The sequence below is a fragment of the Limnothrix sp. PR1529 genome (assembly GCF_002742025.1).
Taxonomy (GTDB): domain Bacteria; phylum Cyanobacteriota; class Cyanobacteriia; order CACIAM-69d; family CACIAM-69d; genus CACIAM-69d.
Genome location: NZ_LIRO01000116.1, coordinates 57672 through 115342, shown reverse-complemented (window position 1 = coordinate 115342; position 57671 = coordinate 57672). Strand labels below are relative to the sequence as shown.

58 protein-coding genes (1 of these 58 only partly in view) are annotated in these 57671 nt (G+C 56.0%); 16 read left to right on the top strand and 42 right to left on the bottom strand.

Annotation, left to right across the window (positions count from 1 at the left end; genetic code table 11):
* Positions 1–14 precede the first annotated feature (14 nt).
* The 28 genes from rplQ to AMR42_RS16250 form a co-directional block, all read right to left on the bottom strand.
* Entirely contained in the window at positions 15–365 is a 351-nt protein-coding gene (gene rplQ / locus AMR42_RS16385) for a 50S ribosomal protein L17 (protein WP_099534719.1), read from the bottom strand.
* A gap of 81 nt (positions 366–446) precedes the next feature.
* Positions 447–1391, bottom strand: coding sequence for a DNA-directed RNA polymerase subunit alpha (locus tag AMR42_RS16380; RefSeq protein WP_099534718.1), 945 nt, complete (start codon positions 1389–1391; stop codon positions 447–449).
* A 151-nt stretch (positions 1392–1542) separates the two neighbouring features.
* The gene (gene rpsK, locus AMR42_RS16375) at positions 1543–1938 is read right to left on the bottom strand and encodes a 30S ribosomal protein S11 (protein WP_099534717.1); all 396 of its coding nucleotides are present in this window, start codon (positions 1936–1938) and stop codon (positions 1543–1545) included.
* Positions 1939–1989: 51 nt separating this feature from the next.
* A complete protein-coding gene (gene rpsM, locus AMR42_RS16370) occupies positions 1990–2367 on the bottom strand; it encodes a 30S ribosomal protein S13 (protein WP_099534716.1) in 378 nt (125 codons plus the stop codon).
* Between the two features lie 76 nt (positions 2368–2443).
* A complete protein-coding gene (gene rpmJ / locus AMR42_RS16365) occupies positions 2444–2557 on the bottom strand; it encodes a 50S ribosomal protein L36 (protein ID WP_015186054.1) in 114 nt (37 codons plus the stop codon).
* Positions 2558–2664: 107 nt separating this feature from the next.
* On the bottom strand, positions 2665–2901 hold the full coding sequence (infA, locus tag AMR42_RS16360; protein WP_099534715.1) for a translation initiation factor IF-1: 237 nt from the start codon (positions 2899–2901) through the stop codon (positions 2665–2667).
* 165 nt (positions 2902–3066) lie between these two features.
* Positions 3067–3645, bottom strand: a complete 579-nt coding sequence (locus AMR42_RS16355) for an adenylate kinase (protein WP_099534714.1) — start codon at positions 3643–3645, stop codon at positions 3067–3069.
* Complete coding sequence (gene secY / locus AMR42_RS16350) at positions 3642–4964, bottom strand: preprotein translocase subunit SecY (RefSeq protein ID WP_099534713.1); 1323 nt, start codon at positions 4962–4964, stop codon at positions 3642–3644. Before secY ends, AMR42_RS16355 begins: the two co-directional genes overlap by 4 nt.
* Positions 4965–5014: 50 nt before the next feature.
* Positions 5015–5458, bottom strand: a complete 444-nt coding sequence (gene rplO, locus AMR42_RS16345; protein ID WP_099534712.1) for a 50S ribosomal protein L15 — start codon at positions 5456–5458, stop codon at positions 5015–5017.
* Between the two features lie 26 nt (positions 5459–5484).
* Complete coding sequence (gene rpsE, locus AMR42_RS16340) at positions 5485–6009, bottom strand: 30S ribosomal protein S5 (protein WP_099534711.1); 525 nt, start codon at positions 6007–6009, stop codon at positions 5485–5487.
* A gap of 23 nt (positions 6010–6032) precedes the next feature.
* Positions 6033–6395 carry a 50S ribosomal protein L18 gene (rplR, locus tag AMR42_RS16335; RefSeq protein ID WP_099534710.1) on the bottom strand — a complete coding sequence of 121 codons (363 nt, stop codon included), beginning with the start codon at positions 6393–6395 and terminating at the stop codon, positions 6033–6035.
* Positions 6395–6934, bottom strand: a complete 540-nt coding sequence (gene rplF / locus AMR42_RS16330) for a 50S ribosomal protein L6 (RefSeq protein ID WP_099534709.1) — start codon at positions 6932–6934, stop codon at positions 6395–6397. The genes rplR and rplF overlap by 1 nt, the downstream gene beginning before the upstream one ends.
* Before the next feature lie 26 nt (positions 6935–6960).
* Positions 6961–7359 (bottom strand): 30S ribosomal protein S8, encoded by a 399-nt coding sequence (gene rpsH, locus AMR42_RS16325; protein ID WP_099534708.1) that lies wholly within the window; start codon positions 7357–7359, stop codon positions 6961–6963.
* Between the two features lie 18 nt (positions 7360–7377).
* Positions 7378–7923, bottom strand: coding sequence for a 50S ribosomal protein L5 (gene rplE / locus AMR42_RS16320; protein ID WP_099534749.1), 546 nt, complete (start codon positions 7921–7923; stop codon positions 7378–7380).
* A 26-nt stretch (positions 7924–7949) separates the two neighbouring features.
* Complete coding sequence (gene rplX, locus AMR42_RS16315; protein ID WP_099534707.1) at positions 7950–8318, bottom strand: 50S ribosomal protein L24; 369 nt, start codon at positions 8316–8318, stop codon at positions 7950–7952.
* Positions 8318–8686 carry a 50S ribosomal protein L14 gene (gene rplN / locus AMR42_RS16310; RefSeq protein ID WP_099534706.1) on the bottom strand — a complete coding sequence of 123 codons (369 nt, stop codon included), beginning with the start codon at positions 8684–8686 and terminating at the stop codon, positions 8318–8320. The genes rplX and rplN overlap by 1 nt, the downstream gene beginning before the upstream one ends.
* A 17-nt stretch (positions 8687–8703) precedes the next feature.
* Positions 8704–8952 carry a 30S ribosomal protein S17 gene (rpsQ, locus tag AMR42_RS16305; RefSeq protein WP_099534705.1) on the bottom strand — a complete coding sequence of 83 codons (249 nt, stop codon included), beginning with the start codon at positions 8950–8952 and terminating at the stop codon, positions 8704–8706.
* Between the two features lie 18 nt (positions 8953–8970).
* Positions 8971–9198, bottom strand: coding sequence for a 50S ribosomal protein L29 (gene rpmC / locus AMR42_RS16300; protein WP_099534704.1), 228 nt, complete (start codon positions 9196–9198; stop codon positions 8971–8973).
* 6 nt (positions 9199–9204) lie between these two features.
* Positions 9205–9624: a 50S ribosomal protein L16 gene (rplP, locus tag AMR42_RS16295; protein WP_099534703.1), complete on the bottom strand. Its 420-nt coding sequence runs from the start codon at positions 9622–9624 to the stop codon at positions 9205–9207.
* Between the two features lie 3 nt (positions 9625–9627).
* Positions 9628–10359: a 30S ribosomal protein S3 gene (gene rpsC, locus AMR42_RS16290; RefSeq protein WP_099534702.1), complete on the bottom strand. Its 732-nt coding sequence runs from the start codon at positions 10357–10359 to the stop codon at positions 9628–9630.
* 21 nt (positions 10360–10380) lie between these two features.
* Entirely contained in the window at positions 10381–10737 is a 357-nt protein-coding gene (gene rplV / locus AMR42_RS16285) for a 50S ribosomal protein L22 (protein WP_099534701.1), read from the bottom strand.
* A gap of 21 nt (positions 10738–10758) precedes the next feature.
* Positions 10759–11037 carry a 30S ribosomal protein S19 gene (gene rpsS, locus AMR42_RS16280; protein ID WP_099534700.1) on the bottom strand — a complete coding sequence of 93 codons (279 nt, stop codon included), beginning with the start codon at positions 11035–11037 and terminating at the stop codon, positions 10759–10761.
* A gap of 98 nt (positions 11038–11135) precedes the next feature.
* Entirely contained in the window at positions 11136–11999 is an 864-nt protein-coding gene (gene rplB / locus AMR42_RS16275) for a 50S ribosomal protein L2 (protein ID WP_099534699.1), read from the bottom strand.
* A 21-nt stretch (positions 12000–12020) separates the two neighbouring features.
* Positions 12021–12347, bottom strand: coding sequence for a 50S ribosomal protein L23 (locus AMR42_RS16270; RefSeq protein WP_099534698.1), 327 nt, complete (start codon positions 12345–12347; stop codon positions 12021–12023).
* On the bottom strand, positions 12340–12975 hold the full coding sequence (gene rplD / locus AMR42_RS16265) for a 50S ribosomal protein L4 (RefSeq protein WP_099534697.1): 636 nt from the start codon (positions 12973–12975) through the stop codon (positions 12340–12342). Before rplD ends, AMR42_RS16270 begins: the two co-directional genes overlap by 8 nt.
* A 40-nt stretch (positions 12976–13015) precedes the next feature.
* Positions 13016–13660, bottom strand: coding sequence for a 50S ribosomal protein L3 (rplC, locus tag AMR42_RS16260; protein WP_099534696.1), 645 nt, complete (start codon positions 13658–13660; stop codon positions 13016–13018).
* Positions 13661–14147: 487 nt separating this feature from the next.
* Positions 14148–16304, bottom strand: coding sequence for a glycine--tRNA ligase subunit beta (gene glyS / locus AMR42_RS16255; protein ID WP_099534695.1), 2157 nt, complete (start codon positions 16302–16304; stop codon positions 14148–14150).
* Between the two features lie 198 nt (positions 16305–16502).
* Positions 16503–17084: a hypothetical protein gene (locus AMR42_RS16250; protein WP_143473144.1), complete on the bottom strand. Its 582-nt coding sequence runs from the start codon at positions 17082–17084 to the stop codon at positions 16503–16505.
* A gap of 214 nt (positions 17085–17298) precedes the next feature.
* Between AMR42_RS16250 and AMR42_RS16245 the strand changes: the two genes are divergently transcribed.
* The gene (locus AMR42_RS16245) at positions 17299–17796 is read left to right on the top strand and encodes a hypothetical protein (RefSeq protein WP_099534693.1); all 498 of its coding nucleotides are present in this window, start codon (positions 17299–17301) and stop codon (positions 17794–17796) included.
* Here AMR42_RS16245 and AMR42_RS16240 read toward each other — a convergent pair.
* From AMR42_RS16240 to AMR42_RS16230, 3 genes are all read right to left on the bottom strand, one after another.
* Entirely contained in the window at positions 17793–19331 is a 1539-nt protein-coding gene (locus tag AMR42_RS16240) for an adenylate/guanylate cyclase domain-containing protein (protein ID WP_143473143.1), read from the bottom strand. The two genes, AMR42_RS16245 and AMR42_RS16240, sit on opposite strands and share 4 nt — an antisense overlap.
* A gap of 381 nt (positions 19332–19712) precedes the next feature.
* Positions 19713–20132 (bottom strand): hypothetical protein, encoded by a 420-nt coding sequence (locus AMR42_RS16235; RefSeq protein ID WP_099534691.1) that lies wholly within the window; start codon positions 20130–20132, stop codon positions 19713–19715.
* Positions 20133–20268: 136 nt separating this feature from the next.
* The gene (locus tag AMR42_RS16230) at positions 20269–21039 is read right to left on the bottom strand and encodes a hypothetical protein (protein ID WP_099534690.1); all 771 of its coding nucleotides are present in this window, start codon (positions 21037–21039) and stop codon (positions 20269–20271) included.
* Positions 21040–21638: 599 nt separating this feature from the next.
* On the opposite strand from AMR42_RS16230, the gene clpB reads away from it, so the two are divergent.
* On the top strand, positions 21639–24257 hold the full coding sequence (gene clpB / locus AMR42_RS16225; protein ID WP_099534689.1) for an ATP-dependent chaperone ClpB: 2619 nt from the start codon (positions 21639–21641) through the stop codon (positions 24255–24257).
* Between the two features lie 261 nt (positions 24258–24518).
* A complete protein-coding gene (locus AMR42_RS16220; RefSeq protein WP_099534688.1) occupies positions 24519–25088 on the top strand; it encodes a DUF4126 domain-containing protein in 570 nt (189 codons plus the stop codon).
* A 21-nt stretch (positions 25089–25109) separates the two neighbouring features.
* Here the strand turns inward: AMR42_RS16220 and AMR42_RS16215 are convergent, their stop codons facing one another.
* From AMR42_RS16215 to ahcY, 4 genes are all read right to left on the bottom strand, one after another.
* The gene (locus AMR42_RS16215) at positions 25110–25706 is read right to left on the bottom strand and encodes a Uma2 family endonuclease (RefSeq protein ID WP_099534687.1); all 597 of its coding nucleotides are present in this window, start codon (positions 25704–25706) and stop codon (positions 25110–25112) included.
* Positions 25707–25774: 68 nt separating this feature from the next.
* Positions 25775–26197 (bottom strand): Holliday junction resolvase RuvX, encoded by a 423-nt coding sequence (ruvX, locus tag AMR42_RS16210; protein ID WP_099534686.1) that lies wholly within the window; start codon positions 26195–26197, stop codon positions 25775–25777.
* Positions 26198–26336: 139 nt separating this feature from the next.
* Positions 26337–26960, bottom strand: coding sequence for a DedA family protein (locus AMR42_RS16205; protein ID WP_099534685.1), 624 nt, complete (start codon positions 26958–26960; stop codon positions 26337–26339).
* 139 nt (positions 26961–27099) lie between these two features.
* Entirely contained in the window at positions 27100–28389 is a 1290-nt protein-coding gene (gene ahcY / locus AMR42_RS16200; protein ID WP_099534684.1) for an adenosylhomocysteinase, read from the bottom strand.
* A 215-nt stretch (positions 28390–28604) separates the two neighbouring features.
* Between ahcY and AMR42_RS20920 the strand changes: the two genes are divergently transcribed.
* The 3 genes from AMR42_RS20920 (at position 28605) to miaB (ending at position 30710) form a co-directional block, all read left to right on the top strand.
* Positions 28605–28889 carry a hypothetical protein gene (locus AMR42_RS20920; protein WP_199858222.1) on the top strand — a complete coding sequence of 95 codons (285 nt, stop codon included), beginning with the start codon at positions 28605–28607 and terminating at the stop codon, positions 28887–28889.
* On the top strand, positions 28868–29287 hold the full coding sequence (locus tag AMR42_RS20915) for a hypothetical protein (RefSeq protein ID WP_199858221.1): 420 nt from the start codon (positions 28868–28870) through the stop codon (positions 29285–29287). The genes AMR42_RS20920 and AMR42_RS20915 overlap by 22 nt, the downstream gene beginning before the upstream one ends.
* Positions 29288–29354: 67 nt before the next feature.
* Positions 29355–30710 (top strand): tRNA (N6-isopentenyl adenosine(37)-C2)-methylthiotransferase MiaB, encoded by a 1356-nt coding sequence (gene miaB, locus AMR42_RS16190; protein ID WP_099534683.1) that lies wholly within the window; start codon positions 29355–29357, stop codon positions 30708–30710.
* Between the two features lie 131 nt (positions 30711–30841).
* Here miaB and rnc read toward each other — a convergent pair whose 3' ends face one another.
* Positions 30842–31564, bottom strand: coding sequence for a ribonuclease III (gene rnc / locus AMR42_RS16185; protein ID WP_099534682.1), 723 nt, complete (start codon positions 31562–31564; stop codon positions 30842–30844).
* 790 nt (positions 31565–32354) lie between these two features.
* Positions 32355–34214 carry a sensor histidine kinase gene (locus AMR42_RS16180; protein WP_099534681.1) on the bottom strand — a complete coding sequence of 620 codons (1860 nt, stop codon included), beginning with the start codon at positions 34212–34214 and terminating at the stop codon, positions 32355–32357.
* A 42-nt stretch (positions 34215–34256) separates the two neighbouring features.
* On the opposite strand from AMR42_RS16180, the gene AMR42_RS20045 reads away from it, so the two are divergent.
* From AMR42_RS20045 to panB, 4 genes are all read left to right on the top strand, one after another.
* The gene (locus tag AMR42_RS20045) at positions 34257–34490 is read left to right on the top strand and encodes a hypothetical protein (RefSeq protein WP_143473142.1); all 234 of its coding nucleotides are present in this window, start codon (positions 34257–34259) and stop codon (positions 34488–34490) included.
* A 722-nt stretch (positions 34491–35212) separates the two neighbouring features.
* Positions 35213–36301 (top strand): D-alanine--D-alanine ligase family protein, encoded by a 1089-nt coding sequence (locus AMR42_RS16175; protein ID WP_099534748.1) that lies wholly within the window; start codon positions 35213–35215, stop codon positions 36299–36301.
* Positions 36302–37276 carry a hypothetical protein gene (locus AMR42_RS16170; protein WP_099534680.1) on the top strand — a complete coding sequence of 325 codons (975 nt, stop codon included), beginning with the start codon at positions 36302–36304 and terminating at the stop codon, positions 37274–37276. It abuts the gene before it with no gap.
* Positions 37277–37644: 368 nt separating this feature from the next.
* Positions 37645–38466, top strand: a complete 822-nt coding sequence (gene panB / locus AMR42_RS16165; protein WP_099534679.1) for a 3-methyl-2-oxobutanoate hydroxymethyltransferase — start codon at positions 37645–37647, stop codon at positions 38464–38466.
* An 81-nt stretch (positions 38467–38547) separates the two neighbouring features.
* On the opposite strand, the gene AMR42_RS16160 is transcribed toward panB, so the two are convergent.
* Positions 38548–42948, bottom strand: coding sequence for a PAS domain S-box protein (locus AMR42_RS16160; RefSeq protein ID WP_158234516.1), 4401 nt, complete (start codon positions 42946–42948; stop codon positions 38548–38550).
* Positions 42949–43159: 211 nt separating this feature from the next.
* Between AMR42_RS16160 and sppA the strand changes: the two genes are divergently transcribed.
* Both sppA and AMR42_RS16150 read left to right on the top strand, forming a co-directional pair.
* Positions 43160–45001 carry a signal peptide peptidase SppA gene (gene sppA, locus AMR42_RS16155; protein WP_099534677.1) on the top strand — a complete coding sequence of 614 codons (1842 nt, stop codon included), beginning with the start codon at positions 43160–43162 and terminating at the stop codon, positions 44999–45001.
* A gap of 320 nt (positions 45002–45321) precedes the next feature.
* Positions 45322–47133 (top strand): DUF3352 domain-containing protein, encoded by a 1812-nt coding sequence (locus AMR42_RS16150; RefSeq protein ID WP_099534676.1) that lies wholly within the window; start codon positions 45322–45324, stop codon positions 47131–47133.
* 251 nt (positions 47134–47384) lie between these two features.
* On the opposite strand, the gene sigC is transcribed toward AMR42_RS16150, so the two are convergent.
* Both sigC and AMR42_RS16140 read right to left on the bottom strand, forming a co-directional pair.
* Positions 47385–48791 (bottom strand): RNA polymerase sigma factor SigC, encoded by a 1407-nt coding sequence (sigC, locus tag AMR42_RS16145; RefSeq protein ID WP_305068614.1) that lies wholly within the window; start codon positions 48789–48791, stop codon positions 47385–47387.
* A gap of 958 nt (positions 48792–49749) precedes the next feature.
* Positions 49750–51144 carry a BCD family MFS transporter gene (locus tag AMR42_RS16140; RefSeq protein WP_347278293.1) on the bottom strand — a complete coding sequence of 465 codons (1395 nt, stop codon included), beginning with the start codon at positions 51142–51144 and terminating at the stop codon, positions 49750–49752.
* A 337-nt stretch (positions 51145–51481) separates the two neighbouring features.
* On the opposite strand from AMR42_RS16140, the gene AMR42_RS16135 reads away from it, so the two are divergent.
* From AMR42_RS16135 to AMR42_RS16125, 3 genes are all read left to right on the top strand, one after another.
* Complete coding sequence (locus AMR42_RS16135) at positions 51482–51817, top strand: hypothetical protein (RefSeq protein ID WP_099534674.1); 336 nt, start codon at positions 51482–51484, stop codon at positions 51815–51817.
* A 305-nt stretch (positions 51818–52122) separates the two neighbouring features.
* Positions 52123–53766 carry an ATP-binding protein gene (locus AMR42_RS16130; RefSeq protein ID WP_234407051.1) on the top strand — a complete coding sequence of 548 codons (1644 nt, stop codon included), beginning with the start codon at positions 52123–52125 and terminating at the stop codon, positions 53764–53766.
* Between the two features lie 52 nt (positions 53767–53818).
* Complete coding sequence (locus AMR42_RS16125) at positions 53819–54622, top strand: creatininase family protein (protein WP_099534673.1); 804 nt, start codon at positions 53819–53821, stop codon at positions 54620–54622.
* Here the strand turns inward: AMR42_RS16125 and AMR42_RS16120 are convergent.
* Both AMR42_RS16120 and AMR42_RS16115 read right to left on the bottom strand, forming a co-directional pair.
* A complete protein-coding gene (locus AMR42_RS16120) occupies positions 54619–56217 on the bottom strand; it encodes a calcium-binding protein (RefSeq protein WP_099534672.1) in 1599 nt (532 codons plus the stop codon). The genes AMR42_RS16125 and AMR42_RS16120 overlap by 4 nt on opposite strands.
* 189 nt (positions 56218–56406) lie before the next feature.
* Positions 56407–56655 carry a hypothetical protein gene (locus tag AMR42_RS16115; protein ID WP_099534671.1) on the bottom strand — a complete coding sequence of 83 codons (249 nt, stop codon included), beginning with the start codon at positions 56653–56655 and terminating at the stop codon, positions 56407–56409.
* Here AMR42_RS16115 and AMR42_RS16110 point away from each other — a divergent pair.
* Positions 56654–57671, top strand: the 5' portion of a protein-coding gene (locus AMR42_RS16110) for a phosphoglucomutase/phosphomannomutase family protein (protein WP_099534670.1). Its footprint extends 455 nt past the window's final position; 1018 of the gene's 1473 nt are visible here — the first part of the coding sequence; it begins with the start codon at positions 56654–56656; its stop codon lies beyond the right edge, outside the window. The genes AMR42_RS16115 and AMR42_RS16110 overlap by 2 nt on opposite strands.

Below are 57671 nucleotides of genomic sequence, written 5' to 3'. Positions count from 1 at the left end.
CGATTGGTCTTGGCCTAGACCAATTCCAAGATGGCCATTTCGGCATTGTCACCACGCCGGGGCACGGTGCGCAAAATGCGGGTATAGCCGCCATTCCGCTGACCATAGCGCTGGGGAGCCTGCTCGAACAGGGCATGAACCAAGTCGGCATCATACAGATAGCCCAAGGCCCGACGACGGGAAGCCAAGGAACCGTCCTTAGCCAAGGTAATCATGCGATCAACCTCGGCGCGAACAGCCCGGGCCCGGGCTTTGGTGGTGGTGATTTGACCATTGCGGATGGTTTCCGTGGCCAGGGCCCGCAGCAGGGCGCGACGCTGGTCAGCGGGCTTACCAAGTTTAGGAACGCGACGACCGTGACGCATAGCTCCGATCTCTACTCAACTGATTAGTAACTAGGGGGGTCGGATCTAGAACGGGCTAGAGCCGGGGGTGAACGGTGGCAGCTAGGCTTTGGCCACCTTTTCTTGCGGCAGGGTGATGCCCAAACGCCGCTGCAACGCTTCGATCACTTCTTCAGCCGACTTGGCTCCGAAGTTTTTGATCTCCAGCAAATCTTCTTGGGTGAATTCCAGAAGATCGGCAACGGTGTTGATTTGCGCCCGCTTCAGGCAGTTGTAGGCGCGCACCGACAGTTGCAATTCTTCGATCGGGATTTGGCTGCTGGGGTCTTGGGACTCTGGGCGATCGCTCTTGGTGGCTTCGATGGTGAAGTCCTTGAGCGGGTTGAACAGATCCACCAGAAGCGTGGCAGCCTGACTGAGCGCCTGTTGGGGGGTGATGCTGCCGTTCGTCCAAATTTCCAGAACCAGGCGATCCTTCTCCAGGGATTCGCCCACCCGGGCATCCTCAACGGTGTAGTTCACCTTGCGGACGGGCATAAACATCGAGTCGATCTGCAAAAAGTCGATCGCCGATGCATCATCACGACCCCGATCGATCGCCCGATAGCCCACCCCACGTTCCACTCGGAACTCCATTTCCAACGTGGCCCCCTCGGCCAAGGTGGCAATGTACTGGGTTGGGTCAACCACTTCCACTTCTGAAGGCAAATCGAACAGGTCTGCCGTGACCACCCGCGGCCCTTTGGCCAACAGGCGACCAATTTGCGGCTGATCCGTGTGGCTGCGCAGCACCAATTCCTTCATGTTCAGCAGGATGTCCAACACATCCTCCCGCACACCGGGAACCGTCGCGAACTCGTGGTTCACGCCCGCAATCCGGACGGCCGTCACTGCGGAACCCACGAGGTTCGACAGCAGTACCCGACGCAAAGCGTTCCCCACCGTTGTGCCCTGCCCACGTTCGAGGGGGGACAGCACCAAACGGCTGTAGAGATTGCGATTGCTTTCCGTGCTCGATTCAACACACTCGATCTGAAATTGCGACACGCTTTGTGCCTCCCAACCGGCCTAGTCGATCCATATGCGGCAGTGAAGCCGCCCCGTAACAGAAAAAAATTCGCGGTGACCAAGGGTTACCGCTGGCTTGCAGGATGCGATCGCAGCGCCCGTGAGTTAGCGCGGGTCGATCGCGGGGTGATTAGACCCGACGACGCTTCGGCGGCCGACAACCATTGTGCGGAATCGGCGTAACATCACGAATCAGCGTGATTTCCAGACCCGACGCTTGCAGGGCCCGAATCGCCGTTTCCCGACCCGAACCGGGACCGCTCACCATCACTTCCACCTGCCGCATCCCCTGTTCAGAGGCACGACGGGCAGCAGCTTCAGCAGCGGTTTGGGCGGCGAAGGGCGTACCCTTCTTGGCTCCCTTGAAACCGCTGGAACCAGCCGAGGCCCAAGAGATTGCATCACCCTTGAGGTCGGTGATCGTCACGATCGTGTTGTTGAAAGTCGATTGAATGTGGGCGACACCGCTGGGGACGTTGCGCTTTTGCTTACGCGGGCCAGAGCGCTTGTTGGGTTGCTTTGCCATAGCTGTTGAACAGAACTAAAACGTTCGTAGAAAGGGGACAGAACCAGTCGATTACTTGCGAGGAGCCTTCTTCTTCCCGGCCACCGTACGACGACCACCACGGCGAGTCCGGGCATTGGTGCGCGTCCGTTGACCCCGCACCGGCAGACCTGCGCGGTGACGACGACCCCGATAGCAACCGATGTCCATCAGGCGCTTGATGTTCATGGCCTCAAAGCGGCGCAGATCACCTTCCACCTGGTAGTTATCCAGCTCGGCCCGCAGGGCAGAGATGTCTGCATCGCCGAGGTCTTTGACGCGCGTATCTGGATTCACACCCGTTGCGGCCAAAATTTTCTTCGACAGGGTTAGACCAATGCCGTAAATATAGGTCAACCCAATTTCAATGCGCTTCTCGCGCGGTAAATCTACACCGGAAATACGTGCCACGTTGGTTCTCCCTAACGTTTTAATGCTCTGTCTTTAGATGGGTGCCAGGCAAACACAACCACCCTAACGCTGTCTTTTACCCTTGGCGTTGTTTGTGTTTGGGGTTTTGGCAAATGACCATGACGCGACCGCGACGACGAATCACGCGGCACTTTTCGCACATTTTGCGGACGGAGGCTCGGACTTTCATGATGGTTAAAATCTCCAAACTTGGAATTTTAGAGAAAAATGAGTACCGGATCAACCTATCGGGGCAAGTCTTTGGCTAGACCAGCGATCGGGTGGCTATTTTGGGGGTTATTTTTTGCCACCCGTGTTCTTTAAACGGTAGGTGATGCGCCCCTTGGTCAGGTCGTAGGGGGTCAGCTCAACCTTGACGCGATCGCCCGGCAGAATCTTGATGTAGTTACGGCGAATCTTGCCAGAAATATGTGCTAGGACGTTGAAACCGTTATCGAGATCCACCCGGAACATTGCGTTCGGGAGTGATTCGGTTACGGTTCCCTCCATTTCGATCAGATCTTGCTTGGACAAGGATCAGCTCTCCTGTATGAACGTCGAGTTGGTTGACAATCAGTGAACTTGCTGTTAAGCGCTATCTCACTGCCAAACTAGCACAATGGGCGATCGGGTCTGGGTTTCTGGTTTGGTTCCCGGCTTCAGCACGAAGCTTCAGCACCAAACTTCAGCGGAGGTGAACTAAGCCGCTAGGGCGATCGCCTGTTTCAGGTCACGAGTCACATCGCTGAGGGGCTGGTCACCATTGACCTCCGCCAATAGGTTCGCCTGCTGGGCCCTGTAGAACTTCAGCAGCGGTTCCGTCGTTTGGTGAAAAATCGCCAGGCGATGCTCAATGGTCGCCAAATTGTCATCCGAGCGACCTTCCGCTGTGCCTCGGCTCAGGAGACGGGCCTTGAGTACATCATCGGCAACCACCAAATTCAGCACTCGATCGCAGGCCTGGCCCGTTGCCGCCAGCATGTCATTGAGTTTTTCGGCCTGGGCCACATTGCGCGGGAAGCCATCCAGGATCCAGCCCTGTTGAGCATCAGGTTCTGCGAGCCGGTCTTTGATAATCCCAATGATCAATTCATCGGGTACCAATTCACCGCGATCCATGAAGGACTTCGCCGCCTGTCCCAAGGAAGTGCCTTGGGCAACGGCCGCGCGCAAGATATCACCCGTGGAAATATGGGGAATGCCATATTCCTCAGACAAAATCTTGGCTTGCGTGCCCTTACCGGCACCCGGTGGGCCGAAAAAAATCAATCGCGTCACTGCTTCACCATTCCTTCGTAGCGCTGTGAAATCACGTAGGTTTGGATTTGCTTCGCCGTTTCGATCGCGACCCCAACCAAAATCAGAAACGACGTTGCTCCTAACCCTTGGAACGTCCGCACATTGGTGGCACTTTCCACGGCCGTCGGCACAATCGCCACCAAACCCAAGAAAACGGCGCCCAGGAACGTCAGCCGATTCAGAATCTGCTGTACACGCTTGCTGGTCGCTTGCCCCGGACGCACCCCCGGAATACTGGCCCCCATCTTTTTCAAGTTCTGGGCCATATCCACCGGGTTGACCACCAGCGACGAATAAAAATAGCTAAAGAACAGAATCAGGGTCAGATACACCAGTACATAGAGCCAGGGTGTGGGGCCCGTGGGGCTGAGGTAGGTTGCCACCCTTGCCAGGACTTCATTGTTGGCAAACTGCGCCAAAGACGCAGGCACCACCAACACCGCCGTGGCGAAGATGATCGGCATCACACCACCCTGGTTAAGACGCAGGGGCAAGTAGCTGCTGCGCTCTTGGTACATGCGACGCCCCACCTGCCGGCGAGCCATCACAATCGGAATCCGCCGTGCCCCTTCCTGGACAAAAACGATCCCAACGATCGTGGCCAAGAATGCCAGGAGCAGCAGCACGATCCCACCAATGGTTGAGCGATCGCCACTTTGGGCTAACTCCAGCGTTTGCCCAACAGACTTGGGGAAGGTCGAGACGATGTTGACGAAGATCAACAGGGACGCACCGTTACCCACGCCGCGTTCCGTGATCAGCTCGCCCACCCACATCACGAACATCGATCCCGCCGTCAGGGCCAAAGCCGTCTTCAGCACAAAAATCGGGCCCGGATCCGTGGTGGCCCCTAGCGCCGAAATCCAAAGGGCAATCCCAGTGCTTTGAATAATGGCCCAACCCAGCGACACGTAGCGCGTGATTTGGGCAATTTTTCGGCGACCGGCCTCGCCTTCGTTCTTTTGGAGATCCTCGAGAGACGGTAGCGCTGCCGTCAGCAACTGGATGATGATCGAGGCGTTAATGTAAGGCAAAATGCCGAGCGCAAAAATCCCCAACAGGGACAAGCCGCCCCCGGAGAAGATATCCAAAAAGCCAACAATGCCACCCAAGCCGCTGTTCTGAATCGCATTGCCAAAGGCCACGCGATCGATTCCCGGCACCGGCAAAAAGATCCCAAGGCGCACCAGCACTAGCAGGCCGACGGTCACCAGCAACCGCCCCCGCAGGCCAGCCGCCTGGGCCATTTGCATGAAGGTCTCTTGGGCTGTTGGCGCTTTATCTCGACTGACGACCATGGTTGGTACACCTCAGGCAAATTTCAGCAACCGGATTCCCAACTTTAATCTTAGACAACCGTGCAGGTACCGCCGGCCGCTTCGATCTTTTGTTTTGCCGTGGCCGTGAAGCGGGCCGCTTCCACGGTCAGCTTCACCGACAAATCGCCGCCACCCAACAACTTGAGCGGGCCGTCATTGGTGGTGACAATGCCTGCTTCCATCAGGGAAGCCAAGGTCACCGTCGAGCCAGCGGCCAAGTCAGCCAGGCTGCCAACATTGATGATCGTGTAGGCTTGGCGGTTGATCAGCGGGAAGTGCTTCAGCTTGGGAACGCGGCGATACAGGGGCATTTGACCCCCTTCAAAGCCGGGTCGAGTACCACTACCCGATCGCGACTTTTGACCGCGCATCCCAAAGCCACAGCTCGCACCCTGGCCGGCAGCGATGCCGCGGCCCACGCGGCGACCGCGCTTTTTGGAGCCTTTCTTAGGCTGTACATCCGTGATTTTCATGGATTGGTCTCCGTCGATGACCGGAACTATTTGTACAGGTGCTCGAGGGCCACACCCCGGTCTTCAGCCACTTCGGCGAAAGTCCGCAGGGATGACAAGGCATCCAAAGCAGCACGGGCGTTGTTCAACGGGTTATCGGAACCCAGTTGCTTGGCGAGGATGTTTTTCACCCCAGCCAGCTCCAGCACAGTGCGGACTGCGCCCCCAGCAATTACCCCGGTACCGGGAGCGGCGGGGCGCATCATCACTTTGGAGCTACCACCACCGACACCGTTGGTGGGGTGGGGAATCGTGTCGCCCTTGATCAGGGGCACATCAACTAGGTGCTTTTTGCCATCGGCTACGCCTTTTTTGACGGCTCCGATCACATCAGCGGCTTTGCCAACCCCAACGCCCACTTGACCGCGTTCGTTACCGATCACGACCACGGCGCGGAAGCTGAGCTTTTTACCGCCCTTGACCACCTTGGTGACGCGGCGGATTTGGACGACGCGCTCTTGCCATTCGGACTCTTTCTCGCGGGTGCGATTGCCTTTACGACGAGTTGCCATAGTGAATACTCCTGAGTTCTCGCCTAGAAGTTCAGTCCGGCTTCGCGCGCCGCGTCGGCCAAAGCCTTGACACGACCGTGGTAAAGATTACCGCCGCGATCGAACACAACTTGGGTAACGCCCTTGGCTTGGGCGCGCTCAGCCAGCAGCTTACCCACCGCTGCGGCTGCATCACAATCGCGGCTGCTTTCAAGCTGCGATTTGACATCGGGTTCCAGGGTCGAAGCGGCTACCAACGTGTGATGTTGGGTGTCGTCGATCACCTGGGCGTAAATGTGTTGGTGCGAGCGGAACACGCACAGGCGAGGCCGATCGGGCGTTCCCGAAACTTTGCGGCGCACCCGCCCGTGGCGACGGCGCACCATATCCTTGCGAGTGGCTTTCATTATTTCTTACCTGTCTTACCTGCCTTGCGGCGAACGACTTCACCTTGGTAGCGAATCCCTTTGCCCTTGTAGGGTTCCGGTTTGCGCACAGCACGGACACGGGCGGCGGTGTTACCCACCAATTCCTTGTCAATGCCGCTGACAATCACGTTGGTGTTGTTTTCTACCGCAAACTGAATCCCGTCGGGGGCGGGGATATTCACCGGGTGGCTGTAGCCCATGCTCAGGTTGAGCGTGGTGCCTTGAACAGCGGCCCGATAACCGACCCCTTGGATTTCCAGACGACGCTGGAAGCCTTGGGACACCCCTTCGACCATGTTGGCCAGCAGGGTGCGGCAGAGACCATGGCGCTGACGGGCGGGACGTGATTCATCCCGGCGCGTCACGAGCAATTGATCTGCTTCTTGGGAGAAGAGAATTTCAGGGGGGAAGGTGCGGGTCAGCTCGCCTTTGGAGCCTTTGACCGAGACGGTTTGGCCGTCGATCGTCACCGTCACCCCTTTGGGAATGGGAATGGGACGCTTGCCAATGCGGGACACGATTGAGAACTCCTTCGTCGTAGGGATTACCAGACGTAGCAGAGGACTTCGCCACCGATGCCCTGCTGACGCGCGTCGCGATCGGTCATGATGCCTCGAGAGGTCGAGACGATCGCGATGCCAATGCCGCCCAACACGCGGGGCAAATCGCGGCGATTGGAATAGACACGGAGGCCCGGCTTGCTCACGCGCTTCAGGTTCGAGATGATCGGACGGCGCTGCTTGCCCTTGTATTTCAAAGAGATCACGAGCGTCTTCTTCACACCTTCACCGGTTTCTTCCACTTCGGCGACGAAGCCTTCAGACTTGAGCACCTCGGCGATGCTGCGGGTCATCTTGGTGGCCGGAACTTCCGTTTTTTGGTGACGCGCCAGGCAGGCGTTGCGAATGCGCGTCAGCATATCTGCGATGGGATCGTTAACCATAGTTCGCTCCTTGCAACGCTACTTGTCCCGGAACGGCATGCCCATTTCCTTGAGCAGCGCGCGGCCTTCTTCGTCGGTGGTGGCGGTGGTCGTGATGCAAATGTCCATCCCGCGGATTTGGTCGATGCTGTCGTAGCTGATTTCAGGGAAGATCAGCTGCTCACGCAGACCTAGGGAGTAGTTGCCACGACCATCGAAGCTGTTAGGGCTGACACCACGAAAGTCCCGGATTCGGGGTAGGGACAATCGCACAAGGCGATCGAGGAAGTCATACATCTTGTCAGAGCGCAGGGTCACCATCATGCCCACGGGCATCCCTTGGCGCAGCTTAAAGCCGGCGATCGCCTTTTTGGCGCGGGTCACGACGGGGCGCTGACCGGTGATGGTGGCCAATTCCACTAGAGAAGACTCCAGGGCCTTGGCATTCTGCGACGCTTCGCCCAAACCACGGTTCACCGTGATCTTCACCACTTTGGGCACCTGGTGAATGTTCTCGTACCGGAACTGTTCCATCAGTTTCGGTACGATTGTTTCCTTGTAAATGGTTTTCAGTCGTGCTGGCATGGCTGTTTCAGCGATCGGGCGCAACGTTAGTCGATGATTTCGCCAGTTTTAATCAGCTTGCGCACCTTCTTGCCTTGGTCGGTGAAGGTGTAGCAAACGCGGCTGGCGACCTTTTCTTTTTCGGAATAGTGCAGGACGTTCGAGCTGTGGATCGGGAACTCGCGCACCTCGACTTTGCCCGATTCGCCTTCCTGGGTTGGCTTGGTGTGCTTGGTCTTTTGGTTCACCCCTTCCACGATCACTTGGCTCGTTTTGGGGAAGACGCGCACAATCTTGCCAACTTTTCCCTTGTCACGACCGGAGATCACCTGAACGGTGTCACCCGCTTTGACATGCATTTTGAAGCGCACGGCTTTGCCGTTTGCATTCACTTGAATCTTGCCGGGCTTGGCCATTACAGCACCTCCGGAGCCAGCGAAACGATCTTCAGGTAGTTCTTGTCACGCAGCTCACGAGCTACGGGGCCAAAAACGCGCGTCCCACGGGGGTTGCCATCCTTGTTGACGATCACGGCGGCGTTGTCGTCGAAGCGAATGCACATGCCGCTATCGCGTCGGATGGTTTTCCGAGTGCGAACGATCACGGCTCGCACCACGTCGGACTTTTTCACTGCCATATTCGGAATGGCATCTTTGACGACGGCGATGATTTCATCACCGACATGGCCGTAGCGACGGTTGCCACCGCCCAGGACGCGAATACACATCAGCTTCTTCGCGCCGCTGTTGTCCGCTACGTTCAGATAGGTTTGCTGTTGAATCATGGGCGATCGAGCCTCCCTTACCGGGTCGCGCTTTCGAGAACTTCAACGACCGTCCAGCGCTTGGTTTTGCTCAGGGGGCGAGTTTCGCGGATGCGAACCCGATCGCCTTCCTTGCACTGGTTGTCTTCATCGTGGGCCTTAAAGCGGCGCGTGCGAACCACAATCTTGCCGTACTTGGAGTGGGCCGAGCGGTTTTCCACCGACACCACCACCGTTTTCTGCATCTTGTCGCTCACAACAACGCCAACACGTTCTTTGGCAGCCATAGGGGGTTAACTCCAGAACTACGCTTGGGTTGCTGCTTCAGATGCAGCCGCGAGCTTACGCTCATGCTCCACCGTGAGCAGTTGCGCCAACTCATGCTTTGCATGTTTGATTTCGTGCGACTTCACCTCTTGGCGAATCGCCTTCTTCATCCGGAATTGGAACAGTTGGCGCTTGAGTTCCAAAATGCGATCGCCCAGTTCGGTGTCACTAAGGGCGCGCGCGTCAGCAATCTTCGGGAGAGCCATAGGGCATTACGACTGGATGTCTTCGCGAACAATAAACTTGGTCTTCACGGGCATCTTGAACGCGGCCAGGCGCATTGCTTCGCGAGCCGTCTCTTCAGCAACACCCTTGATTTCGTACAGGATCCGACCGGGTTTGATCACGGCCACCCAGAACTCCGGTGCCCCTTTACCGGAACCCATCCGGGTTTCTGCGGGGCGCATGGTCACAGGCTTGTCAGGGAAGACGCGGATCCAGATTTTGCCACCCCGGCGGATGTAGCGGGTCATGGCCCGACGACCGGCTTCGATTTGGCGAGCCGTAATCCAGCCGCATTCCAGCGATTGCAGGGCAAAATCCCCAAAATTCAGCGAACTGCCCCGAGTGGCGAGGCCCCGCATCCGGCCGCGTTGTTGCTTGCGGAATTTTGTTCTTCTTGGACTGAGCATGGATTATTCCTCGTTCGAGCGGTCTTCAAACTGCTGACGACGACGGGGTTGGCGACGACGCGGCGCAGGCTGATTCGCCGGAGCCACTTCCTCTTGTCCAGGAATGATCTCGCCCTTGAACACCCACACCTTGATCCCCAACACCCCATAGATGGTGCTGGCGGTGCGGTAGCTGTAGTCGATGTCCGCCCGCAGGGTATGCAGGGGCACGCGACCTTCCCGCGTCCATTCCGATCGGGCAATTTCTGCACCGTTCAAACGACCGCCGACTTGGATTTTGATCCCTTCGATCCCAGCGCGTTGGGCCCGTTGGATCGCCTGGCGGACGACCCGACGGAACGACACCCGGCGCTCCAGTTGCTGAGCGATGTACTCGGCAATCAAGGTGGCATCGGCATCGACGCGGGCCACTTCGATCACGTTGATTCGGATCTGGCGATCACGGCTCCCCAGCAGGTTTTGCAGACCAACCCGCAGGGTTTCGATCCCGCTGCCGCCCCGGCCCACCACCACACCCGGACGGGCGGTGTGAACTTCCAGGTCGATTTGGTCAGCCTTGCGCTCAATCCGCACCTTGGCAATGCCGGCATTGTTCAGGTTCTTCTCAACGTATTGCCGGATTTTGTGGTCTTCCTGCAACAGGCTGGAATAACGCGACGGATCTGCAAACCAGCGCGAGCGGTGCTCTTGGGTAATGCCGAGTCGCAGGCCGACGGGGTGAATTTTCTGTCCCATGGTTTCCTCGTCTCCTTATGCTTAGGCTTCTGCCGCCGGAGCAACCGCCACGGTGATGTGGCAGGTGGGCTTGCGGATTTGGTAGGCGCGACCTTGGGCGCGAGGGCGGAATCGCTTCAGGGTGGGGCCCTGGTCAGCGAAGGCCGTGCTCACCACCAAGGAGGTGGCATCGAAACCGTTGTTGTTTTCTGCGTTGGCCGCGGCCGATCGCAGCAACTTGCGAACGATTTCGCAGGCGCGATAGGGCATGAACTGCAGAATAATCAGCGCTTCGGCGTAGCTCCGACCACGGATTTGGTCGAGGACGCGGCGAACTTTGCGGGGGGACATCCGCACGAAGCGCACGCTTGCTTTGACTTCGTTGGGACTAAGTGCCATATCTGAGCGATTCTCCGGGGGTTACTTGCGTCCTTTCTTGTCGCCCTTGGTGTGGCCTTTGAAGGTGCGCGTGGGAGCAAATTCCCCCAGCTTGTGGCCCACCATTTGCTCGTTGACGTACACGGGGACGTGTTGCCGGCCGTTGTGGACGGCGATCGTGTGACCCACCATTTGCGGCAGGATCGTTGAGGCTCGTGACCAGGTTTTGATCACTTGCTTTTCGCCCTTGACGTTCAGCGCTTCTACTTTTTTGAGCAGCTTGTCAGCAACGAAGGGACCTTTTTTCAGAGAACGAGACATACGCTTTAGGAACTCTTAGGGATTCGCGATCTCAAGCGGCGATCGCCCAGGGCTGGAGGGTTAGACCAACGGGCGGGCGATCGCCACACTGAAAAAACCTATGCGTTGCGACCGCCGCGACCGCGCTTGGACGACTTACGACGACGACGCACAATGAGTTTGGTGCTAGCTTTCCGCTTGTCGCGGGTTTTGCGACCCAAAGCGGGTTTACCCCAAGGGGTGACCGGGCCGGAACGCCCAATGGGCGCGCGACCTTCACCACCACCGTGGGGGTGATCCACCGGGTTCATGACGCTACCGCGCACTTCCGGACGGCGACCCAACCAACGCTTGCGGCCGGCTTTACCCAGGCTCAGGTTGCGGTGTTCGGAGTTGCCGACGCTGCCGATGGTAGCCATGCACTCTTTACGAACCTTGCGCACTTCCGTGGAAGGCAGCTTCAGGGTGACGTAGTTGCCTTCTTTAGCGACCACTTCAGCACCGGAGCCAGCGGAACGGGCCATTTGCGCACCGCGACCCGCCACCAACTCAATGTTGTGGACGGTCGTGCCCAAAGGCATGTTGGCCAAGGGCAGGGCATTACCCACTTCGATCGGGGAATCAGGACCCGCCACGATCGTTTGGCCCACTTTCAGACCAACGGGGGTGATGATGTAGCGCTTTTCGCCATCTTCGTATTGCACCAACGAAATGCGCGCGTTCCGGTTGGGGTCATACTCGATCGACAGCACTTCAGCGGTCATGCCCAGCTTGTCGCGCTTGAAGTCGATCTTCCGGTACAGACGCTTGTGGCCACCACCCCGGTGACGACAGGTGATCCGACCCAGGTTGTTACGACCCTTGCGGCGGTGCTTGTAAGACGTAAGAGACTTTTCGGGTTCGCTGCGGGTGATTTCCGCAAAGTCAGCCACGCTGGCTTGACGAACCCCGGGGGTATAAGGACGGAAGGTACGAATTGGCATCGTCTTAAAACTCCTTCAGCGCTAGACTTCGGGGAACAGTTGAATCGAACTGCCTTCGGCCAGCGTGACGATCGCCCGCTTCACCTGAGGACGGTAACCCGACAGCCGACCCAGTTTCCGGGTCTTGCGCGGCGGGTTGTAGGTGTTGACCCTCTGGACTTTCACCTCAAACAGACCTTCGATCGCTGCCTTGATGTCCAGCTTGTTGGCGCGGGGATCCACGTCAAACACGTACTGGTTGTTTTCCAGCAGAATCGTGGCCTTTTCGGTGATGATCGGCCGGCGAACCACATCCGCCAACGTGCGATCGTCCAAGCGCGTCTTGTACTTAGGAGTGCGCTTAATCATCGCCGTAAACCTCCTTGATCTTCTCCAGCGCGTCCGCCGTCACCACCACCTTGTCGGCGTTCAGCAGGTCGAACACATTCAAGTTCGTTGCCAAAATCAACCGCAGGCTTTGGACGTTCCGGGCCGACAGCCAAACGTTTTCGTCTTGGTCAGCCACAATCAACAGCACCTTTTGGTTCGCATCCACATCCCAACGGGCGAGCGCGGCCAACAGGTCTTTGGTCTTGGGCTGGCTGAGTTGGCTGGCAAAGTTTTCCACCACCACCAAGTCATCCAAGCGACCTTGGAACGCCGTGCGCAGGGCCAGGCGGCGTTCCTTGCGGTTCATCTTTTGCGAATAGTCGCGGGGCTTGGGGCCAAAGATCACACCACCACCACGCCACAGGGGAGAGCGGTTCGAGCCAGCACGGGCGCGACCGGTTCCCTTTTGCCGCCAGGGCTTGCGACCACCACCGCGCACTTCCGAACGGGTCTTGGTGCTAACAGTACCTTGACGAGCATTCGCCAATTGACGCACCAAAGCCCGGTGCACAATGTGCTGAGCGTTTTCTTCACGGGCGACGCGTAAGTCCAGCTCGGTCTTGCCGGCTTCCTTACCGTCCCAATCTTTCACAATGCAGTTGACCATTGCTGTGCTCCACGTTCGACGGACTTACGGGCGATCGCGCTTACTTTTGACGACCCACCAGGTTGGACGGTGCAATGCTGACCAGCGTCCCCGGCTTGCCCGGAACCGCACCCTTGATCAACACGATGTTGCGATCGGGGTCGATCCGCACAACCGTCAGCTTCTTGACCGTCACACGCTCATTGCCCATCCGGCCAGCCATGCGCTTACCGGGATAGACACGACCGGGGGTCGTACCCGCACCCGTCGAACCGGGCAGACGGTGGTTTTTGGAACCGTGAGACATCGGCCCGCGACCAAAGTTGTGGCGCTTTTGGTAACCCGCGAAACCACGACCAATGCTGTTACCCGTCACGTCAACGATTTGACCGACTTCGATGCAGCGATCGGCGCGGATTTCTTCACCAAGGGTAAAGCCAGCCACATCCACCAAACGGTATTCCCGCAGGTGGCGCAGGGGCTTCGCGTTGGCCTTGCTCAGGTGTCCGATTTCCGGCTTGCTGAGGGCCTTTTCTTTGACTTCTTGAAAACCCAACTGAACGGCCGTGTAGCCATCAGTCTCTTTGGTTTTGATTTGCGTAACGGTACAGGGGCCAGCTTGGATGACCGTTACCGGGATGGCCCGGCCCGTTTCATCAAAGACTTGGGTCATGCCCAACTTAGTACCTAGAATGCCAAGAGACATGGCGTTCTCCTTAGACTAGGGATGGTTAGGAGAGTCCTTCCCCCTAGCGTCAACCAGCCGTAACAAGAGCGCCTCTAGCGCGTAAGGGCTAGAAGCACTTTCCCGACGGACTTTGAGTTTTGGGCACTCTGATTGACGTAGACTGACCGCTTATCTGCACTGAGAAATCGTTGAGAATCTCAAGGCTCGGATGTCAGTCAACCGAGGGAAGATTTTGCGCTGGAGCGGTTTGCATCGTTGCAGCGCGTTTGCTTGCTAGGACTTAAGCAGCGACCTGCTCAGTATCCGGTTCAGCAAAAGTTGCCTGGAAAATTTGCCAGATCGGCAAATGTTGTGGTTTTAAGGTTGCGTAGCGCAGGGAACCACAGTTTTGGCAACGGTTCAATATTATAGGGGTGTGGCAGTCTTTTGTCTAGCAATTGATGATTTTGCTACAAAACTGGCAGCACACCCCTTGGCCCTTAGGCCGGAAATGGGGATGAATGCTTTACCCCTTCACGATCGCCCCGAAATCTCCGAGCACCCTGGCATGGTTCCGCAACAGGCCCAGCAGGTTCAGCCGGTTACGCCGCACCGCTTCATCATCCACCATCACCATCACACTTTCGGAACCATCAAAGAAGTTGGCCACCACGGCCGCCGCCTGAGCCAGTTGATCGGCCAGGGGCTGGTAGTTACGGGTTTGGCGCGTGGCTTGGGTGATGGGCAACAGGGCAACCAGGGCATCATAAAACGCCTGTTCTGAGGGTTGCTCAAACAAGGCAGATTTCACGGAAGCAGCGGGATCCAAATCGCTGAAGTTGAGATCGCCCTTGGCGGCCAGTTTGGAGGCGCGGTTGATGGTGGCATAGAGGTTAGCCAATTGCCCCGATCGCCGCAGGGATTGCAAGAACTGTGCCCGTTGCAGCACATCGGCGGGGTCGTAGAGAGCGCGTAGGGCCGCATCGCGATCGCCCGGTTCCCCGACCACTGCCAAGGCCAGGTCGTAATCAATGCCCTGTTCATCTTCGAGCAGGCTGCGGAACCGTTGCACAAAGAATTCCGCCAGTTGCGTGCCCATGCCAGAATCTGCCCAACGATCGACCGATTCCGGCTCAATCAGCGATTCCAAATTCAGAGACCAACCGGCATCCCAAATGATGTTCACCACGGCGTTGGCGGCCCGGCGCAGGGCAAAGGGATCGGAGGATCCGCTCGGCAACAGGCCAATTCGGAACAGGCTGCACAGGGTATCGAGGCGATCGGCCAGGGCCACAATGCGCCCGGTTTGGCTGGTGGGCAAAGCATCGCCCGCGCCCTTGGGTAGGTAATGTTCCCCGATCGCCACCGCCACCGCTTCCGGTTCCCCGCTGGCCCGGGCATACTTCTCGCCCATGATGCCTTGCAACTCTGGGAACTCGAAGACCATGCTGGTCACCAAGTCTGCTTTACAGAGCAGGGCGGCCCAGTTCACCAAGTCCCGATCGTCCGCCGACAGTTGCAGTTGGTGGCAGAGTCGATCGGCCATGGACACGATTCGATCGACCTTGGCCCGCATACTGCCCAATTGGTCTTGGAAGGTGACCGTTTCCAGCTTGGCCAAGTAGCTTTCTAACGGCTTGGCAATATCGGCCTTGTAGAAATACTGGCCATCGCTGAGGCGGGCCCGCACCACTCGTCCATTGCCCTCAGCGATGATGGCGGCCTTGGTCGGATCCCCGTTACTGATGGTGATGAAGTTGGGCAACAGTCGATCGGGCTGGCCCGGTTGATGGACGGGGAAATAGCGCTGATGGGTGACCATGACAGTTTTGGTCACCTCCGACGGCAACTCCAAAAATTCCTGATCAAAACCACCAATTACCGCCGTGGGAAATTCCACCAAGTCCCGCACTTCTTCCAGCAAATCGGGGTCAATTTCCGCTTCTCCACCCAGTTGGGCCGCAGCGGCCTGGGTTTGCTGAATGATCAGCGCCTGCCGTTGCTCGGGATTCACCAGCACGGAAGCCGCGGCCAAGGTAGCCACATAGTCCGTGGCCTGGGCGATCGAAACCGATGCAGGATGCAACACCCGGTGGCCGGTCGTGACTCGATCGGCCGTCAGCACTTCCGCCGGGCGCGTTTCGGTGGCCGCTCGCACGGTCAAAGACACCGGCAACACTTGATCATCCCAAAGGGCAATCAGGCTGCGAATGGGCCGGGGGAATCGGAATTCTCCATCTCCCCAGCGCATAAACCGCTTCCCTTCAAGGGCCAGCACCCATTGGGGAGCCAATTCCTGCAAGAGATCGGGGGTCGATCGCCCCGCCGTGAACACTTCCGCAAAAACAAATTCACCCTTGTCCGTGGCTCGCAACTCCAAATCGCTCAGGGCCACACCATTTTTGCGCGCAAATCCTTCGGCGGCTTTGGTGGGTTGCCCATCCTTGAAGGCAGCACTGGCCGGCGGCCCTTTCACCGCCTCCCGGCGATCGGGCTGGCGATCGGGCAACCCTTCAATCACCAGGGCCAAGCGGCGCGGTGTGGCAAACACCTGCACCGATGTGGCGCTTAGGTTGGCTTCCGCCAAGCTCTGGGGCACGCGATCGCGCCACTGACGCACCGCACTGGCCACAAAACTTGCGGGTAATTCTTCAGTGCCGACCTCAAACAAAAAAGCAGGCATGGGAGCGCTGGAACTCGATGAACAGACTTGAAAAACCTAGCAGATCGCCAGCATAAACGATCCGAAACCATCCGACTGAGGGCGATTGTTTCGTTGCGTTGCGTTGCCTTTGTTAACTGGTCTTCATTGCCTGGCCGTCGTTAACGCGCCCAGCCAGAAGACTGGCCAATCGCCTCAGTCACAGCAGCCATCAGCCCCCTAGGCACGCCCCAGCCACAGAATTCCTGCAATCACCAGCAGCACCAGCAACAACCCAAAGCCCAAAAAGCGATTCTCATGGACAATCAGGGCCGGATCGATCGGCTTTGGCTCCGGCATGGGACGCGATCGGGGCGATCGGCTCGGGGCCTGACCGGTGGCCGCCTTGAACCCCGCACCATCCGCCGCCTCCAAGCTCGATAAGTCGGGAATTTCCGTCAGCCATTCCGGGCGCTTGCTCAACACGGGCGCTTCCAAAATCGCCAACAGCCGGCGAGCTTGCGATCGGGTTTCCAGGTGGGGATGTTTCGTCAGTTGCCGACACAGTTGCAACCCCGCGTCCCGCAGGCCCGCAGCCTCGTAGGCCGTCACCAACCACACCTGCATTTCACCCCCCAAACGCCCATTGGCCGGCAACAGCGCCGCCCCCGTTTCCAAGGACTCGATCGCTTCGCGATAGCGCCCTGCCTCAAACAGCCTCCGCCCCTGGTCATAAAGCGTTTGGGCCCGATCTAGGGTCATGGCCTCAAAATCCGTTACCGGCTTTGGATCGGCCGTCTCTGGCTCCGTACCGGTTTCCACAGCACTCGCCCCCGATGCAGGGTCTAGCGATGAATTCAGCGAGTGAAAGACTGCTTCTTGATCTGGTTGATCTTGCTCTGCCGCCACGCGATCGCCTCAAATTCCTCTCGGTTCAGAGCCTTTAGTTTAACCCCGTGCTCCATAACTCTTTACGCAGCGGCAAGACCTTGGGTTAATCTTAAAGGGCATTTTTTGAGAAACACCACCGCGCGCTATGAAACGGCCGCTCGCGATCGCCGCCCTCACCAGCCTTGGCCTTGGTTTGGCAGGACTGCACATCAACGCCCAAGCCCAAGACCGCAGCGCCCCCGTGGTGGAATGTCGCCGCCCCGTGCCCCTGATGCCCGTTGGTGGCAATGACCCCGAAGTGGTGAAGCGGGTTTCGGCCCCTAGCCTGCTGTTTACGCGCAACAATTGGAACACCGATTTTGTTGTTCCTAGCAATCAAAGCTTTACCAGTTTTCGAGTCAGTTTATTTTTTAAAGACTCCGGCAGCTACAAGTCTGAAATGTTCCTCAAATATGGGGACAGCAGCAACGATCAGTTCTATGACGAACGGGTGAATGCTGAAGCGAATCAACTGGTACAAGTGCCTGCCTATCCACGTCGTCGGCCCGGCCAAAACATTCAACCATTTCAGGTGAACGTGAAGGTAGGCAACACAGGATCGATCGGGAAAGTGTATGTCGTTTCCGTGGATGCTTGCCGTTAGTTCTCAGGGGATTCCTCTAGCCAATAAACCAACATGTCTCCTCGGCCTTTCACAGCAATTACCCCCCGCTGGGTTAATCGATAAAGGCTCGCTTCTCCCCCCAGGCGATCGAACACCGCTTGAGTCACTTGAATTTTGCCTGGCGATCCTTGAGACTCCATGCGGCTGGCCACATTCACCGTGTCCCCCCACAAATCGTAGGCAAACTTTCGCAGCCCAATCACACCCGCCACCACGGGCCCCGAATGGAGTCCCACTCGAATCGAGAGGGGATAGCGGGACGTTTGATTCAATTGCTCGATCGCCCGCTGCATCGCCAAAGCCATGTCCGCCGCCGCCGCATGGTTAGGGTTGGGATTCGGCAAACCTGCCGCCGCCATATAGGCATCGCCAATGGTCTTGATTTTTTCAAGGCCATGGAACTCCGCTAACTGGTCAAATAGCGAAAACATGCGATTGAGTAATTCAATTGTTTCGACCGGTTGCAGTTGCGAAGCCAGGGGCGTGAATCCCACTAAATCTGCAAATAAAACCGTTACTTCTGGGAATAAATCTGCAATTTGGGACGAATCCGTCAGGAGTCGATCGGCAACACTGCGCGGCAAAATATTGGTGAGCAATTGATCCGAACGTCGCTGCTCTTGGCGTAGTTGTTTGCGAACTTCAAATTCAGTGCGAGATAGGCGTTCATAGAGGCCAACCACCAAAGTTGACATCAAAGAAATCCACACCATATCAAACAAAACTTGCCCAGGATCCAAAGGCTCTGGAAAAATTGCCTGACCCATCAAGCCATTGGTCAAAACATAATTCACATAGGCAATGATGTGGGAAATGAGATGCCAATGCCAGCGAAACGGCAGCACGGCCGCGATGCTAAAAAATCCCAACGTCCAACCCTTCAAATCGGGCATGACGGGTGTTCCCCAATGGCTGGGTAAATTAGTCACCACCGAAATCGTGGTTGAAAGCAGTAAAAATAGACCAAATTGGGATGAGAAAATCACTGGATCCAAGCTCAAGCGCTCAGGCCGCTTCGGCTGAATCAGAGGTGGCAATTTTCCACCCTGGCTTAAGGGCTTGGGGACAATATTTTTAGGAGTTGTGTTAGGAGTTGTTGTAGGAGTTGTTTGCCGAGAAACAGCAGAATAGCCCTCCGCAGTCGATGCCGGAACCAAATATCGTTCAGTTAAAGACTGGGTTTCACGGCTGCCAGCAAAAATTAAAACAATTGCCATCAAATGGCGAATTAAACGCACGCTGAACAGGTCGCCTTTACTGGATTCTTCAAAGGCAATCAGAATTGAGAACGTGCTGAAATAAATGACTCCTAGGCGAAATCCCAGCATCAAGCGCTGATGAATCAGTGCCGATCGCCAGGCGACATAACTATCAAATTCCGCTTCATTGAGATGTCGCCCATCTCCCAAGAGAAGGTTGATGCAACGGGTTAACCAAGCGCGCAACAGACTACGAAAGGATGGGCTACCTCTAGGGCGATTGCGCCAAATCCGTCGCCAAGGGGTCAAGGGCACAGCAAGAGCAAGAGCAGGGAGAGATCGGAGAGTCTTGGAATTTTATTGGAATTTTAACGGAATTGAGCGACGAAATTAGGCAGATTCAGTTGTCAGAATTTGGGATCATTCCCCCAGAAACTTCGACTGATCAGATCTGACGGATCGCAGTAGGCAAATTTGCCTAAATTAATTTGAAAATTGCTAGCGATCAGTTGAAGTTATGGTCAGCCGCCATCAACAATAGCCCGTAGGGTGGGCATTGCCCACCGAATCATTACGTCATGGCATCTACCATATGGCATCTGCAATATGGCGTGCTAATCGTTTTAGGTAAGGGTTGTATGATCAGTCGCCATCAACAGGCATCAATTGACATTGAGAAAATGTCCTGAACAGCAATTAATTGGGACGGTAGGGATCGATCGAGGGATAGGGGCCAAATTGTACTTGGCGCAATCCACAGAGATCATAGGGCTGTTCTTCCAAGACCGTCTGGGAACCATCAGAATAAATGGCTTTGATTTTGTAGTTACACCCAGATTGATAAAGGTTGTCGTAATTAAATTCCAAGTCGATCGCTTCACCGGATTTTAAAATGCGATCGCCTAAAAGTTCCTGCCAATCCCCTGAATAGCGAGGTGCAATATAGAGGGCGTATAAACTACGAGGATTATTGTTGCGAAACCGAATCCGCGCAATGCGGTTTTCCGGTCGGGTATTGTCCCATTGGGCGAAGGCTCCTTCGATCGCTGTGCCGAGGACTGTAACCCCGATCAGACCCATGGCAATCAGTTGGCTGCTCCACCGCTTGAAATTCATAACTCAGGCTCTCTGCGTGAGGTTGCAATTGAGAAAAAGATTGCGTCCAGTGTACGCGCGATTGTTCAGTCCCTGCTAGGGGATGGCGAAAATTGTTGAGAGAATGCTGAATAATTTCTGAGTCATTCCTGCGAAATTAGTCAGAATTCCATTGATCTTGTCGATTATGCAACGTTTTTAGCTCGTTCCGAACCCGATCGCCCAGTTTTAATGCTTCATCAAGTACCTGACCATATTCAAGGGCTTGATCCGTCACCAGTTGCATATGCTGACCCAGGGTAGCCCCTTCAAAGGCATCCACTTGCGCCATCACCACATCTTGGTTTTCACGTAACACCCGTTCCACTTTCAAGGCATTTTCCAGCTCCGATCGCAGTTGGCTCAGGGTGGCAATTGTTTGGGCTTGTTCTTCAGGGCTAATTACCTTTCCAGAGGCTTGGGCCAGTTGAGCCTTCACATCCGTTGCGCGTACCAGTCGATTAAATTTTTCGACCTCTTGGGTCAAGGGCAGGAGCGATCGCAAGGTATCTTGTTTTTTCTCTTCATCCCAAGAAAACCAAATGGACATGGGAATCCCTGTCAGCAAACAAACACCGGCAGACCAGCGCACAATGTTAATGACACTGATTCCGGCAAACAAGCCCAACAGGCGAACTAAGTAAAACCCACCAATGGCAATGGGAATCACAAAAATCCCGAGCAAGATTGCCCAAATAATCGAAAACCAAAATCCATTCCAAGCATATTTCAAGCAACGCTTACCGATTGCTTGCCATTTAGACAATTTGCGATTTTGATACAAGGCTTTAGACAAATCTTGAGCATCTTTGAAAGGAACACCAGTTAGGGTTTGAAAGTCCATAGGCGACAGGAGCAAAGTTTGCCAATCGGTTGTTTTTTCAGTCATATTTTTCACTCATATTCAGTTTCCTTTAATGGTCAGTTTCGCCTGAACTTTACCCGATTTGACGAGCGGCAGATTCGGTCAGCCGTTCCTGATGGGTTGCGATTTGTTTTCTATCCTAAGCAGCTCCCCGCTTTTCGATCGCCCGGTCTGACCGCAACCCACAGCGTCCACTGATTCAACTCAAAGGGCTGACCATCGAACCGATGCAACTGACCCATGCAACTGACCCCGGAACGGCTAGGCCTGACTCAGTTGGCCTTGACTGAAAAGGAGGCGATCGCGCCGCTCCTCAGTGATCTGAATCCCCCTGCACCGCAGCAAAATCACGACCAAATCACGGCAAAATCGCGACAAGGTTGCCGGAAACGGGTAACAGCAGCACCGGGAACAACAGGCGAGCCTGAACGATGACCCGATCGGGAGTGGCTCAGCTCGGCGCGATCGTGTTCCTGCCAGGGTTGCCCCAGACGGCAAACCCCCACCCCTTGGGTCGTAAAAGCCGATCGCGCTCGATCGCCCTCCCTGCCTACAATAACGCTACGGTTGTGCAGCGGAGGCTGATCCCTACCGGAGTAATTCCTGCACACCCCAAACACCCCATGCAACCCACTGATCCCAATAAGTTCACCACCAAGGCTTGGGAAGTGATTGCCCAAATGCCAGAAGTTGCTAAGCAAAATCGCCAACAACAGCTAGAGTCAGAACATTTACTCAAATCATTATTAGAACAAGAGGGATTAGCCACCAGTATTTTTAGCAAGGCCGGGGCCCAGCCCAGTCGCTTACAAGAATTAGCAGATCAATTTTTGCAGAAACAGCCCAAAATTTCCGGTGATATTGGCTCCGTTTATTTGGGACAAAGCCTGGATAAGTTGCTCGATCGGGCCGAGGCTTTTCGCAAGGAATTTGGTGATGAATATCTATCGATCGAACACCTCGTATTGGGGTTTGCCAAGGACGATCGCTGCGGTCGCAAGATTTTTGATGAAGTTGGGCTAAATGAGGCCAAGCTGCGGGAAGCAATTAAACAAGTGAGAGGCAATCAAACCGTGACCGATCGTGATCCAGAAGGAAAATACGAAGCTCTTGAAAAATATGGCCGAGACCTCACCCAATATGCCCGCCAAGGGAAGCTCGATCCAGTCATTGGCCGGGATGATGAAATTCGCCGCACCATTCAAATCTTGTCGCGTCGCACCAAAAATAATCCTGTTTTAATTGGCGAGCCAGGGGTGGGCAAAACCGCGATCGCTGAAGGATTGGCTCAGCGAATTGTTAAAGGAGATGTGCCAGAATCCTTGCAAAATCGCACCCTGATTGCCCTTGACATGGGCGCACTGATTGCTGGGGCCAAATATCGCGGGGAATTTGAAGAACGTCTGAAAGCAGTGCTCAAGGAAGTGACGGATTCTGAAGGGAATATCATTCTCTTCATTGATGAAATTCACACCGTTGTGGGCGCAGGGGCAACGCAGGGGGCCATGGATGCGGGTAATCTCCTAAAACCGATGTTGGCTCGGGGTGAATTGCGCTGTATTGGAGCCACCACCCTTGATGAGTACCGCAAATATATTGAAAAAGATGCGGCATTGGAACGGCGATTCCAACAGGTTTATATTGATCAGCCTTCGGTGGTGGATACGATTTCAATTCTGCGAGGATTGAAAGACCGCTATGAAACTCACCACAACGTCAAGATTTCCGATAGTGCTTTGGTAGCAGCGGCAACCCTTTCTAATCGCTATATTAGCGATCGATTTTTGCCGGACAAGGCGATCGATCTGGTGGATGAAGCCGCAGCCAAGTTGAAAATGGAAGTTACCTCTAAGCCAGAGGAGCTAGATGAAATTGATCGCAAGATTTTGCAACTGGAAATGGAGCGCTTATCCTTGCAAAAGGAGAGTGATTCAGCGTCCAAGGAGCGACTGGAACGGCTCGATCGGGAACTGGCAGACCTGAAGGAAACCCAAAGCCATCTGAACGCCCAATGGCAACAAGAAAAAGATCTGTTGGAGCAGCGAAAAGCCCTCAAGGAACAGATCGATCGGGTGGAACTAGAAATTCAGCAAGCAGAGCGAGACTATGACCTCAACCGGGCCGCTGAATTAAAGTTTGGAACCCTGAATGAACTGCATCAACAATTGCAGACCATCGAACAGACCATTTCGACTCAGCAATCGAGCGGTCAAATTCTGCTGCGAGAAGAAGTCAGTGAATCTGATATTGCTGAAATTATTGCCAAGTGGACTGGCATTCCGGTCAGCAAACTGATTGCTTCCGAAATGGAAAAACTGCTGCATTTGGAAGACGAGCTACACCAACGAGTGATTGGCCAAGATGAGGCCGTCACAGCGGTGGCCGATGCTATTCAGCGATCGCGTGCGGGGTTAGCCGACCCTAACCGCCCGATCGCCAGCTTTATCTTCCTGGGCCCCACGGGTGTGGGCAAAACTGAACTCGCTAAATCCTTGGCGGCTTATCTATTCGACACCGAAGAAGCAATGGTGCGAATTGATATGTCGGAATACATGGAGAAACATGCGGTTTCGCGCTTGGTCGGCGCGCCCCCCGGTTATGTGGGCTATGAAGAAGGCGGACAACTCACAGAAGCCATTCGTCGTCGTCCTTATTCCGTGATTCTGTTTGATGAAATTGAAAAAGCGCACCCGGATGTGTTCAACATCATGCTGCAAATTTTGGATGATGGTCGAGTGACCGATTCCCAAGGGCGCACCGTTGATTTCAAAAACAGCATCATCATTTTGACCAGTAACATTGGCTCCCAATACATTTTGGAATTGGCGGCCGATAACAGTCGCTACGAAGAAATGCGGACGCGGGTGATGGCGGCCATGCGCGAACAATTCCGCCCAGAATTCTTGAACCGAATTGATGACATCATCATTTTTCACGGTCTCGAAAAATCGGAATTGCGCCAAATTATCCAAATTCAAGCCCAGCGATTGGAAGCCCGTTTAGCGGAGAAGAAAATGGCCCTGAAACTGTCAGAAGCGGCGATCGACTTCTTGGCAGAGGTTGGCTACGATCCCACCTACGGCGCACGCCCCTTAAAACGCGCCGTACAACGGGAATTGGAAACCCAAATTGCTAAGTGCATTTTGCGGGGTGAGTTTACCGAAGGTGACACGATTTGGGTTGATATTGAAAACGAGCGACTGGCTTTTAAGCGGCTGACGGCGGACTTGGTGGCACTCTAGGTTAGGCAACGGCGATCGCCCATGGCTCTCGATCGTGCTGAGTGAACCAAAATCGCCTAAAGTTCAAGGCCACTGGGAAATTTCCGAGTCGCATGGGTCGATCGCCCCGAGTTTGTGATTGGAGCGATCGACCCCCATCCTTTGCGGATCTCAACAACCGATCCTGGAAGAAACAGTTCAAAAAGGGGCATTGACTCAAAAAGGGGCATCGATGGTGCAATTACAGACGAGTTCAGGTTTCTATGGGATGCGCCCATTGTCATGGTTGAACTCCTAGCGGTGCTGGCAGCTTCGGCGGCGGGAGGGATGCGCATTGCCCTGCCGCTGTTGTTGATTGGCCTCTTGCAGGGCGATCGCCTCTGGTCACGAGTGCCGCTGCTATCGCAACTGTCGCCGCAATGGGTGCTTGGGGTGCTGGTCAGTTGGTCTCTGTTTGAGCTGTTTGCTTCCAAAAAACTGCTGGGGCAAAGAATTTTGCAGTTGGTGCAATTGGTGTTCAGTCCCTTGGCTGGGGCCGTGATGGGAATGGCGATCGCCCAAGCAGCCGATCGGACGGATCAAATCACCGTGCTGTTGGGAATTGTGGGAGGACTGCTGGCCCTAGTCTTGCAACTGGTGCAGGTGGGCTGGTTTTTTCGATTAGGAGGGCTGCCCCTTTGGGCAATTTTCACCCAAGATGCCCTCTGCATTTTTCTGGTGCTATTTGCCTTTGATGCGCCCACCCAAGGGGGCACGATCGCCCTGATGCTTTTGTGGTTAGCGATTCGCAGTTCCAAGGCCTGGTATTTCCATTACCAAGGACAACCGAACTCATCATCACCCAGAACCTAATGATCAAAATGATCAAAGTGATTAATCAACTGCTAGCCAATCAAAGAGCTGACCCAGCGTGAGTTGAAATTCAGCCGCGAACTCAGGCACAGGCAAGTGATCGTTTGCATCCCGAAAAACTGAAATTTGGCAATCACGATTAATTGTTAAAACACCATTTTGATCGGGGTCAATCAGCCAGCCCATTTGCGTTCCATGCTGAGCACAGTGCAATAGCTTGTCAATGATACCCAGGCTTTCTTGCTTGGGCGATAAGATTTCGATCGCCCAATCTGGAGCTTCGGTAATTGGGTGAGAAACTAATCGATTATTAATGTCACGCGGGATTCGATCCCAAGTCAAAACCACCAAGTCTGGCACAATCGCTCGATCGCCAAAGGTACATCGCAACTCAGAAAAGGCACGGGCAACTTTACGAGTTTTCAAAGCCGCATTGATGGCCGCGCCCAAGTCCATTTGCAGTGCACTATGCTCAATTTGCGGCATTGGTTTTTGAATGATTTTGCCGTTGATGAATTCACTGGCCGGCTGGGTATCGGGCAGGGCCAAAAACTGGTTTAGATCGATCGCCTCTGGGGCTGACTCAGCAGCAACCGGAGCGCTTAGGCTAGCGGTCATTTACCGATCCTCCAAAACCGATGCAGTGGGCTATCTCTTCCCAGGATAGCGACTGGTTCTGACTAAATTCAAATCCGCTGCTCATCCAGCCAGCGTTGCAAAATCGCCGCCGCCGCATAGCGATCGATGCTGCCCTTGTCTCGCGAGGGTTGGAGGCCGCGCGATCGCAACAGTTCCTCGGCTTCCACCGAACTCAGCCGCTCGTCCACCAACACAAACGGCAGCCCGATCGCCGTGGCGTAGCGCTTGGCCCACTTGCGGGCGTTGCGGGTTTGGGCGCTGTCTTCCCCGTCCATCGTCAAGGGCAACCCGGCAATCAACACCGTGGCCTGGCGCTCTTGGACGATCGCCCGCAACGCCGCCACATCTTGCTCAAAAGATTGCCGCTCGATCGTGGCGATCGGGCTGGCCAGTAACCCAAGGCGATCGCACCCCGCCACCCCAATTCGTTTGCGCCCAATATCCAGGGCGATCGCCGCCACTTCTGTCATGGTTGTTGATCTCTAACCGGCTCAATTCATCCCAAATAAATCGGGGCAGGCCCAGCCCACCCCGATTCACGTGACTATTATTTTGGCAGTCATCTCGTAGGGGCGTAACGCCTTACACCCTCCCCCAGTCACCCACTTTTTAGCCGTTACCCTTGTTGCGCAAATCCAGGTTTTTCTTCACCAGCCAAGCCGCAAAGCCCAACACCAAAATCCCCAACACGATCTTAGAAACCGGGCTGAGATATTCGTCAACCAGCTCATAGTTAGAGCCGAGTTTGTAGCCCAAGGTGGTGAGGGCTGCTGTCCAAATGATCGTGCCGAGGGTGGTGTAAATCGTGAAGGGAACGATCGGCATTTCTTCAATCCCCGCCGGGAGTGAAATCAGTGTCCGAATTCCCGGAACCATCCGACCCAAAAACACAGCTTTAGCGCCATGCTTCTGGAACCAGGTTTTGGATTTCCCCACGTCCTCGCCGGAAATGCCGATCCATTTGAAGTATTTATCTGCCCAGCGTTCTAGGCGCTCTTCGTTAACCAGTTTGCCAATGTAGTACCAGGGATAGGCTCCCAACACCGTACCGATTACACCCGCTGCGATCGCCGGAATCAGTTCTAGGTTGTTATTGGGCTGCGAAGCCGTAAACCCCGCCAAGGGCATGATCAATTCGGAAGGAATCGGCGGAAATAGGTTTTCCAAAAACATTAGGAACCCAATGCCGAAATAGCCCAGGGAACCAATAATTTCAACAATCCACTCTTTCATAGAAAGCAAGAATAACGCGGTGAACAAAATCGGTGAGTTGGGTGTGCGATCGCGAAATCAAACATCAAGCCCTTGAGGGCAAGACAAGGGGCTTCAGCCCCTTGCCCCGCACTAGGAATGAGGGTTCAGACTGGGGCGATTATGTGCCTTCAGTCCAGGAGTTCATGTACTCGATCTGTTCAGCGGTCAGGGAGTCGATCGCGATGCCCATGGCCGCCAGCTTCAGACGAGCGATCTCTTGATCCACCTCATCGGGAATCGAGTAGAGACCCGGCTCCAGTTGGCCCTTGTTCTTCACCAAATATTCGCAAGCCAGGGCTTGGTTGGCAAAGCTCATGTCCATCACGGCGCTGGGGTGGCCTTCCGCCGCCGCCAGGTTCACCAAGCGACCTTCGCCCAACACCACCACGGACTTGCCGTTGTTCAGGCGATATTCTTCGGTGAAGTTGCGGACGGTCTTCACTTCCGACGATTGGGCCTTCAGGGCCTTCAGGTCGATTTCCAAATCGAAGTGACCGGAGTTGCAGACGATCGCCCCGTCCTTCATCTTGGCGAAATGCTCGCCGCGAATCACGTGCTTGTTGCCGGTGACGGTGATGAACAGGTCGCCCAGGGCGGCGGCTTCGTCCATCGGCATCACGCGGAAACCATCCATCACGGCTTCGATCGCCGGGACGGGCAGCACTTCGGTGACGATCACGTTTGCGCCCAAACCGCGCGCCCGCATGGCCGTGCCCTTACCGCACCAGCCATAGCCAGCAACCACCACGGTTTTGCCGGCCAACAGGACGTTGGTGGCGCGGATGATCCCGTCGAGGGTCGATTGGCCCGTGCCGTAGCGATTATCGAAGAAATGCTTGGTTTGCGCGTCGTTGACGTTCATGGCCGGGAAGGTCAGCACGCCATCGCGCAGCATGGCCCGCAAACGGACGATGCCGGTGGTGGTTTCTTCGGTGGTGCCAATCAGGTCAGCGATTTGGTCTTGGCGCTGTTGGATCAGGGTGGCGGTCACGTCGGAACCGTCATCAATGATCACGTTCGGCTTGTGGTCGAGGGCAATGTTCACGTGGCGCAGATAGGTTTCGGTATCTTCACCCTTGTAGGCAAAGACCGAGATGCCTTCATCAACCACGAGGCTGGCGGCCACGTCGTCCTGGGTCGAAAGGGGGTTGCTGGCAATCAACACGGCATCCGCGCCACCGGCCTTGAGGGCGATCGCCAAGTGGGCGGTTTCGGTGGTGACGTGGCAACAAGCAACCAGACGCAAACCGGCGAAGGGCTTTTCGGTGGCGAAGCGATCGCGGATTTGGCGCAGCACCGGCATTTCTCGACCCGCCCATTCAATCCGTTGGCGACCCATGGGGGCCAAGGACAGGTCTTTGACTTCGTGTTTCACCAGTTGCGGCAAGCTTACGGGCGCGACGGTCATTGGGTTAGCAATTCCTTACTTGAATCGTTGAGGGGGGAGGGGCAGGCAGCTAGGGCGATCGACCGGATCACATCCGGCTGAGGGGAGATCGTTAGCCTCTTGCAGGTCAACTCAATCAGTGTATCAACTTCGTAACCTGGTGACCGGTCGCCAGGGTTTAGGATCGCCCTCAGGGCGCGGGAAACAAGCGAAAGCTGCTCAAATGGAGACACGGGATGACAACCACAGTGGCGATCGAACAACTAACGCTCCAGGATCTGGAACAGCGGTTGGGTCTCCAGCGCAGTGATGATCCTGATTTCTTTCGGGAGTGGCGCGATCGGTTGCCGGAGTTGGGGGCGATCGAGCGCGATCGGCTGCAACGCATTCAAGCCAGCTATGCCAACTTGGAGCGGCGATCGGTGCTCGAAAATACGGCCAAGTTGGCAGTGGTGGCTCCGCTGTTGGATCTCGCCGGTTTCTTTTGCCGCCGTTCTATATGGATACGGAAACTTCAGTAGAAATTGTGGGCGATCGCCCCGTGGACGCTAACCCAATGGGGGGCGAAAAGCTGCGCGGCCGGGTGGATATTTTGGTGTTGATGGGTCGTTTGTGGGTGTTAGCGATCGAATTCAAGCGGGCTGAATTTTCAGTCAAGGTGGGGATTCCGCAGGTGTTGGGCTATATATTGGCAGCGGCCCCCGATCGACAAGCGCGGTTTAGCTTAGTCACCAATGGCAGTAGTTTTGTATTTTTAAAATTAGCCAAGGTGCTGACATTTCCTGATGATGCCGATACGCCTCTCTACAGTTGGCAGTACGACAAATCACCAGAATTAATTCTCAATCGCGCGGATGATTTGGCCACGGTTTTGCAAGTGATGAAAAAACTCGGGGCGATCGTTAGCCAAAGCGCTTGAATTGGCGTTTGATCCCAATGAAACATCCTGCTTTAGAATAAGGAGTCTCGATCGCCCCGCCAGAGCCATGAGCAACCAACCCCGCCGCTACCACATCACCACCTTCGGCTGTCAGATGAACAAGGCCGACTCCGAGCGGATGGCCGGCATCCTCGACACCATGGGTTTTGCTTGGACTGAAGAACCCGAAGAAGCGGATCTGATTCTCTACAACACCTGCACGATTCGCGACAACGCCGAACAAAAGGTCTATTCCTACCTCGGACGGCAGGCCAAGCGCAAACAAGCCAACCCTGACCTGACGATCGTGGTGGCCGGCTGCGTTGCCCAACAGGAAGGCGAGCAACTGTTGCGGCGCGTGCCCGAGGTGGACTTGATCATGGGGCCGCAGCACGCCAATCGCCTGGAAGACTTGCTGGAGCAGGTGTTCAACGGTAGCCAGGTGGTGGCCACGGAACCCGTCCATATCATGGAAGACATCACGAAGCCTCGCCGGGATAGCAACATTACGGCTTGGGTGAACGTGATTTACGGTTGCAACGAGCGCTGCACCTATTGCGTCGTGCCCGGGGTGCGCGGCGTGGAGCAATCGCGCTATCCCGAGGAAATTCGCCGGGAAATGGAGGAATTGGGTCGCCAGGGCTACAAGGAAGTGACCTTGCTGGGCCAAAACATCGATGCCTATGGGCGCGACTTGCCCGGAAGCTTGCCCGACGGACGGCATAAGTACAACTTCACGGACTTGCTGCGGGAAGTGCATGACGTGGCAGGCATTGAGCGGTTGCGCTTTGCCACCAGCCACCCGCGCTACTTCACGGAGCGGCTGATTCGCACCTGTGCCGAGCTGCCGAAGGTTTGCAAGCACTTCCATATTCCATTCCAGTCGGGCGACAACGAGGTGCTGAAAGCGATGTCGCGTGGTTATACCCACGAGCGCTACCGGCAAATCATCGACACGATTCGCCGCTACATGCCCGATGCGTCGATTAGCGCCGATGCGATCGTTGGTTTCCCCGGTGAAACGGAGGAGCAGTTCCAAAACACGCTGAAGCTGGTTGAGGATATTGGCTTTGATCAGCTCAATACGGCGGCCTATTCGCCTCGGCCGGGTACGCCTGCGGCCCTGTGGGACAACCAGTTGGATGAGGAAACCAAGAGCGATCGCCTGCAACGGTTGAACCATCTGGTGTCGGTCAAGGCGGCGGAGCGATCGCAGCGCTATTTTGGCCGCACGGAATACGTGTTGGTGGAAGATGTGAACCCGAAGAATCCGAGCCAGGTGATGGGCCGCACCGATGGCAATCGGTTGACCTTCTTTGCGGGAGATTTTGCAGAACTGCGCGGCAAAATTGTCCCCGTCAAGATTACGGAGGTACGAGCCTTCAGTTTGACCGGTGAGGCTTTGTTGCCCGCTCTTTGCTAAGACAACCTATTCATATTGGGTGCATATTGGGCGGCGATCGCCCTGAGGTGCGAATTCCCTGGGAGCACAGCCCAAATTAGTTCGCCCAAATTAGTTCGCCCAAATTAGTTCGCCAAAGCTAGTTAAGCCCGTTAGGCCAAGGCCGCTCGCGGCGCGTTCGTGCTGCTGGTGGCCTTCTGGTTGAGGGTTTCCAGGGCAGCGGCGGCGGCGGATTTTTCGGCTTCTTTTTTGGAGCGGCCTTGACCGGTTCCTAAAATCCGAGACCCCAACGAAACTTGGCAGGAAAAGAGGGGGTTGTGATCCTGTCCGGCAATCTTTTGGGTATTGTATTTTGGCAGGGAAAGACCACATTTGTGGGCCCATTCTTGCAGTTGATTTTTCACATCAAGGCTCGATCGCGCCTGGAGTTCTTCGATCGGCACTGCGTCAAACAAGGCTTCCACAAAGGGGCGAACAATCTCCACATCCCCATGTTGATCGAGATAGTAGGCCCCGACCAGAGCTTCAAAAGCGCTGCTGAGTAGGTTGGGATTATGGCGACCTCCCATCTGCTCAACCCCTCGGCTCATGCGCAGTTGCTGACCCAAATTCAGGGCGATCGCAAACTGAGCCAGTTGCTTTTCATCAACGAGGGCCGATCGCCGCCGGGTCATTTCGTCCTCGCCCAAATCGGGAAAGCGGCGATACAAATAGGCCCCACTAACAAAGGTCAAAATTGCATCACCCAAAAATTCCAGTCGCTCGTTATCCTCACCGAGTCGTGGATTTTCCCGCACGAGCGATCGATGGGTGAGTGCCTGAATCAACAGGCTTTGGCAGTTGAACCGAGGCAGCTCCGGCACCAAGTGGGGCATCAGCGACGTTTGGGCGATCGACTCCTGAACAGCAAGGGATTTGGCAGGTCGCGGCCAGGTAACCACCCTAGGGCGTTCGGAACCAGACGGCTGTTGAGCAAAGGCGGTCATAACGGCGTTGAGTCCTTGGATTGGGAGACTTTGGGCATTGGCAATGGGCCAGTGATCCTAAATAGGCAAGAGGCACAACAACAGGACAACTAAAGTTGGGAGCGCCAGCCACCCAATGCAATCACAACTACGGCGCAGCGTCTGATCTTGAATCTCAGCCGAGTTGCTAGCTATGTGGGCTGCGAACCTCAGGACTTTGGCGACTGTTGGCGTTCTTGCATATCAAACCTTTACCGAAACTGGAGCAGAGCTTAAACCCCTATTGGGTTTGGCAGATTATGAGTAGAGATTGTCTTATATGGTTAATACCGTATCGATCAATCGTAAAAAACTCGGGAAGACAATTCTTCAATTCAAACCCGCTCTAAGGGTAGTTTACCGCGCTCGAATAGTTGCAGGCCAAAGCATTGGGGGCTTTTTAAAGGTTTCATCAAGCCCCTTGATCATGAGTGACAGATATCAAATTGGCACGCGATCGCCCAAAGGACTCTTGCTCCTCCATCTAAGAGGATGTCTGAGAAGTATCTTTTAGTGCGGGCCCGGCATCGACACAAGCATTAATAGAAGCGTCAATTATTTTAGGGGCAAGGAGTTTCAGCCCCTTGTCTATGTCGATTGCTGGGGTATCCAGAGCAGCAACTTTGGCTTTTCAGACATCCTCTAGGAGGGCAAATTAATACTAGGAATTGGCGCGATGGATCGGTAACACCACAAGGATTTCCGTTCCTCGATTGAGGGCCGATCGACAGATCAGTTGTCCCCGATGATGTTCCACCACAATTTGATAGGTAATGCTTAGCCCCAAGCCCGTTCCCATGCCCACGGGCTTGGTGGTGAAGAACGGATCGAATAATTTGGGTTGAATGGCTTCGGGAATTCCGGGGCCATTATCCGCGATCGTGATGGTGAGGTGCTCAGAATCGGACAGGGCTGTGGCAATCCGAATTTGACTCGGTTGATTGAGGCATTCTTGGTAGCTTCGTGATCGATCGCGCTCATCCAAGGCATCGATCGCATTGGTCAGCAAATGCATCAACGCTTGATTGAGTTGTCCTGCAAAACAGTCGATCGGGGGAACAGAGCCATAATCACGAATAGTTTGAATTTCCGGACGTTCATTCTGCTCCCGCAATCGATAGCCCAAAATCGTGAGGGCACTCTCGATCGACTCATGCAAATCAATTGTTTTGAATTCTGCCTCGTCCAGCCGCGAAAACACTCGCAGGGATTTCACAATATCGCGAATCCGACCAGTGCCCACTTCCATCGAAGAAAACACGCGATCTAAATCACCTTGAATGAATTCCAAATCGCTTTCTTGAATCGCCTCTTGCAAATGTTGGGGAGGGTTGGGATAGGCTTCTTGATAAAGCGCCACTAGGGCTTGCAACTCCTGGGCATAGTTCTTGGCATGGTAGAGATTGCTATAAACAAAACCCGCTGGATTATTAATTTCATGGGCAATGCCTGCCACCATTTTGCCCAGACTAGACATTTTTTCCGAATGGACGAGGCGACTTTGAGCCTGGTGTAGCTCGCTCATATATAAATCAGCCCATTCAACCAATTGATTAAACGCTATGGATAAATCGGCAGTGGTTCTATCCTCTTGGGTAATCGATGCCCTTAATTTTAAGTTGTTCTCTGTGGTCACTTTCTGAACTGTTTCAGTCAGCTCCAACAGGGGTGTTGTGATCGTTTTGCCGGCCATCAATGACAGGAAAATTCCCAATAGCAAACTCACGAACAAACTACCGCCTACAATCAGCGCCTGAATTTGTCGAATTTCCTGTAGTTGGTCAGTGCCAACATTTTCCTGTTCTTCTACTTTTTCCGCAGTAGTCAGAAGTTCTTGGTGAATGCTGTTCAGTTCTAAATAGAACGATCGATAGGCATCACTCACCAGAAAGTTCACCAGAGTCTGATGGGCCACCTCATATTCCTGAGTCGTGTATCCCGGCCGAAGGGTCAATGACTGTAGCAAGGGAGAAGCAAAGCGCTGATAGTGGCGCATGGACTCATTGAGGCGGTTCATTAATTTCTGCCACTGAGCCGCATCGATTCCATCTTCCTTGTCTTTCATAGTGACCGAGAATTCCACCAACTCTCGGCGCAACTCCGCCAATTTATCGAGGTGTTGTCGTTGGCGATCTTGGAATTGTGATGGATAGCGCAACAAGTACAAAGACTCGAATGGGTAATTAAGAATAACCATCCAGTCGTCTGCAAAGTGCGCTAATTCCTCTTGGCGAATATCAGCAGCCCGAATTTCCGCCACCGTTTGGATGGCATAGCGGTTGCCCACAAATAGGCCAACACTGGTTCCCAAAATGGCTGTAAAAATTGCTGTTCCAGAAGCCCAACACACTTTCCGCGCAATGCTCCAATCGCGCGAAAAATGATTCAAGAGTCGTTGATATTTCCCGATCGTGAGGTCTGCCAAACGCCGTGACCAATTTCCTCGGGCAGCCGATTGAGGACGCGACCAAGGATCCTGTGGAGGGGATGATTGCAGCACGGTACGAGACTTGGCGATCATGGAGAATCAGTCCTGCAAGGAGAGTGAAGCACGACTGGCACAATGGGAAACATGACTCATGAAACTTCACTGAGAAAAGCTGGCTCAATTGATCCTGAAGACTCAACGGAGTTGGATCAATTTTTCAGGCTAATTTCAGTCTTGATTAAGCTTCATTTTCGAGAAATTGAAAAATTATGGATTAATGGCCACTATGGTTGGGGCGATGATTTGGGCGATCGCTCGGTGGGGCAATTCAGACGGGGATTTCTTGAGGAAATTGAAATTCAGATCTGAGATCCGAATTCGTCAATTCATGACCACAATCACCATTCAAAGATTGACAATCAAAGATTAGCAACCAAAGATTGTTTGGCTGATGATTTCTACCGAGAATTTTTGCCCAGATTTAGAGCCAAAGCAATTTTGGCAAGTGGGGTTCATCAGCATAGGCCGATTCAAATTGATGCCAATCGATTCAAATCAACTCAAGTGATTCAACTTGGGTAAATTAGTGAATCAAGTGAATTGGGTGAATGAATTGAAGCGGACTGGGCAGTGACGATTCCGCAAAAACCAAGATTTAGCAATGCGTTTAGGGTTGTTGTATTTGACTTTACTCGCCAAGTGTAAAAATCTAGGGAAGATAGAGGAAAATTTACATCAAACCTAGGAAAAACGGGCTTTTTGGAGGATTTCGCTAAAAAATCTTGGCACAGAGGTCGATCGAGGTGTAAGGCCTGTCGTTATTTCCTGAAATCGGGTGAAAACGGTTGATTTTCGATGCCTCAACCGCCGTAGCAAGGGGCTTAAGCCCCTTGTCTTTGCTGATCCACTAGGGTTGGAATCAGGGTTTTGAACGATCGACACGCCCTGATGCCCTTGGGGGTGGATGGCCAGGGAATGGCGGGCTAGGCACAACCTAGACACAACTCTTAGCAACCTGTGATTAACTGGTAGCTACGTTGACCATTGCTGGCAAACGGGTCTTAATTTGGGTGAATGGAACGATTGGCAACATGAGCAATCCCCTGCGTATTGGACTGTTGTTTGGTGGGCGATCGGGCGAGCATGAGGTGTCGATTCGATCGGCCGCGGCCGCGGCTCGGGCCCTGCAAGCAGACAGCAATCGCGATCGCTATCAGGTGTTGCCGTTCTATTTGCAAAAGGATGGGCTTTGGCAAGGGCCAGCGGTGGCCCAAGGGGTTTTGGAGTCGGGGCAACCGTTGCCGAGTGACGATCGCCCCGTCGATCGCGCGGCGCTCTGGCAATTTCCACCCGAAGCCAGCACGGTGGATGTGTGGTTTCCGACGTTGCACGGGCCCAATGGGGAAGATGGGTCAGTCCAAGGGCTGTTGCAACTGATGCAGGTTCCCTGGGTTGGGTCGGGGGTGCTGGGATCCGCAGCGGGCATGGACAAGATCGCCATGAAGATGCTGTTTGCCCAGGCGGGTTTGCCGCAAGTGGCCTATCGATTGGTGACTCGATCGAAAGTTTGGTCAAATCCTTGCGTGTTTCCGAAGCTTTGCGATCAGCTTGAGGCGGATTTGGGCTATCCCTGTTTTGTGAAACCGGCGAATCTAGGATCCTCCGTGGGCATTGCCAAGGCCCGATCGCGTGCTGAGTTGGAAGCGGCCCTGGACAGTGCAGCCAGTTTCGATCGACGAATCATTGTGGAAGCGGCGGCGGGGGGCAAACCACGGGAGGTGGAATGCGCCGTGCTGGGCAATGATCAGCCGATCGCCTCGGTGATTGGGGAAATCACCTTCGAGAGCGAGTTTTATGACTACGACACCAAATATTCCGACGGGGCGGCGGATTTGGTGATTCCGGCAGCCTTGCCCGCCCCGGTGGTCGATCGCCTGCAAACCATGGCCAAGGAGGCTTTTTTAGCCCTCGATTGTGCTGGGTTAGCGCGGGTTGATTTTTTCTATGTGGAAGCCACGGGCGAAATCTTTTTGAACGAGATCAACACGCTGCCGGGTTTCACCGCCACCAGCATGTATCCCCAATTGTGGGAAGCGACCGGAATTCCCTTTCCGGAATTAGTACACCGATTGGTAACGCTAGCAATTGAACGTCATACCGTGGCACAAGGGGCGCAGTAAATGACGGCTGGAGCATCGCGATCATCTTCTTTACCGGATGGGGAATCGAATCCTTTTGATGCGGCCCTGAAGCGAGGATCGCCCCAGTTGCCTGCCTTGCCGCCGCGCCCGATGCCGCCGGCCGCGCCCGCTCCGCTGCCGCGCTATGGGCCGCCACCGCCGCTATCGGCTCCGTTGCCGCGATCGCCCCAACCGCTGCCCACACCGGCCCCAAAGCCTGAACCAGCACCCAGAGCAGAGGCGCTGCCCCAGCCCGGCGATCCTGATCGCAGCGGCTCGATCGTTGGTGCAAATCGCCCTCGATCGATCTCCATAGACCGCACTGGGCTAGACCGCACCGGACTGGATCGCACTGGACTAGACCCCACTGATCAACCTAGTCAATCTAGATCCGCCGACCAGGATTCAGCCCAGCCCAATCCTACCTTCGGAAATCGCGGGCGATCGCGCCATCGTCGGCCCGGACGATTGAGTGACGGAACCGGGGCCACCTCAACGGCCCTCGCCCCGATCGGGCGATCGCGTCGTCGTCGGCCGTCACCGGCCTGGCTGGCCCAAATGCCAACGGTGGTGACCGCTTTGGAACGCCTGTTGCGGGGGCGGGTTTTGATTGGGCTATTTGTGTTTTGGGCTTTGTTTTGGCTGGTGGGCGGCGTGGCGATCGTCCGCTTGCTGAAGATGGATCGCCCAGCGGAAGTGATTCCGTTGCAAGTGGGGCAAAACCCAGAGGTTTCAGGGGCGATCGGGAACACCGCCAGCCCCAGCCCCGCGCCGTCTCTCCTGCCCACCGATAGTGAGCGCCGTTTTCAGCAAAATTCCACCACCGCCAACGCTCCGGCCAATGGCTTCGGAGAATTGCAGCCCATGGTGCGACCGCAGCGATCGGGCCCACCGTTGGGACTATTCGCCGGAGTGGTGGTGCTCTGTAGCCTGGGCGCTTGGGTGCGCTTGCAACAAATGGGTCGCAGGCCCTAGGGTCTGTCGTCAAATCACTTGAAACCCTGATTCCACCGTTAGCAGATCGTGGGGGGCAAGGGGCTTAAGCCCCTTGTTACGACGACTGGGACATGGAAAATCAATTGTTTCCGCCTGATCCTAGAAAATGACAACAGGCCCTAGGGCGCTCATGCAAATTAAGCGCTAGAGAACGAGTCGGGCGATCGACCGGCAAAGTCTAGACTCCCCCATCCATCAGCTTGATGGCCTTTGTGGTTGAATTTTGTGGTTGAATTTCGGTCTACACAGAATTTCGGTCTACACAGAATTTCGGTCTAGACCAAGAATCAGGCAATATCCAGGGTTGCGAACCAAACCGTTGCGATCGGGCAACAGGAGAACTGAATTTGGCCTTGCGCATTCAACAGCTACAGCAATGGAAACAACAGGGTCGCCCGATCGCGGCTCTCACGGCCTGGGATTGGCTGTGGGCCCGTCTGCTCGATCGCGCGGGGGTTGATCTGCTGCTGGTGGGCGACTCCCTGGCCATGGTGGCCCTGGGCCACAAAACCACCCTGCCCCTGACCCTCGACCAAATGATTCACCACGCGGCCGCCGTTGCCCGTGGGGTGGAGAGCGCTTTGGTGGTGGTGGATTTACCCTTCTTGACCTACCAAGCCAGTGAGGCAGAAGCCATCGCCTCCGCCGGTCGGATTTTGAAGGAAACCGGGGCACAGGCCGTGAAGCTCGAAGGGGGCTATCCCGAAATGGCCGCCACCGTGGCTCGGTTGGTGCGATCGGGCATTCCCGTCATGGGCCATGTGGGCCTCACCCCCCAATCGGTGAATCAACTGGGTTATCGACAACAGGGTCGCAGCCCCGCTGAGGGCGATCGGATCCTAGCCGAAGCCCTCGCCCTAGAAGCGGCCGGTGCGTTTGCCATTGTTTTGGAGCATGTGCCCGCCACCCTGGCCGAGCGCATTACCCGACAACTCACCATTCCCACCATCGGTATCGGGGCGGGCAATGCCTGCGATGGCCAAGTGCTGGTGACCGCCGACCTGTTGGGTTTGAGCGACCAAACCCCGCCCTTCGCCAAAACCTACGCGGATTTGGGAGCAGCGGTAATTGCGGCGGCGGAAACCTACTGCCAAGAGGTGCGATCGGGACAATTTCCACCGGCTCCCCTACCAGCCGCTGCCCAGACTCACCAGTCGATCGGCTCCTGATTCGCGTCTCCTCCTTGGCTTCTGATTGGGGCCCACATCACCCCATCAGGCCCAGTGCCCAGCGTTTTGGCCACCGGCCCCTCAAGAAGGCGCATTGGGCTGCCAAAGCGGAATCGTAATTTCAAACGTGCTGCCTGCCCCAGGGGTCGAATCGCAAATCAGCGTCCCCCCGTGTTTTTCGGTCACAATTTGGTAGCTAATGGACAATCCCAGCCCCGTGCCCTTGCCCACGGGCTTGGTGGTATAGAACGGGTCAAACAGCCGCTGCTGCACCTCCTGCGGAATTCCCAGACCGTTATCTTGAATCCGAATAATCGCTTGCTCTCCCCGGCGTTCCGTCATAATCCGAATTCGGCTCGGGTTCGCTTGCATTTCCGCCATCGATCGCTGCTGATCTCGTTCCTCCAAGGTGTCGATCGCGTTGACCAAAATATTCATAAACACCTGATTGAGTTGCCCCGCGTAGCACTCAATTTCTGGCAATGTTCCATACTCTCGAATTACCTCAATACCCAACCGATTATTCTTCGGTTTCATCCGCCCATTCAAAATCGTCAGGGTGCTATCCAATCCCTCATGGATATTCACCACCTTCATTTCCGCCTCATCCATGCGGGAGAAAATCCGCAGCGATTGCACAATTTCCTTAATTCGCTCTGCCCCCAATTTCATCGAATCAAGCATTTTGGGCAGATCAATCATCAAAAAGTCCAGATCAATTTCCTCAATGAGGTCAGCGATCGGCTGTTCTAAATCAGGATAAAAGTCGCGATATAACGCCACTAATCGCAATAGATCTCTGCTGTAATCTTCCGTATGAGCTAAGTTGCCATAAATAAAGTTCACGGGATTATTAATCTCATGGGCTACCCCGGCCACCAACTGCCCCAAACTCGACATTTTTTCCTGTTGCACCAATTTGGTTTGGGTCAGGCGCAATTCTCGCAATGCTTGCTCCAGGGCGATCGCCTTGGCCCGGGCTTCAGCGGCGGCCATTTCGGTTCGCTCCAACAAATCTGCCTGATTTTTAGCGATCGCCACCTGATTCACCACCGCCTGCACCAACGCCACCTCATCCGGCTGCCATCGATGCTCATGGGACATCTGCAAGCAAGAAATTACTGCCATTCGGGAGCCATGAATTCGCACCGGCACCATGAGGAGCGATCGAACCTTCATCCGCGACAGGGTTAGCCGCTCTCGCAAAGGCAGTTGCTGCACATCGTCAATTTGCACCACCTCCATACGGGTTAGCCCTGCCAGCAACGAGCCAAACTGGGACTCATGGTAAGTACCAATCACCGAGGGAATGGCCGGATCTCTCGCTTCCGCCACGATACTCCAAGCCCCCTCTGCCAACACTTCAGTTGCTGAATCAGTTGCTGAATTGGTCACCAATATTGTTTCTGTGGCCGGCTGGTCAGCTTGCTGGTCAATTGGCTGGTCAGTTTGTTGATTAATTGGCTCACCGAGTTGCTGATCCTCCAGTGGCTGAGCTAACTGATTGAGCTGATTGAGCTGATTGAATTGATCAATTGGTTGATGCACTTGATCATGAACCGGTTGGTCATACAGGGCAAAGGTCGTTAGATCAACCCCCAAGGCTAGGCGAATTTCCTCCAAGGCAAACCCAATCACCTGTTCCTTGGAGCCATGAATGCTTTTGCGAATTTCCGTTGACAGGGTGTTAATCAGCCGCTCCCGTTCCACCTGTCGTTGCAAACAGTGCTGGGAATCTCGCAAGGCCTGTTCCACCTGCTTCAGGGCTGCAATGTTGCGGGCCACGTTTGACAAATATTCCACCTGTCCATTGCGCCCGTAATGCACCAGAGCCACTTGGGACACGGGAATCGGATTCCCGGTTCGATCGCAAAATAAGCCTTCCCCTTGCCACACGCCTTCCTGCAACAACTGGGGAAACTGCTCTTGAATTAGGTTCCGCTCTGAAGGGTGGAGCAACTGGGCAATGTTCAAGCGCAAAATTTCCTCGGCGCTGTAGCCCAACATGGCGCAACCAGCAGGGTTGACATAGGTTAAGTTGCCGTGAATGTCGGTGGTTCCCACAAAGTCCGTGGTCGCCTCCAAAATGGCTAACAGGCGCTGTTGTTCCCGTTCAATTTGCTTGCGCTCCGTGGTGTCGATCGCCACCAACAGCAATCCGGTAATTGCGCCCGTGTGATCTCGCAGGGGCGTTTTGGCCACGTCAAAATCACGCAATTCGCCGGCCGCATTGGGAAACTGCTCTTCAACCTGAATCGTTTTCCCGAGGGAAAGGCAGCGTTGATCGGACAGCAGACAAACGCGGCAGGACTCTTCTCCCAGCACGTCTTGATAGTGATTGGCCGCCAGCAGGGTGGATTCTTCGACACCAAAGGTTTGACAGAGGGGCCGATTGGCCAACTGCACTCGCCCTTTGGCATCCGTGAGCCAAATCAGCAGGGGAGCCGTGTCCAACACGGTGCGCAGGGTACGCTCCTGTTCCATCAGACGAATTTCGGCCTGTTTGCGTTCGGTGATGTCTGTGTCCACCCCCACCCACTCGCGGATGGTTCCATCGGCTTCCAGGACGGGCACACCCCGCACCACCATGTGGCGATATTCACCATCGACGCGGCGCAACCGATGCTCAATTTTGTAGGGCTGGCGCTGTTGTCGGGCCGTTTGCCAAGCTTCTTGGGTATAGCCGCGATCGTCGGGGTGAACGGCCATCAACCAACCTTGGCCGCAGTAGTCCGCAAAGGATTGGCCGGTGAAGTGGGCCCAGTGGGGCATGGGTTCGGTCACTTCTCCATCGGCGTTGGTGCGCCAGAGGGTTTGGCCCATGGCTTCCACCAGGCAGCGATAGCGTTCTTCGCTTTGGCGCAGGCGATCTTCGGCCAGGATGCGGGCGGTGATGTCGGTGGCAATGGACAGACAGCCAATCATGTCCCCCTGTTCGTTGCGAAGGGGGGCGTTTTGCCACTCGCAAAGGATGATGCGGCCGTCGCGGGTGCGGTTGTAGTTGCGGAACCGGCTGCCACCACGACCGGTCATCAGATCGGCAATCAGGGCATAGACTTTGGGCTGTTCGTTTTCGGGCAGGATTCGATCGAACGGTTGATTGATCATGTCTTCGGCGGTGTAGCCGAAGAGTTCGGTGGCGGCACGGTTCCAGGTGATGATGCGCCCATCGGAGAGCCATTCAATGATGGCAACGGGGATACGTTGCACCAGGGATGACCAGCGCTTTTTTGAGGACTGGAGAGCCTGTTCGGTGGCTTTGCGATCGGTTACGTCAAAAATCACCCCATCCAGCCACATCAGTTGTCGGTTGTGGTTGAAGCTGGGTTGTCCTTGTTCCACCACCCAACGCAGTTCGCCGCTGACGTGGCCAAGCCGATACTCGACGCGGTAGGGTTGCTGCTGGGCGATCGCGGCTTGGATTTCCGTCCACACCCGATCGCGGTCTTCGGGGTGGGTGAGGTCTTGCAGGGTGCGATTGCGATATTGAACGAAGGTTTCGGCTCGGTAACCGGTGAGATGTTCGATCGCCTCGCTGGCAAACAGCAATGTCCGTTCCCGATCGCCCAAACAGCGATAGATCACGCCGGGAACATTGGCCACCATGGTGCGGAAGCGCTCGTTGTTGTCTCGCAAGGCGGTGTCGGCCTGTTCTTGGGCCAAGCGCAGCACGCGCCGCTCGGTGATGTCTTGGGCAACGGCGTAGATCAGATCCTGGGCCCGATCCCAAAAGAAATTCCAGCGAAACCAACGATAGGTTCCGTCTTTGCGTCGGTAGCGATTTTCCAGGACGCGGGTGGGGGTTCCTTGGGGTGAAAAGTGAGTTTCCGCCTGGGTGCGGGTGCGATCGTCCGGGTGAACGTAATCGGTGAAAGGCCGCCCGATCGCCTCTTCCCGCCAGCCCAAAACCTGATCCCAGGTTTCGTTGAGAAATTGAAATTCTCCTTGACTGTTGATCGTGCAAAGGCAACTGCCCGATTGGATAAAAAGCTGTTTCCAGGCTTGCTCCATCACCACCCGATCGCTCACCACCCGCAGGGAAATGCAAACCAGGTTGTGCCCGGCATCGTTCGGCCCAAGGCCGCCATTGCCCCAGGGAGCCACCTCCCATTCCAACCAAAGGCCCGGATGGGGTGACCGTTGCAGCCAATGGGGTTGCTCTGAGCGCACGGTTTGCCCCTGACTGGCTCGGGCAATAGCCGGTTGCCAAAGGGTGGCCAGTTCTGGACAAAGGGTCATGACCGATTGGCCGGGGGTGGCTTCCGGCAGCGATAGCGCCGTTAACCAGGCCGGGCTGGCGGCCCAATAGCTCCCTTGGCCATCCACCAGAGCGATCGGCAGGGGCAACCCGGCCACAAGCTGTTGTAAAGCTGCCTCAGGGGTTACGGGAGGTTCCAACGGTTGCGAAGTCGCCGTCACGCAACCCCCATCGCCACCGGCGGGTTGCGGATCGCTAGATTGCGGAGCGTCGGGGTTGGTCATGGGTGGAAATCTCGGAAGGCAGGCGAAACAGGCGAACAAAAGCAGGCAAGCACAGGGCAGCATGAGCGGCCAACGTCAACCTCTGTCGCGCAAGCCCCAGCAGCGATCGCTAGGATTGGGTCTAGCATAGAAAAGCTCGCAGGGATTGCCAGTGATCCGCAACCTTGCTGCTTTGGTTCCTGCTGCCCTAGTCCCTGCACCGCCAGCCGTCATGAAAAGTTTTTTACAACAAACAATCGCGAGCATTCTGGGAACGCTGGTTGGCCTCACGATCTTCGCAGGTGGCAGCCTCCTGGGACTCATTGGTTTGATTACTTTTTTGGCGGCCCTGTCCAGCTCCTCGGAGCCAGTGGGTCTCAAGGGGCGATCGATGTTGGCGTTGGATCTGTCGCTGGCGATTCGGGATGAACCGGGCCAGGCAGAGGACTCGATCGATCGCTGGCTCAGCGATCGCCCTCGAACCATTCCCCTCAGGGTGTTGCTAGACACCTTGGCCCAGGCGGCCAAAGACCGCCAAATCACCGGTCTTTACCTTTACGACAGTGCCGGAACGGGCCCGATCGCGGGCTATGCCACCCTCCGGGAAGTGCGGGAAGCCATTCTGGAGTTTCGGAAAAAGAAGCCTGTCATTGCCTATGGCACGGATTGGGACGAGCGTACCTATTACCTAACATCCGCCGCCAATGAAACGCGGTTGCATCCGGCGGGAGGGCTGGAGTTCAACGGGTTGGCCGCCGAAAGCACCTTTTGGAGCGGGGCCCTTGAAAAATATGGCATTGGGGTGCAGTTTGTGCGGGCCGGCAAGTTCAAGTCGGCGGTGGAACCCTTTGCCCGTCGGGATTTCAGCCCTGAAAATCGGGCCCAAACAGCGGCCCTACTTCAGGATTTGTGGCAAACGGTGCTGACGGCGACGGGCCAAAGTCGCAAACAGTCGATCGCCCAGTTGCAAGCGATCGCCGATCAGGGAGGGTTGTTGCGCTCCGATCAGGCGGTGAAGCTGGGTTTGGTTGATCGCCTGGCCTATGACGACCAGGTGATTGAACGGGTGCTGAAACTGGCCGATCGGGAAGACAACAAACCCACCTTCCAACGGGTTGCAGTGGCTGACTATGCACGCCAAGTGGGAACCGTGGAAGCGGCCCAAAGCAAATTGGGCGATCGGCGCAAAAACGCAACGGGCCAAGAAATTGCCTTGCTCTATGCCACGGGCACGATGGTGACCCAAACCACAGACGGCGAGCGGGATGCGATGAATAGCACCGCGATCGCCACGGAACTGCGGAAGTTGCGTAAAAACGAGGATGTTAAGGCGATCGTTTTGCGAATTGACAGTCCCGGCGGCAGCGCCACCGCCGCTGACATCATTGCTCGGGAGGTGTCCTTGGCGGCTAAAGACAAGCCGGTGATTGTCTCCATGGGCGATGTGGCCGCCTCTGGAGGCTATTGGATTGCTGCGCCAGCCACGGAAATTTGGGCGGAACCCACCACCATTGCCGGGTCGATCGGGGTTTTTGGCCTGTTGCCTAACATCCAAAAACTGGGCGAGAACAATGGGGTGAATTGGGATGCGGTCACCACGGCTCCCTTTGCCAACATTGGCTCCGTGACCCGCAGCAAAACGCCCGCTGAGCTGGCCCTGCTGCAATCGTCGGTGGACTGGACTTACGATCGATTTTTGGATCACGTGGCCCAGTCGCGATCGATCGATCGGGCCAAGGTGGAAGAGCTGGCCCAGGGGCGGATTTGGTCGGGCAAAGCCGCAGCAGATTTGGGCTTAGTCGATCAGTTGGGGGGGTTAGATCAGGCGATCGCCGCCGCCGCCAAGGCCGCCAAACTGGGGAAAGACTGGGTGTTGGCGGAATATCCGCGCCGGGAACCCTTTGGCCTCAGTTGGCTAGAGGACAAGAGCCAAGCCCTCTGGAGTCGGTTGGGCTGGAGTCAGTCCCCCTTGATTGCGCGATCGCTGGCTCAGTTACCTTCGCAGTTGTGGCTCTTGAATGACGATCCCCGATCAACCTATGTTTGGTGGCCCGATCGGCTGGAAATTCGCTAGGCCAGCCACTGTTGAAAAGCCACCGTTAACCGGGCAGATCACCGGGAAAATCATTAATCAGGCAAATCATTAACCGGGAAAATAACTAACCAAGAAAATCATTGACCGGGAAAATAACTAACCGGGAAAATCATCGGGAAGCAGCCCCAGCAACCTTGCCACCCAACGGCTCAACTTCAACATTTTGTTGCTAACTGCAACCGAGACAGGCATCTGCACAGGCCGCCCGCGATCGAGATGGAATAATGGAGCCGGGCTAGGCAGCCCGACCCAAGCGGGAGGCCGCCACAAGCGAACACCAAAAAGGGCGAGCGAGAAGCATGAAGGGGCGCGCGTTTTTTTCAATTTTGGCGGCGATCGCAATTTCGCTGGTGGCGGCCGGGGCCGCCGGAGCTGTTTGGATTGCCACCCACAGCCCCCTGGGCTTGTTGGACGGTGTGGCTAATGCTCAGCCCGAAGCCGCTGTGATGATCCCCAAACAGGCTCCGGCCATGGTTTCGTTGTTGGTGAACCCCGATCGCGTGGAGGCCTTGCGCCAAGCGATCGCGCCCTTGGGTCGGCGCAGGGCGGCCCGCCACGAATGGCAACAGGCCCGCGATGCCTGGCTCACCCGTAGCGGCCTAACCTACGATCGCGATGTGCAGCCCTGGCTGGGGGATGAAGTGACCCTGGCGGTGACCACCGTGGACATCGATCGCGATCCCAACAATGGCCGGGAGCCGGGCTATTTGCTGGCAGCGGCCGCCAATGATCCCGATCGGGCCCGGGAATTCTTGCAACTGTTCTGGCAAAAACAAGCCCTGAACGGCATTAACCTGATTTTTGAGCAATACAAGGGCGTAAAAATCGTCCATGGGGAAGCGTTGGATCTGATTCCGCGCGGTTGGGCCAAACGCCTGGCCCAGGGCGGCCGAGTTTCGACCCAAACGGACTTGGCCACGGCCCTGGTGGCCGATCGCTTCGTGCTGGCCGCCAACGATCCCAAAGTCCTGCGGGATGCCATCAACAACATCCAAGCGGCTGACTTGAGCCTGTTGCGAGAACCAGACTATCAACGGGAATTGGCAGCGCTCCCGCCCGATCGACTGGCGATCGCCTACGTGAACCCCACGGCCTTGGGTGAACTCCTGGAACCCGCCACCGCCACCCGCCGCCGATCGAAAGCACTGTTACCCGCCGAGTGGTTGGCCGCACTGCCGGCCCACAGCGCCACCCTGTCCCTGAAGGCCGAGCGATCGGGCTTGGTCACCGAGGCCGCTTGGGTGGCGGCCGATGGCCTGACCCTGGTGGCGGCCGAATCTCCCCTCACGGAACCCGCCACCGCCACCCGCTATTTACCCAGCACCGCCACCATTGCCCTCAGCGGCACAAGCCTGCAACAACTCACCCAACAGTGGCAGCAAATCTTGGGCGACGGCCCCATCGCCCAGGCGATCGGCCCGCTGCTGAGTCAGGTGGCAACCAATTCAGGGCTAAATTTGCAAAACGACCTTTTGGCCTGGAACACCGAAGATTTTGCCCTGGGCTTAATTCCTGTGGAAGTGGGCGATCGGGCAGCGGAGCGGGCCTTGGGTGAATTTCCCGGCGATTGGGTCTTTGTGGCCCGCCGCACTCCCGAAACCGCCGCCGCACTCGATCGAATTGATGCCCTGGCCAAACAACAGGGCCTGACCCTCGGAACCCTGAACTTGGACAGCGACCAACTAGCCACCGTTTGGACGCAACTGATCGCACCGTCCAGCGCCGGCCTAATGGGTTGGCGCAATGCGGGTCAAGTTAGCACCCAAGTGCAAGGGGCCCGGGCCACGGTGGGAGACTACGAAATTTTGGCCACCTCCGTTCCCGCCTTGGCCGCAGCAGTGCAAGCGGGGCGCGATGAAACGGCCTCCCTCCTGGGCGATCACCTCTGGCAATCCGTTGTCACCACTCTGCCTGTCCCCAACGATGGCAACGTTACCCTGAGCTGGCCCGCTGCCCGCCCAGTGGTGCGCCGCTTGATCCCCCTGTTCCGGTTGGTGGAAGTGCCCCTGCGGCCCCTGTTCGATCGCCTCGATCGCCTGAGTTTCACCAGCGAAGGCGGCCCTGAAAATCTTCGCCGCTTCTCTTTGTTTGCCCACTGGACGAGCTGGTAACCCGATCGGGCGATCGGGTCGCGGCCCCATTCCGCCTTGGTCTTGTCTCGAAACTCAGTTTCCGAGCAACGGCCAATCAGCCAACCAGCAAAAATCAACCAGCAAAAATCAGCCCAAAAAATCCCACAAATCATAGAGGGGCGATCGATTAGTTCGATCGCCCCTCTATTACTCATTGACTTAATGATTCATGGACTCAAGGGGCCAACGCCCCAATGGGCAGCAGCACTCACCAACCCGCAGACATTGCCCTAGGACAGCGCTTCCAGATAATCCCGAACCTGGTTGCGGTGGCGCGGTTGGCGCAGTTTTTGCAAGGCCTTCGCCTCAATTTGCCGCACCCGTTCCCGTGACAAGTCCAGCGCCCGCCCAATTTCCGCCAAGGAATAGGGGCTGCTGTGACCCAAGCCAAACCGCATTTGAATCACGTCCCGCTCGCGGCTGGTCAGTTGTGCCAACAGTTGTTGCAAATCCCGTTGCAACGACTCCCGCATCAGGTTCTCTTCCGGCGAAGCGCTATCCGCCTCCAGCAGATCCCCCAACTCGGTGTCCTTGTCCTTGCCCACCTTTGTTTCCAGCGAAACGGCCCGGGGCACGCGCATCAACACCTCGCGCACCTGGGCGGGGGTCATATCCAACTCAGCCGCCACATCATCAAGGGTGGCCGTGCGGCCCTTGGCTTGGGAAATTTTCCGTTGGGCCTTCTTGATTTTGTTCAGCTTCTCGGTGATATGCACCGGTAACCGAATGGTGCGGCTTTGGGTGGCGATCGCCCGAGTAATGCCTTGGCGAATCCACCAGTAGGCATAGGTACTGAAGCGATAACCCTTGGTGGGATCAAACTTCTCAACGGCCCGCTCCAGGCCCAGGGTTCCTTCTTGAATCAAATCCAGCAGTTCCAAACCACGGTTTTGATACTTCTTGGCCACGGACACCACCAAGCGCAGGTTGGCCTTGATCATCCGCTCCTTGGCCCGCGTGCCTTGGGTTTGGATGTCTTCCAACTCCGCCAGGGTCAGTTGGGCGACGGCGGCCCAGCGGTTTTTGCCCTTGTTTAAATCGGTCTTCAGTTCCGGCACGGTCACACCGGCTTCGCGGGCCCAACGCTCGATCGAGGGGCGATGGCCCAGGGTGGCGCAAAGGCGATCGCGCACAGCCACCAAGTTCACCAACCGTTCCAGTTGCGGTTCCTCGGGGCAAGCGGCCGTTTCCCGCAGCCGCAACAGTTGCATATATCGCTGCACCTTTTGGGCTTCGGTCACTTCCTCGTCCCGGCCCAACAGACGCACCCGCCCAATCTCTTGGAGATATAGGCGCACGAGATCGGTGGTTCTGCGACGATCGCGCCGGCCATCCTGGGCCAAGGCCGCCTTTACATCCTCATCCTCTTCCTCAAGGCGATCGGCCCCGAGGTCATCTGTGCCCAAATCCTCAGCACTCAAATCGTCTACACCCAAATCTTCAACCTCAAATCCTGAGCCGCTCAGCTCATTTTCCAGAGTCGTTTCATCAAAATCCTGGTCTCCGGAATCAAGGGATTCTTCGGAGTGGTCTTCTTGCTCATCCAGCAGGCCACTGGACAACTCAGGCGACAAATCGATCGGCGATTTACTAAAGAATTGATCTGAATCGAAAAAGTTGATAGGCATAGCAGTCATAGTCTCTACCGCTCCGAAGATGCGCATGAATCAAGCGAGTCCAACACCCTCAATGCGCCAGTTGCTGCATAGCTATCGATCTATCGCCGCATGGGTTCGTTTTTAAGCCTGGATCGCCAGTGCGCGCGGCCGGAATAGGGATCGATGGGAAGCTGCCCTGATGCTAACTATCGTAGTGAGGCTCCTCTGAATGCTCAGTGACCGAAGCGGCGTTCTCAAACAATCTTCGTCACGGAGCGCTAGTTAGCCGGATCGCCATTACGGTCGATAATCGATCGCCATCCTGTGTGATCTCGATCGCTGGTAGGAACCTCCGTCCACAAATTCACCCCTAAGATGTAGTTATCGTGAATTGTTCCCGGGATGACTGTCTCCCAAGAATGTCTTAAGACTTCTTTGGATTTTGTCTGAACTTTTACAAAAAAAGATAAATTTTGTAAATTGCAATACCAGCAATTTAGGAATTAATCCTGATCAACTATCAATTAAAGACCCATCCCCAGAATCCTGAAATTGGGTTGAGCCATAGGGGTTAAGACTCTGATTTCATCCAATTGTCAGTGATGAGTCCATGGATAGTTGTTGAATTACTCCTTGATTATTGATTGATGATGATTCTCAATTTCAAAAGACTGCATTAATTTGCGTGAACTTGCTCTGGCTGACACTATCAGGGTTATGGATTTTTGTATTGATTTTTAACTACTTTTGATCGGGCCGCAAAGAACTTCTTACCCAAAAATCATGGGAGCATCTCGCTCAAGATGCCCCCATGATTCACCTCTTTCCAGGGATGATTAGACTCGTTGGGCGATCAGATGACGGGTGGACATTGCCCACCCTGCACCCTGCTCAACCCGAGCTGATGATTCCGTAACTCGGCAATAACTCGGCAATAACTCAGCCGCGACTTAGCCACGACTTAGCCACGACTTAGCAGCCATCAGCAGCAAGCGGTTTAGTCCATTTCCACCTGCAAAACGTTGGCGATCGCCTGTTGGGAATCGGTTTTGAACTCCCGCACATTCACCCACCACAACAGCCCGATCGCGATCGCCATCATCAACGCTTCCGCCGCAAACACCGTAATGAAGCCATAGATCGGTTGCCCAAACAGCGCCAGCCCAACCCGTTGGTAAATTAAGCCGCCCAACCAGGTAGACAGGGCCTTGGCCAAGGCCTGGGCCAGACCCCAAGCCCCAATGAACGTGCCGGCCGTTTCCGCCGCCGTTAGATCCAACATCAGGGTCAAGGCCCCAGTGGTGACAATGCCCGAGGTGAGGCCAAAAATGCCGACGGCCGCTTGCAAAACCGTGGGATTAGCCCCGATCGCCCCGGGATTGGGATTGCTGGAAAATCCCGCCAAGATGATTAGCCCCAGCGCCGCGATCGTCAGCAAACAACCAAGCTTTGTGGTGCGCTGTTTGCCCAACCGGGGAATCAGGCCAAAGCCCGTGGCCACCAACCCCAAGAGGGTTCCCGTGCCAAAGAATGCATTCAAACTCGTGGTGGCCGAAGGGGGCATGTTGAACACTTCGCCGCCGTAGTTTTCGAGAACGGCCTCTTGCAAAAACAGGCCCAGGGTCATGGCTAGCAAGAATGCGAAAAAGATGCCCGTTTGCCGACTGGCGGTCAAAATTCGCAGGGCCCGCCCGAGGGTAATTTGGTCTTCCCGTTCCGCCAGGTGCGATCGCAGGCCATAGCGCGAAAACCGTTTTTCCACACCCCAGGTGGCCGCAAAGGCCAACCCAACCACAGTCGCGGGCACGATGATGAACAGTTGGTTCAAGGCCCCTTGCAAAGCGGCGAGGCTATTGGCCGCTTCGGCCCGTTTCAGGAGAATCGAAGTCAGGATGGCCCCGATGATGATCCCCACCATCAGCATTGACCAAACCACCCCCACTAGGCGCGATCGATCATCTTCGTCGGACACGTCCACCAACAAAGCCGCAAAGGGCGTGGAACTAGCACTGATGGAGAGGCCATAGCCCGCAAACAGCAACCCAAGGGCAATCGTCCAGAGGCCCGTGGTTCCCTCCCAAGACCAACCGCCCGCCTGCGCCACGGCCGCGCCCAATTGCCACATCACCTGCACAATCAAAAACGAGAGCACAGCAAAAACCATCGATCCCAGCCAGACATAGCCCGATCGATGCAGTCGGAACAGGGGCTTGGCATCGGACAGTTGCCCAAACCAAACACGGGCGGGCGCAATGAACTGGTGCAGGGCGATCGCCCCCGCCGCCACATCCAGGGGAATGGCCAACTCATTGCCCATCACCCGGTTCAGCAGCCCCAAGGTAAGCACCGACATCATGCCCAGGCCCATTTGAAACAGGCCCAAGCGCAACATCACTGGCAGGGAAAGCTTAGGGGGCTGTTGGGGCAAGTCATGGTGCGGGGGCAACTCCAATGGAGGAGACAACGGATTCAAAGTGGATTCGGGAGACTCTGGAGGCATGGTGCTAAGAAGGGCAGAGAATTCAAGGATGGATTGGGATCGGCGATCGCTCTCCAATTTTAAAAGGCACACCGGAACTTCCCCTTCAGTCCCGAAATCCTGACGGAATTTTGGGGAATACCCAAATTTCTTGAAGAATAAATCCTTATAATTGGTTCACAGAAATTAATGTTTTGTCTAAAATTTCTCATCAACTCCAGCCCAAACCTTTAGAGAACGAGATCCAACCATGACCGGATTCATTCGTGGCCTGTTCGGCGGCAACAAAAAAGAAGAAGCACCCGCGCCCCAACCCGCTCGCCAAAAGGAAACCCAGGACTTTTTCTTGGATTTTGACAGCGCTCGCACCTTCGGAGACATTGAGCGGATGCGCAAGGAAGTGGAAGTCCACAAGACTTTCCCCAAGGGAACTACGCCCGTTGAACAACCGGCCAAACCCAAGGCCAAGGCTGCGGAACCCACCAGCAGCGCTCCGGCCAGCACGGCCGGCGAAACCCTAGAACGCCGCAAGGCCGATCGCAACTTGGATGCGTTCCGCAGCATGGCTAAAGACCTGAAAAAATAGGCGGGGTCTCAAAACTGGGATCGCCAAACGAATCCAGTCGATCGCCACAGGAGGGAGAGCAATGTTGAGTTGTTCTCCCTCCTGTGTGTTGATGGGGTCTGATGTGAATGGGGTTTGATGTGGCTTAACGCTGGCTGGTTAGTTCCGGCGGTGATTGATTCTTGTGCTGGCTCATTTTGCGAGCGATCTCTGGGCAGTTAAGCTGTTGGTTGCCACTTCCAGCTAGGGCGATCGCGCTGCTGATGGCTTTTGAAGGTGGCTGCCCGGTGCAAACTCCTGCTCATTGAGACAACGAGATCTGGCCTATGACCTACTTGCGGACTGACGACCCATCCTCCCAGCGGCCGAAAATTAGTCCCGGTCGGTTACGGGAAATTCAGGAAGAGGCTGAACGGCTGCAATGGCTGCTGGCCTCGCTGCTGGTGTTGCCGGGAGTGTTGGATAACGAAGTGGGCAAGGCTTTTGCGCAGTTTTTGGGAACGGTGCTGGAGCGATCGCGCGATGCGACAGATATTACGTTGGCCTATGGGCGCTGGTTTCGGGCGCTGATGACCACGGGCCAAAGCTGGGGCGATTATTTGCTCGATCGCCTGGTGACGGTGGATGCGGTGTTGGCTCCGGTGCTCAAAGGCAAGACGATCGAGCAATTGCCCAAGGCCACGATCGCGGCGATCGAGCATGATTTGCGGGCATTTCAGCAACTGTGGCGGTTCGAGCCGGCCTTGGCTTGTCAGTGGGCCCAGGAGTTGGCGGGTGGGGCGATCGAGCTAGTGGCCTGGAGTGGGCCCAGTGCTGACTCAGAAATGGAATTGGATTCACTCGACGCATCTGATCCGCTTGATGTCTCTGATCAACTGGACAAGCCCGATCACAAGCCCGATCAATTGACTGCGCCTGATCCTGATCAACTTGATAAGCCTGATCAATCCGATGCGTCGGATCAATCTAACGAGTCGGATCAATCCGATGTGTCGGATCAATCTGCCGTCACCGAGCCAGAAACCAAACCAGAAACCAAACCAGAAACAAAACCCAATCCAAAAGCCGCACTCCGGGCCCAGTTGCGCAACCTGGACGACTGGGCGACAGCCACGCCAGCTTTAGTGCGTTATTTGGCAGCGGCCGATCGGGGACAGTTCAGCGAGTCCCGCGCTTTCCGTTGGCGATCGGGGCAGCTTGTGCCGGTGACCCATCCTGACCCGATCGATCTGCCCGACCTGGCCGGCTATGACGGCCCCAAGGCGCAACTAATTCAAAACACGGAATTTCTGTTGGCGGGTCACCGGGCACTCAACGTGTTGCTGTATGGGGCGCGGGGCACGGGAAAATCATCCCTCGTAAAGGCGCTGCTGTCGGCCTATGGCGATCGGGGGTTGCGATTGGTGGAGGTGGCCAAGCAAGAGTTGGATCATCTGCCGGAGATTGTGGACTTGCTGCGGAGCGCACCCCAAAAATTCATCCTATTTGTGGATGATTTGTCCTTTGAGGAGGATGACGAGGCCTTCAAGGCGTTGAAGGTTTGCCTGGAGGGCGGCATCACGGAGCGGCCAAAGAATGTGGTGGTCTATGCCACTTCAAACCGACGACATTTGGTGCGGGAATATTTTGCCGATCGCCCCCGGCCCAGCGATGCGGATGAGGTGCAGTCCTGGGATACGGTGCAGGAAAAGCTCTCCTTTGCCGATCGATTTGGCTTGACGTTGACCTTTGAGGCGGCCGACCAAGACACCTATCTAGAAATCGTGAATCATTTGGCTGATTTAGCCAATCTCGGGATCGATCGGGCAGAATTGCGGTTCCGAGCTTTGCAGTGGGCCACGCGCCACAATGGGCGATCGGGTCGCACGGCTCGCCAGTTCATCGACTTCCTCACCGCTGAGCAGGCCTTGGCGGCCAAGGCCGCTCCCAGCACTGAGACTTCGGAAGCTTCTGAGACTTCGGAAGCTTGATGGCGCTCATGGCTCTGGGTTAACCGCTGATGCTGATTTGGACGAGCCACCTATGCATGGGCCCATTCCGGAACACCGCTTTTTTGCTTATCTAACTTGGCAAGATATCGCGGCCTTGCCCGATCGGGAGCGGGCCGTGGTGATTTTGCCGGTGGGGGCGATCGAGCAGCATGGGCCCCACTTGCCCCTGAATGTGGACAGCGCGATCGTGAACGGAATTCTCGGGCGATCGCTCCAATGGCTCGATCAACAACGGCCTGACGTGGTGGCCTATGCCCTGCCACCGTTGTTCTACGGCAAATCTAACGAGCATCTGGCGCTGCCGGGAACCATTTCCCTCAGCGCCACCACGCTCCTGTCCTTGGTGATGGACATTGGCCACAGCCTCTATCGATCGGGCTTTCGGAAGTTGCTGTTGCTGAATGGCCACGGAGGACAGCCCCAGGTGTTGGATATTGCCGCCACGGATCTCCATGAGCGATATCCCGACTTTTGGACCTATTCCTGTTTTGTGTGGCGATCGGCCAATTACAAACCCCTTTTGAACCCGGCGGAAACCCTGGGAATGCACGCGGGCGATGCGGAAACCTGCGTGATGTTGGCCCTTGATCCCGATCGGGTGCGGATGCAACGGGCCCAAGCAGAGATGCCCCTGACCCATCCGGGCAAGCGACTGGGGCCCAAGGGAGCCTTAACCTACGCCTGGACAATTCAAGATCTGAGCCAAAGTGGCGTGATCGGTGACCCAACAGCGGCGGCGGCCGATCGGGGCGAACAGATTATTGAACTGCTCGCCCGCAACTGGGCTGAGATCCTGGCCGAAATCTACGACTACTACCCGATCGCCCAGCCCTAGCCCAGGATGGCCCAACTGTTGAAACTACTGGACAAGTTGGCAGGCGCATTGGGGAAGGTGGCGATCGTTTGCACGCCGGATCCGTTGTTGAACTGCAACGCGACCCCCGTGCCGCTAGTGACAAAGGCAAACCCGCCCCGCTCCGGATCCACCGAGAACACCCGCAGGGTCGTAATTCCCCCAAATCCGGTGCTCCGAATCACCAATTTGTCCAACGTGGGGTCAAAGTCCGTTAGCACATCACCCCCTTCAGCAGGCGTGTTGTAAATAAAGAAGTCGCTTCCCCCCGTGGCCAGCAACGTATCAGACCCCAATCCCCCTTCCATGGAGTCATTGCCCTCGCCGCCATCAATCAAATCGTTACCGCCACTGCCCTTCAGCAAATCTGCACCACCCAAACCGGTGACCGTATCGTTGCCATCCAAAGCATCGATCGTGTCATCCCCAAACGTGCCTTGAATATTGTCATTGCCGGTGGAGGGCTGGGTGGAACCGGTGCTGCCCGTGCCGCCCGTGCTGCCGCTCACGCCGCCCGTGGTGGTGTCTGTGCCCACGGGGGTGAGGAAACTGAGGCGCTGACTGTTTTTCACGATCGCAATCAGCCGCTCCGTGTTGTTGGTATCCACCAACGTCAGGAACGTATCGGCCGCGTTCAGCCCCGTTCCCGGAACCACCACCACCCGCGAGGCAATGTTGCCCTCAAACCCAATCAGGTCTTGGGTGAAGTCATAGTCAGCAATGATGTCAACGCCACCCGCTTGGCCTGACACGATGAAGGTGTCGCCGCCATTGCCCCCAATCAGGGTGTTGCTGCCCTGGTTGCCATATAGAGTGTCGTTACCGTTATCCCCGGACAGGCGATCGTCCCCGGTTCCGCCGAAGATCACATCTTCGTTGTCGCCGCCATTGATCGTATCCGCATCGCCGTTGCCGTTAAGGGTGTCGCTGCCTTCGCCGCCATTGATGATGTCAAGGTCGCGGCCGCCCAGAATCAGATCAGCCCCGCTGTCACCATTCAGATCATCGTTACCATCGCCGCCATTGATGGTGTCGGCTTCTCGGCCACCAAAAACTACGTCATCCCCTCGACTGCCATCAATCCGATCGTTCCCTTGGCTGCCAAAAATCAGGTCATTGCCCTGGCCACCAAAGATGACATCGTTGCCCAAATCTCCAAACAGGATGTCTTCGCCCTCGTTGCCTTGCAGCAGGTCATCGCCCTGGCCACCGTAGAGGGTATCGGCTCCCACGTCGCCCCATAGGGTGTCGTTGCCTTGGCTGCCTCGCAGGATGTCGGGATCTTGGCCACCAAAGAGCAGATCGTTGCCATCGTTCCCATCCAGCAAGTCGTTATCTTCATTGCCGTAAAGGGTGTCATTTCCCTTGCCGCCAAAGAGTTGGTCGCTGCCAAAGCCCCCTTGCAGGAAGTCGTTGCCATCGTTGCCATTGAGGATGTCGTTGTCGCGGCCCCCTTGGAGGGCATCGTTACCGGCTAAGCCAATGAGGGTGTCGCTCCCTTCGTTGCCAAAAATTTGGTCGTTGTCGTTGGTTCCGGTGAGGAGGTTGGGAAGGTTGTTACCGTTAATGATGGCCATGGGGCGCTCCAAGGTGGGCTACAGTCCTGCGGGCGAACCGATGCGTGAGAAGGCTGAAGATGAGGTGATGGTGGGTGTGGCTCGCGCGAATCGATGATGGTCGATTTGTTCTGGGGTTGTCAAATGGGGGATGTGCCGAAAATGGCGGGTTTGGGGCGGGTGCGAGGCGGAGAGATGGGGCCGGCAAGGTCAGGAATTGGCCTGAATCCCTGGGGCGATCGGGAGGGGGCAAACCCAATTAACCCGATTGTTAACATAGGCTTGCGTGGGGCGACCCCGCACGGCGTTGGGGTGGGGTGGTTCAGGAAATCCGGAAGGGACGGGGGCGATCGATCGGCCCGGCCAAAGCAGCCCAGGACGATCGCCCCCAGTCGTTTGCGTCCTAGATTCCCAATCTGAGCGGTATTGCAGCGCACAAAGCAGAGGTTTTTGATTCATGAGTCAATCGTTGAGAGCGGCGGCGGCCAGCCCGATCAAATTCGGCACGGATGGTTGGCGGGGGGTAATTGCAGCGGACTTCACGATCGAGCGGGTGGCTCGGGTGGCCCCGCTGGCGGCGGAAGCGTTGGCCCAGGAGTTTGGGGCCAGCACCGGCAGCCGCACTATTTTGGTGGGCTACGATCGCCGGTTCATGGCTGAAGATTTTGCGCGGGTGGCCGCTGAAGCCATCCAGGCGATCGGTTATCGGGTGAAGCTGTCGGACTGCTATGCCCCCACGCCGGTCTTTAGCTGGATTGCCCACCATGAACAGGCCCTTGGGGCGATCGTCCTGACGGCCAGCCACAATCCTGGTCGCTATTTGGGTCTGAAGGTCAAGGGAGCCTTTGGGGGTTCCGTGTCGCCGGAGGTGACCCAAAAGATTGAGACGATGTTGGCGGCCGAAACGGTTCCGGCCGAGGTGGAGCATCCGGAGCCGATCGAGTCGTTTAATCCTTGGGAAAGCGGCTACTGTGAAGCATTACGGCAATTTGTTGATCTTGCTGCCATCCGAGCTGCCATTGCCGATGGCAAGCTGGCGGTGTTTGTGGATGCGATGCATGGCGCTTCGGCCGGCGGCCTCAGCAAGGTGCTGGATGTTGCCGTGCAGGAACTGAACACCAATCGCGATCCGTTGTTTGAAGGGGGCGCGCCGGAGCCGTTGCCCAAATACACCACCCGCTCGATCGCCCAAATTCGCGACCACCAACAGGCCCATCCCGACCAGTTGGCCGTGGGGTTGGTCTTTGATGGCGACTGCGATCGAATCGCCGCGATCGATGGGTCTGGGGAATTTCTCACCTCCCAGATCTTGATCCCAATTTTGATTCAGCATCTGGCCGTGGTGCGCGGGCAAACCGGCGAAGTGGTTAAAACCGTCAGCGGCTCTGACCTGATGCCTAAGGTGGCGGAACTGTATCAATTGCCGGTTCATGAAACCGCCGTGGGCTACAAATACATCGCCGATCGCATGTTGA

Coding starts and splice junctions, on each gene's coding strand:
- rplQ (WP_099534719.1), bottom strand. CDS start 365: ATGCGTCACGGTCGTCGCGTTCCTAAACTTGGTAAGCCCGCTGACCAG.
- rpsK (WP_099534717.1), bottom strand. CDS start 1,938: ATGGCAAAGCAACCCAACAAGCGCTCTGGCCCGCGTAAGCAAAAGCGC.
- rpmJ (WP_015186054.1), bottom strand. CDS start 2,557: ATGAAAGTCCGAGCCTCCGTCCGCAAAATGTGCGAAAAGTGCCGCGTG.
- secY (WP_099534713.1), bottom strand. CDS start 4,964: ATGGTCGTCAGTCGAGATAAAGCGCCAACAGCCCAAGAGACCTTCATG.
- rplO (WP_099534712.1), bottom strand. CDS start 5,458: ATGAAAATCACGGATGTACAGCCTAAGAAAGGCTCCAAAAAGCGCGGT.
- rpsE (WP_099534711.1), bottom strand. CDS start 6,009: ATGGCAACTCGTCGTAAAGGCAATCGCACCCGCGAGAAAGAGTCCGAA.
- rplR (WP_099534710.1), bottom strand. CDS start 6,395: ATGAAAGCCACTCGCAAGGATATGGTGCGCCGTCGCCACGGGCGGGTG.
- rpsH (WP_099534708.1), bottom strand. CDS start 7,359: ATGGTTAACGATCCCATCGCAGATATGCTGACGCGCATTCGCAACGCC.
- rplE (WP_099534749.1), bottom strand. CDS start 7,923: ATGCCAGCACGACTGAAAACCATTTACAAGGAAACAATCGTACCGAAA.
- rplX (WP_099534707.1), bottom strand. CDS start 8,318: ATGGCCAAGCCCGGCAAGATTCAAGTGAATGCAAACGGCAAAGCCGTG.
- rplN (WP_099534706.1), bottom strand. CDS start 8,686: ATGATTCAACAGCAAACCTATCTGAACGTAGCGGACAACAGCGGCGCG.
- rpsQ (WP_099534705.1), bottom strand. CDS start 8,952: ATGGCTGCCAAAGAACGTGTTGGCGTTGTTGTGAGCGACAAGATGCAG.
- rpmC (WP_099534704.1), bottom strand. CDS start 9,198: ATGGCTCTCCCGAAGATTGCTGACGCGCGCGCCCTTAGTGACACCGAA.
- rplP (WP_099534703.1), bottom strand. CDS start 9,624: ATGCTCAGTCCAAGAAGAACAAAATTCCGCAAGCAACAACGCGGCCGG.
- rpsC (WP_099534702.1), bottom strand. CDS start 10,359: ATGGGACAGAAAATTCACCCCGTCGGCCTGCGACTCGGCATTACCCAA.
- rplV (WP_099534701.1), bottom strand. CDS start 10,737: ATGGCACTTAGTCCCAACGAAGTCAAAGCAAGCGTGCGCTTCGTGCGG.
- rpsS (WP_099534700.1), bottom strand. CDS start 11,037: ATGTCTCGTTCTCTGAAAAAAGGTCCCTTCGTTGCTGACAAGCTGCTC.
- rplB (WP_099534699.1), bottom strand. CDS start 11,999: ATGCCAATTCGTACCTTCCGTCCTTATACCCCCGGGGTTCGTCAAGCC.
- AMR42_RS16270 (WP_099534698.1), bottom strand. CDS start 12,347: ATGATTAAGCGCACTCCTAAGTACAAGACGCGCTTGGACGATCGCACG.
- rplD (WP_099534697.1), bottom strand. CDS start 12,975: ATGGTCAACTGCATTGTGAAAGATTGGGACGGTAAGGAAGCCGGCAAG.
- rplC (WP_099534696.1), bottom strand. CDS start 13,660: ATGTCTCTTGGCATTCTAGGTACTAAGTTGGGCATGACCCAAGTCTTT.
- glyS (WP_099534695.1), bottom strand. CDS start 16,304: ATGCCTGCTTTTTTGTTTGAGGTCGGCACTGAAGAATTACCCGCAAGT.
- AMR42_RS16245 (WP_099534693.1), top strand. CDS start 17,299: ATGAAACGGCCGCTCGCGATCGCCGCCCTCACCAGCCTTGGCCTTGGT.
- AMR42_RS16235 (WP_099534691.1), bottom strand. CDS start 20,132: ATGAATTTCAAGCGGTGGAGCAGCCAACTGATTGCCATGGGTCTGATC.
- AMR42_RS16230 (WP_099534690.1), bottom strand. CDS start 21,039: ATGACTGAAAAAACAACCGATTGGCAAACTTTGCTCCTGTCGCCTATG.
- clpB (WP_099534689.1), top strand. CDS start 21,639: ATGCAACCCACTGATCCCAATAAGTTCACCACCAAGGCTTGGGAAGTG.
- AMR42_RS16220 (WP_099534688.1), top strand. CDS start 24,519: ATGGTTGAACTCCTAGCGGTGCTGGCAGCTTCGGCGGCGGGAGGGATG.
- AMR42_RS16215 (WP_099534687.1), bottom strand. CDS start 25,706: ATGACCGCTAGCCTAAGCGCTCCGGTTGCTGCTGAGTCAGCCCCAGAG.
- ruvX (WP_099534686.1), bottom strand. CDS start 26,197: ATGACAGAAGTGGCGGCGATCGCCCTGGATATTGGGCGCAAACGAATT.
- AMR42_RS16205 (WP_099534685.1), bottom strand. CDS start 26,960: ATGAAAGAGTGGATTGTTGAAATTATTGGTTCCCTGGGCTATTTCGGC.
- ahcY (WP_099534684.1), bottom strand. CDS start 28,389: ATGACCGTCGCGCCCGTAAGCTTGCCGCAACTGGTGAAACACGAAGTC.
- AMR42_RS20920 (WP_199858222.1), top strand. CDS start 28,605: ATGACAACCACAGTGGCGATCGAACAACTAACGCTCCAGGATCTGGAA.
- AMR42_RS20915 (WP_199858221.1), top strand. CDS start 28,868: ATGGATACGGAAACTTCAGTAGAAATTGTGGGCGATCGCCCCGTGGAC.
- miaB (WP_099534683.1), top strand. CDS start 29,355: ATGAGCAACCAACCCCGCCGCTACCACATCACCACCTTCGGCTGTCAG.
- rnc (WP_099534682.1), bottom strand. CDS start 31,564: ATGCCCCACTTGGTGCCGGAGCTGCCTCGGTTCAACTGCCAAAGCCTG.
- AMR42_RS16180 (WP_099534681.1), bottom strand. CDS start 34,214: ATGATCGCCAAGTCTCGTACCGTGCTGCAATCATCCCCTCCACAGGAT.
- AMR42_RS20045 (WP_143473142.1), top strand. CDS start 34,257: ATGGGAAACATGACTCATGAAACTTCACTGAGAAAAGCTGGCTCAATT.
- AMR42_RS16175 (WP_099534748.1), top strand. CDS start 35,213: ATGAGCAATCCCCTGCGTATTGGACTGTTGTTTGGTGGGCGATCGGGC.
- AMR42_RS16170 (WP_099534680.1), top strand. CDS start 36,302: ATGACGGCTGGAGCATCGCGATCATCTTCTTTACCGGATGGGGAATCG.
- AMR42_RS16160 (WP_158234516.1), bottom strand. CDS start 42,948: ATGACCAACCCCGACGCTCCGCAATCTAGCGATCCGCAACCCGCCGGT.
- sppA (WP_099534677.1), top strand. CDS start 43,160: ATGAAAAGTTTTTTACAACAAACAATCGCGAGCATTCTGGGAACGCTG.
- AMR42_RS16150 (WP_099534676.1), top strand. CDS start 45,322: ATGAAGGGGCGCGCGTTTTTTTCAATTTTGGCGGCGATCGCAATTTCG.
- sigC (WP_305068614.1), bottom strand. CDS start 48,791: ATGACTGCTATGCCTATCAACTTTTTCGATTCAGATCAATTCTTTAGT.
- AMR42_RS16140 (WP_347278293.1), bottom strand. CDS start 51,144: ATGTTGCGCTTGGGCCTGTTTCAAATGGGCCTGGGCATGATGTCGGTG.
- AMR42_RS16135 (WP_099534674.1), top strand. CDS start 51,482: ATGACCGGATTCATTCGTGGCCTGTTCGGCGGCAACAAAAAAGAAGAA.
- AMR42_RS16130 (WP_234407051.1), top strand. CDS start 52,123: ATGACCTACTTGCGGACTGACGACCCATCCTCCCAGCGGCCGAAAATT.
- AMR42_RS16125 (WP_099534673.1), top strand. CDS start 53,819: ATGCATGGGCCCATTCCGGAACACCGCTTTTTTGCTTATCTAACTTGG.
- AMR42_RS16120 (WP_099534672.1), bottom strand. CDS start 56,217: ATGGCCATCATTAACGGTAACAACCTTCCCAACCTCCTCACCGGAACC.
- AMR42_RS16115 (WP_099534671.1), bottom strand. CDS start 56,655: ATGAATCAAAAACCTCTGCTTTGTGCGCTGCAATACCGCTCAGATTGG.